The organism is Kiloniella sp. (assembly GCF_965205715.1).
Lineage (GTDB): Bacteria > Pseudomonadota > Alphaproteobacteria > Kiloniellales > Kiloniellaceae > Kiloniella.
The window spans coordinates 1-49,080 of the sequence record NZ_CBDBHW010000005.1 but is presented as its reverse complement, the minus strand read 5'-3'; the positions used below and the strand labels follow the sequence as shown (position 1 = coordinate 49,080).

General features: G+C 46.2%; 51 protein-coding genes, 1 tRNA gene and 1 riboswitch. Of the genes, 22 read left to right on the top strand and 30 right to left on the bottom strand.

The genetic code is table 11. From position 1 onward, the window contains the following. Positions 1–526 (top strand): NADPH-dependent FMN reductase (locus ACOGW3_RS04495; RefSeq protein WP_419901877.1); only part of this gene is annotated, 526 nt, incomplete at its 5' end. A 187-nt stretch (positions 527–713) separates the two neighbouring features. On the opposite strand, the gene ACOGW3_RS04490 is transcribed toward ACOGW3_RS04495, so the two are convergent. The 4 genes from ACOGW3_RS04490 to ACOGW3_RS04475 all read right to left on the bottom strand — a co-directional run bounded on the left by ACOGW3_RS04490 (position 714) and on the right by ACOGW3_RS04475 (position 4,836). Then, positions 714–1,175 carry a hypothetical protein gene (locus ACOGW3_RS04490; protein ID WP_419901876.1) on the bottom strand — a complete coding sequence of 154 codons (462 nt, stop codon included), beginning with the start codon at positions 1,173–1,175 and terminating at the stop codon, positions 714–716. Between the two features lie 381 nt (positions 1,176–1,556). Further along, on the bottom strand, positions 1,557–2,447 hold the full coding sequence (locus ACOGW3_RS04485; RefSeq protein WP_419901875.1) for a LysR family transcriptional regulator: 891 nt from the start codon (positions 2,445–2,447) through the stop codon (positions 1,557–1,559). Between the two features lie 215 nt (positions 2,448–2,662). Then, on the bottom strand, positions 2,663–3,607 hold the full coding sequence (gene trxB / locus ACOGW3_RS04480; protein ID WP_419901874.1) for a thioredoxin-disulfide reductase: 945 nt from the start codon (positions 3,605–3,607) through the stop codon (positions 2,663–2,665). A gap of 242 nt (positions 3,608–3,849) precedes the next feature. Next, the gene (locus ACOGW3_RS04475) at positions 3,850–4,836 is read right to left on the bottom strand and encodes a mitochondrial fission ELM1 family protein (RefSeq protein WP_419901873.1); all 987 of its coding nucleotides are present in this window, start codon (positions 4,834–4,836) and stop codon (positions 3,850–3,852) included. 211 nt (positions 4,837–5,047) lie between these two features. Here ACOGW3_RS04475 and ACOGW3_RS04470 point away from each other — a divergent pair, with 211 nt between their 5' ends. Continuing rightward, on the top strand, positions 5,048–5,548 hold the full coding sequence (locus tag ACOGW3_RS04470) for an Lrp/AsnC family transcriptional regulator (protein WP_419901872.1): 501 nt from the start codon (positions 5,048–5,050) through the stop codon (positions 5,546–5,548). A 108-nt stretch (positions 5,549–5,656) separates the two neighbouring features. Here the strand turns inward: ACOGW3_RS04470 and ACOGW3_RS04465 are convergent, their stop codons facing one another. Next, positions 5,657–6,073, bottom strand: coding sequence for a diguanylate cyclase domain-containing protein (locus tag ACOGW3_RS04465; protein ID WP_419901871.1), 417 nt, complete (start codon positions 6,071–6,073; stop codon positions 5,657–5,659). Here ACOGW3_RS04465 and ACOGW3_RS04460 point away from each other — a divergent pair. Then, complete coding sequence (locus ACOGW3_RS04460; RefSeq protein WP_419901077.1) at positions 6,060–7,292, top strand: ISL3 family transposase; 1,233 nt, start codon at positions 6,060–6,062, stop codon at positions 7,290–7,292. The two genes, ACOGW3_RS04465 and ACOGW3_RS04460, sit on opposite strands and share 14 nt — an antisense overlap. A gap of 6 nt (positions 7,293–7,298) precedes the next feature. On the opposite strand, the gene ACOGW3_RS04455 is transcribed toward ACOGW3_RS04460, so the two are convergent. Then, positions 7,299–7,985 (bottom strand): diguanylate cyclase, encoded by a 687-nt coding sequence (locus ACOGW3_RS04455; protein ID WP_419901870.1) that lies wholly within the window; start codon positions 7,983–7,985, stop codon positions 7,299–7,301. Positions 7,986–8,384: 399 nt separating this feature from the next. Further along, entirely contained in the window at positions 8,385–9,422 is a 1,038-nt protein-coding gene (locus tag ACOGW3_RS04450; RefSeq protein WP_419901869.1) for a hypothetical protein, read from the bottom strand. Positions 9,423–9,529: 107 nt separating this feature from the next. On the opposite strand from ACOGW3_RS04450, the gene ACOGW3_RS04445 reads away from it, so the two are divergent. Together ACOGW3_RS04445 and metZ are read left to right on the top strand one after the other, a co-directional pair. Further along, positions 9,530–9,952: a rhodanese-like domain-containing protein gene (locus ACOGW3_RS04445; RefSeq protein WP_419901868.1), complete on the top strand. Its 423-nt coding sequence runs from the start codon at positions 9,530–9,532 to the stop codon at positions 9,950–9,952. 57 nt (positions 9,953–10,009) lie between these two features. Next, positions 10,010–11,212, top strand: coding sequence for an O-succinylhomoserine sulfhydrylase (metZ, locus tag ACOGW3_RS04440; RefSeq protein WP_419901867.1), 1,203 nt, complete (start codon positions 10,010–10,012; stop codon positions 11,210–11,212). Positions 11,213–11,275: 63 nt separating this feature from the next. On the opposite strand, the gene ACOGW3_RS04435 is transcribed toward metZ, so the two are convergent. Next, entirely contained in the window at positions 11,276–11,701 is a 426-nt protein-coding gene (locus tag ACOGW3_RS04435) for an Lrp/AsnC family transcriptional regulator (protein ID WP_419901866.1), read from the bottom strand. Positions 11,702–11,832: 131 nt separating this feature from the next. Here ACOGW3_RS04435 and ACOGW3_RS04430 point away from each other — a divergent pair, with 131 nt between their 5' ends. Next, a complete protein-coding gene (locus ACOGW3_RS04430; protein WP_419901865.1) occupies positions 11,833–12,144 on the top strand; it encodes a hypothetical protein in 312 nt (103 codons plus the stop codon). Positions 12,145–12,177: 33 nt separating this feature from the next. Here the strand turns inward: ACOGW3_RS04430 and ACOGW3_RS04425 are convergent, their stop codons facing one another. Next, positions 12,178–12,636: a GNAT family N-acetyltransferase gene (locus tag ACOGW3_RS04425; RefSeq protein WP_419901864.1), complete on the bottom strand. Its 459-nt coding sequence runs from the start codon at positions 12,634–12,636 to the stop codon at positions 12,178–12,180. 68 nt (positions 12,637–12,704) lie between these two features. Further along, positions 12,705–14,096, bottom strand: a complete 1,392-nt coding sequence (locus ACOGW3_RS04420; RefSeq protein ID WP_419901863.1) for an aspartate aminotransferase family protein — start codon at positions 14,094–14,096, stop codon at positions 12,705–12,707. A gap of 125 nt (positions 14,097–14,221) precedes the next feature. Here ACOGW3_RS04420 and ACOGW3_RS04415 point away from each other — a divergent pair, with 125 nt between their 5' ends. Next, the gene (locus ACOGW3_RS04415) at positions 14,222–15,094 is read left to right on the top strand and encodes a LysR substrate-binding domain-containing protein (protein ID WP_419901862.1); all 873 of its coding nucleotides are present in this window, start codon (positions 14,222–14,224) and stop codon (positions 15,092–15,094) included. Between the two features lie 121 nt (positions 15,095–15,215). Beyond that, entirely contained in the window at positions 15,216–15,647 is a 432-nt protein-coding gene (locus tag ACOGW3_RS04410) for a carboxymuconolactone decarboxylase family protein (protein ID WP_419901861.1), read from the top strand. Here ACOGW3_RS04410 and ACOGW3_RS04405 read toward each other — a convergent pair. Then, positions 15,610–15,756, bottom strand: coding sequence for a hypothetical protein (locus tag ACOGW3_RS04405; protein ID WP_419901860.1), 147 nt, complete (start codon positions 15,754–15,756; stop codon positions 15,610–15,612). The genes ACOGW3_RS04410 and ACOGW3_RS04405 overlap by 38 nt on opposite strands. Between ACOGW3_RS04405 and ACOGW3_RS04400 the strand changes: the two genes are divergently transcribed. Both ACOGW3_RS04400 and sigJ read left to right on the top strand, forming a co-directional pair. After that, positions 15,743–16,975 (top strand): ISL3 family transposase, encoded by a 1,233-nt coding sequence (locus ACOGW3_RS04400; RefSeq protein ID WP_419901077.1) that lies wholly within the window; start codon positions 15,743–15,745, stop codon positions 16,973–16,975. The two genes, ACOGW3_RS04405 and ACOGW3_RS04400, sit on opposite strands and share 14 nt — an antisense overlap. Before the next feature lie 39 nt (positions 16,976–17,014). Then, positions 17,015–17,902: an RNA polymerase sigma factor SigJ gene (sigJ, locus tag ACOGW3_RS04395; RefSeq protein WP_419901859.1), complete on the top strand. Its 888-nt coding sequence runs from the start codon at positions 17,015–17,017 to the stop codon at positions 17,900–17,902. 3 nt (positions 17,903–17,905) lie between these two features. On the opposite strand, the gene ACOGW3_RS04390 is transcribed toward sigJ, so the two are convergent. From ACOGW3_RS04390 to ACOGW3_RS04380, 3 genes are all read right to left on the bottom strand, one after another. Beyond that, positions 17,906–18,508, bottom strand: a complete 603-nt coding sequence (locus ACOGW3_RS04390; protein WP_419901858.1) for a YfbR-like 5'-deoxynucleotidase — start codon at positions 18,506–18,508, stop codon at positions 17,906–17,908. A 64-nt stretch (positions 18,509–18,572) separates the two neighbouring features. Further along, complete coding sequence (locus tag ACOGW3_RS04385) at positions 18,573–19,436, bottom strand: type 1 glutamine amidotransferase (RefSeq protein WP_419901857.1); 864 nt, start codon at positions 19,434–19,436, stop codon at positions 18,573–18,575. A gap of 32 nt (positions 19,437–19,468) precedes the next feature. Beyond that, positions 19,469–20,227, bottom strand: a complete 759-nt coding sequence (locus ACOGW3_RS04380) for an HAD family hydrolase (protein ID WP_419901856.1) — start codon at positions 20,225–20,227, stop codon at positions 19,469–19,471. Positions 20,228–20,722: 495 nt separating this feature from the next. Between ACOGW3_RS04380 and ACOGW3_RS04375 the strand changes: the two genes are divergently transcribed. Next, on the top strand, positions 20,723–21,955 hold the full coding sequence (locus ACOGW3_RS04375; RefSeq protein WP_419901077.1) for an ISL3 family transposase: 1,233 nt from the start codon (positions 20,723–20,725) through the stop codon (positions 21,953–21,955). Positions 21,956–21,957: 2 nt separating this feature from the next. Here the strand turns inward: ACOGW3_RS04375 and ACOGW3_RS04370 are convergent, their stop codons facing one another. Beyond that, a complete protein-coding gene (locus tag ACOGW3_RS04370) occupies positions 21,958–22,503 on the bottom strand; it encodes an FMN-dependent NADH-azoreductase (protein ID WP_419901855.1) in 546 nt (181 codons plus the stop codon). Between the two features lie 104 nt (positions 22,504–22,607). Between ACOGW3_RS04370 and ACOGW3_RS04365 the strand changes: the two genes are divergently transcribed. Both ACOGW3_RS04365 and dusA read left to right on the top strand, forming a co-directional pair. Further along, entirely contained in the window at positions 22,608–23,537 is a 930-nt protein-coding gene (locus ACOGW3_RS04365) for a LysR family transcriptional regulator (protein WP_419901854.1), read from the top strand. 115 nt (positions 23,538–23,652) lie between these two features. Next, positions 23,653–24,651, top strand: a complete 999-nt coding sequence (gene dusA / locus ACOGW3_RS04360; protein WP_419901853.1) for a tRNA dihydrouridine(20/20a) synthase DusA — start codon at positions 23,653–23,655, stop codon at positions 24,649–24,651. 5 nt (positions 24,652–24,656) lie between these two features. Here dusA and ACOGW3_RS04355 read toward each other — a convergent pair whose 3' ends face one another. Next, on the bottom strand, positions 24,657–24,794 hold the full coding sequence (locus ACOGW3_RS04355) for a hypothetical protein (RefSeq protein WP_419901852.1): 138 nt from the start codon (positions 24,792–24,794) through the stop codon (positions 24,657–24,659). Between ACOGW3_RS04355 and ACOGW3_RS04350 the strand changes: the two genes are divergently transcribed. From ACOGW3_RS04350 to ACOGW3_RS04340, 3 genes are all read left to right on the top strand, one after another. Next, positions 24,781–26,013 (top strand): ISL3 family transposase, encoded by a 1,233-nt coding sequence (locus ACOGW3_RS04350; RefSeq protein ID WP_419901851.1) that lies wholly within the window; start codon positions 24,781–24,783, stop codon positions 26,011–26,013. The genes ACOGW3_RS04355 and ACOGW3_RS04350 overlap by 14 nt on opposite strands. 85 nt (positions 26,014–26,098) lie before the next feature. Beyond that, positions 26,099–26,542 carry an OmpA family protein gene (locus ACOGW3_RS04345; protein ID WP_419901850.1) on the top strand — a complete coding sequence of 148 codons (444 nt, stop codon included), beginning with the start codon at positions 26,099–26,101 and terminating at the stop codon, positions 26,540–26,542. 46 nt (positions 26,543–26,588) lie between these two features. Then, a complete protein-coding gene (locus ACOGW3_RS04340) occupies positions 26,589–27,500 on the top strand; it encodes a polysaccharide deacetylase family protein (protein ID WP_419901849.1) in 912 nt (303 codons plus the stop codon). A 2-nt stretch (positions 27,501–27,502) separates the two neighbouring features. On the opposite strand, the gene ACOGW3_RS04335 is transcribed toward ACOGW3_RS04340, so the two are convergent. Both ACOGW3_RS04335 and ACOGW3_RS04330 read right to left on the bottom strand, forming a co-directional pair. Then, on the bottom strand, positions 27,503–28,780 hold the full coding sequence (locus tag ACOGW3_RS04335; protein WP_419901848.1) for a 3-deoxy-D-manno-octulosonic acid transferase: 1,278 nt from the start codon (positions 28,778–28,780) through the stop codon (positions 27,503–27,505). 12 nt (positions 28,781–28,792) lie between these two features. Then, positions 28,793–29,920 (bottom strand): glycosyltransferase family 4 protein, encoded by a 1,128-nt coding sequence (locus tag ACOGW3_RS04330; protein WP_419901847.1) that lies wholly within the window; start codon positions 29,918–29,920, stop codon positions 28,793–28,795. A gap of 610 nt (positions 29,921–30,530) precedes the next feature. Between ACOGW3_RS04330 and ACOGW3_RS04325 the strand changes: the two genes are divergently transcribed. The 3 genes from ACOGW3_RS04325 (at position 30,531) to ACOGW3_RS04315 (ending at position 33,681) form a co-directional block, all read left to right on the top strand. Continuing rightward, positions 30,531–31,229, top strand: a complete 699-nt coding sequence (locus tag ACOGW3_RS04325) for a hypothetical protein (protein ID WP_419901846.1) — start codon at positions 30,531–30,533, stop codon at positions 31,227–31,229. 93 nt (positions 31,230–31,322) lie between these two features. Further along, a complete protein-coding gene (locus tag ACOGW3_RS04320; protein WP_419901845.1) occupies positions 31,323–32,102 on the top strand; it encodes a response regulator transcription factor in 780 nt (259 codons plus the stop codon). A gap of 19 nt (positions 32,103–32,121) precedes the next feature. Then, the gene (locus tag ACOGW3_RS04315; RefSeq protein ID WP_419901844.1) at positions 32,122–33,681 is read left to right on the top strand and encodes a sensor histidine kinase; all 1,560 of its coding nucleotides are present in this window, start codon (positions 32,122–32,124) and stop codon (positions 33,679–33,681) included. Between the two features lie 27 nt (positions 33,682–33,708). Here ACOGW3_RS04315 and ACOGW3_RS04310 read toward each other — a convergent pair whose 3' ends face one another. The 5 genes from ACOGW3_RS04310 to ACOGW3_RS04290 all read right to left on the bottom strand — a co-directional run bounded on the left by ACOGW3_RS04310 (position 33,709) and on the right by ACOGW3_RS04290 (position 38,463). Then, a complete protein-coding gene (locus tag ACOGW3_RS04310) occupies positions 33,709–35,112 on the bottom strand; it encodes an MATE family efflux transporter (protein ID WP_419901843.1) in 1,404 nt (467 codons plus the stop codon). An 87-nt stretch (positions 35,113–35,199) separates the two neighbouring features. Further along, complete coding sequence (locus tag ACOGW3_RS04305) at positions 35,200–35,541, bottom strand: hypothetical protein (protein WP_419901842.1); 342 nt, start codon at positions 35,539–35,541, stop codon at positions 35,200–35,202. A gap of 35 nt (positions 35,542–35,576) precedes the next feature. After that, positions 35,577–35,781: riboswitch (cobalamin riboswitch) on the bottom strand. 130 nt (positions 35,782–35,911) lie between these two features. Continuing rightward, positions 35,912–36,787 carry a transglycosylase SLT domain-containing protein gene (locus ACOGW3_RS04300; protein WP_419901841.1) on the bottom strand — a complete coding sequence of 292 codons (876 nt, stop codon included), beginning with the start codon at positions 36,785–36,787 and terminating at the stop codon, positions 35,912–35,914. Between the two features lie 91 nt (positions 36,788–36,878). After that, positions 36,879–37,052 carry a hypothetical protein gene (locus ACOGW3_RS04295; protein ID WP_419901840.1) on the bottom strand — a complete coding sequence of 58 codons (174 nt, stop codon included), beginning with the start codon at positions 37,050–37,052 and terminating at the stop codon, positions 36,879–36,881. Positions 37,053–37,515: 463 nt separating this feature from the next. Further along, a complete protein-coding gene (locus tag ACOGW3_RS04290; protein ID WP_419901839.1) occupies positions 37,516–38,463 on the bottom strand; it encodes an N-formylglutamate amidohydrolase in 948 nt (315 codons plus the stop codon). A gap of 130 nt (positions 38,464–38,593) precedes the next feature. On the opposite strand from ACOGW3_RS04290, the gene ACOGW3_RS04285 reads away from it, so the two are divergent. Further along, complete coding sequence (locus tag ACOGW3_RS04285) at positions 38,594–38,962, top strand: response regulator (protein ID WP_419901838.1); 369 nt, start codon at positions 38,594–38,596, stop codon at positions 38,960–38,962. A gap of 105 nt (positions 38,963–39,067) precedes the next feature. Continuing rightward, positions 39,068–39,142 (top strand) — tRNA-Val (locus tag ACOGW3_RS04280). A gap of 180 nt (positions 39,143–39,322) precedes the next feature. On the opposite strand, the gene ACOGW3_RS04275 is transcribed toward ACOGW3_RS04280, so the two are convergent. The 6 genes from ACOGW3_RS04275 to ACOGW3_RS04250 all read right to left on the bottom strand — a co-directional run bounded on the left by ACOGW3_RS04275 (position 39,323) and on the right by ACOGW3_RS04250 (position 46,978). After that, on the bottom strand, positions 39,323–40,738 hold the full coding sequence (locus ACOGW3_RS04275) for a sensor histidine kinase (protein ID WP_419901837.1): 1,416 nt from the start codon (positions 40,736–40,738) through the stop codon (positions 39,323–39,325). Next, the gene (locus ACOGW3_RS04270; RefSeq protein ID WP_419901836.1) at positions 40,701–41,477 is read right to left on the bottom strand and encodes a substrate-binding periplasmic protein; all 777 of its coding nucleotides are present in this window, start codon (positions 41,475–41,477) and stop codon (positions 40,701–40,703) included. Before ACOGW3_RS04270 ends, ACOGW3_RS04275 begins: the two co-directional genes overlap by 38 nt. A gap of 420 nt (positions 41,478–41,897) precedes the next feature. Further along, on the bottom strand, positions 41,898–43,265 hold the full coding sequence (locus ACOGW3_RS04265) for a TRAP transporter large permease (protein WP_419901835.1): 1,368 nt from the start codon (positions 43,263–43,265) through the stop codon (positions 41,898–41,900). A gap of 2 nt (positions 43,266–43,267) precedes the next feature. Beyond that, positions 43,268–43,897: a TRAP transporter small permease subunit gene (locus tag ACOGW3_RS04260; protein WP_419901834.1), complete on the bottom strand. Its 630-nt coding sequence runs from the start codon at positions 43,895–43,897 to the stop codon at positions 43,268–43,270. Between the two features lie 65 nt (positions 43,898–43,962). Further along, a complete protein-coding gene (locus ACOGW3_RS04255; RefSeq protein WP_419901833.1) occupies positions 43,963–45,030 on the bottom strand; it encodes a TRAP transporter substrate-binding protein in 1,068 nt (355 codons plus the stop codon). Between the two features lie 319 nt (positions 45,031–45,349). Then, positions 45,350–46,978, bottom strand: coding sequence for a GMC family oxidoreductase (locus ACOGW3_RS04250; RefSeq protein ID WP_419901832.1), 1,629 nt, complete (start codon positions 46,976–46,978; stop codon positions 45,350–45,352). A 199-nt stretch (positions 46,979–47,177) separates the two neighbouring features. Here ACOGW3_RS04250 and ACOGW3_RS04245 point away from each other — a divergent pair, with 199 nt between their 5' ends. After that, positions 47,178–48,092, top strand: coding sequence for a LysR family transcriptional regulator (locus ACOGW3_RS04245; RefSeq protein WP_419901831.1), 915 nt, complete (start codon positions 47,178–47,180; stop codon positions 48,090–48,092). A 40-nt stretch (positions 48,093–48,132) separates the two neighbouring features. Here the strand turns inward: ACOGW3_RS04245 and ACOGW3_RS04240 are convergent. Continuing rightward, positions 48,133–49,080: iron-containing alcohol dehydrogenase (locus tag ACOGW3_RS04240; protein WP_419901830.1), on the bottom strand; the 948-nt coding region annotated here is incomplete at its 5' end.

Here is a 49,080-nt window from a genome sequence, read left to right as displayed (position 1 = left end):
CTTAGCTTTTGACGCCAGCAGTAGTAAGCAGTCGATCAACAAAAAATTAGTCACTTATGCGTCGATCCTGCTTGAGAAAACCCGTGATGATGTCAGTGTCGATATTATTGATATCAACGACTATGAGTTACCCTTATTTAGTCTGGATAAAGAAGAAGAGCTCGGTCAGCCTGATCTGGCGAAGGCCTTCTACCAAAAAATTACAGATGCAGACGCAGTCATCGTTTCCTTTGCTGAGCATAACGGCTCTTACACGGCTGCCTATAAAAACCTGTTTGATTGGGCTTCGCGCATCGAAGTTAAGGTCTTTCAAGATAAAGCCATGGTGTTACTTGCAAACTCACCAGGCCCAGGTGGTGCACGCAGTGTTTTGAGTGCCGCTGAAACATCTGCTCCTTTCTTTGGAGGCAATGTGAAGGGGACACTATCGGTGGCTAGTTTCTTTGATAATTTCGATAGTGTGAATAACGAAATAAGTAACAGCGATATTGACCAGGAGCTCAGGTCTGCACTTGTGGCTCTGTAGCCCCGACAATAGCTCTATCTAATTGATGAAAAGCCTCGGATTTATCGGGTTTTTAGACCAGTAACATTAATGAAAGATGATCCTGTGCAAAAAGAAGCCGCCAAGCACTCGGCTTGGCGGTAAGTCGAGCAGGGAGGTATTACGCCTAAGAAATGCAGGGGGGCTTGTAACGGGGATATTGTTTGGCTTACTCAGACACGGAGACACCGTGCAAGACATCTGCATCAGCCCGGTTCCAATAGCGATTTGGATTGTCCTTATCGTCCAACAAATGTGAACGACTTCCCCAGGATTCAGTAACCCTGATGGTTGGCTCTTCATTCACATGCACTGAAAAAATCACCTCAAAAGCTTTGCTGAGCAGTTCTGTATCAGGTGGAAGAGAAAATATAATCTGCGCTGCCGAGGTCTGTTGGATTGTCCCCTCTGCACCTGCGTGAGATCCAGCAAGAGCCCGAAACCTCTGATAACCCGCCTCTCTGACATACATACAGTTATCGTATGGCCCCTGAGTAAGGGGTAATGTCTCCCCCAGAGCTTTTAAAACCTGATCCACACCGCCCAATGGGGTATCAATTGTCACCACCCATTCCCGTTCCAGCGATGCTGAGGCCATTTTCAATGTGTTTAAAAGGTGATCTGAGGTCATAAATTCCATCCCGTTATAAAGTGTGTTGTCACTTTGATTAACACAATGCCACTGACATCTAGCTGTCAGCAGTGATGGGAGGGTTTTGAAGCCATCAAGCAAAAAAAAACCTCCAAGCACAAGGCTTGGAGGCAAGTCGAACAGGGAGGCTTCACGTCTGGGAGACGTAGGATCCGAAGATCCTCAGGCCGAAGCCTGGAAACAGACCAACCGGAGCAAGCTCAACAGTCAGCCTAAGTAGATATTGCAATGCAACATCTGATGACATGAATGTAGCATTTTTTTTCGTGATGTCGATTTACATTATTACAGTGCCGATATGCGTTGTGTGCATACCTATTAAGTTGCTGTGATTAAATGGTAAATTGATGTATTGTCGTGTTAGAATTTTGATTCAGCGACCTTGCGTAATAGGAAATCCCGGAAGATGGAGATTCTCTTTGATGACCGCATCTCCTCGGCATAGGCAAAGTAAGCATCGAACTGTGGGCCTTCCACCTCTGGTAGAACTTGAACCAGATCACTCGATTCTTGGGTCATGAAATCAGGGAGTGCGCCCAGGCCGGCTCCAGATCGAACAGCCTTCATAATGGCGTAGACGTTATTAATACTCATTGCGGCGCGGCGAGGTGATCCGCCCTCGTTACCAACGCGCAGGAGCCAATTGATATCTGGCAAAGGAGGCCTGGTGTCATCACCATAAACAACCAACCGGTGGTCGGAGATCTCTTCGACTGATCTTGGCATACCGTATTTTTTGATATAGCTCACCGAAGCATAGATATGCATTTGAGCTGTGAGCAAATGTCGTTGGATGAGATCGGCCTGACGCGGTGGATGCAACCGTACGGCGACATCGGCTTCACGCATGGAGAGGTCCAGTTCTTTGTCTGACAGGATCAACTGAACATCTACATCCGGGTAGAGATCACAGAACTCATGCATGCGGGGCGAGAGCCATGTCGAGCCAAAAGCAACAGTTGTGGTAATTTTAAGCGGCCCCTTGGGGCGATCTTTACTCTCGGTTAACTGAGCTTCGGTCATGGCAAGCTTGCCGAAGACATCGTGAGCGGTTCTGTATAGCAACTCACCTTGCTCGGTTAGAATGAGCCCGCGTGCGTGTCTGTGGAAGAGAGAAACCTTTAGGCTATCTTCCAACGCTGAAATTTGCCTGCTGACTGCAGATTGGCTTAGATTTAACTGCTCGCCTGCGTGTGTGAAGCTTCCTGCTTCTGCCACCGCATGAAAGATCCGCAGTTTGTCCCAATCCATGATACTTGCTCCCAGGCCACCCCGGCGTTTTGTGCCCTCTGGCAAGGCTTTTCTCCCCTAAAGCTGTGCGTTGAGGTCGCAGCAGCGATTCGTTTACTTGTGCTTATCGTACTGTAATTACAGCTTCTTAACAAATTGTGGCTATCCGCACAAAAAGACAAAAAATAAAGCAGAGCCCTGTAAGAGCTCTGCTTTATCATTGGAAATGGTAACTACTAGTCGTTTAGTTCGGCAAGATAGCGCTCTGCTTCCAATGCAGCCATACAGCCCAGGCCAGCGGCAGTAACAGCCTGGCGGTATACCTTATCAACACAGTCGCCAGCAGCAAATACACCTGGGACGTTCGTTGTTGCTGTACCTGGTTTGGCCAGAATGTAGTTTTCCTCGTCCAGCTCGAGTTTCCCCTGGAAGATCTTGGTCGCAGGGTCGTGACCGATGGCGACGAACATGCCATTGACGTCAATTTCTGAGAACTCACCGTTTTGTGTGTCTTTGAGTTTTATGCCTGTGACACCGTCCATGTCGGTGCCGAGAACTTCTTCAACAACTTTGTTCCACTGGATATCGATTTTCTCATTCTTAAGAAGGCGATCTTCCAGGATTTTTTCGCAACGTAATTCGTCACGACGATGAACCAAGGTCACTTTTGAGCAGATGTTTGAAAGGTATAGGGCTTCTTCCACGGCAGTATTCCCTCCGCCAATAACAGCGACCTCTTTACCGCGATAGAAGAAACCGTCACACGTGGCACAGGCTGATACCCCTTTACCATTATATGTTTCTTCACCAGGAAGACCGAGCCAACGTGCCTGGGCACCTGTCGCGATAATAACGCTATCAGCGACGTAGCTGTTTCCACTATCTCCCGTACAGACAAAAGGGCGCTCGGCAAAGTTGACTTCATTAATAATGTCGAAATGCATTTTGGTGCCAACGTGCTCTGCCTGCTTTTGCATTTGTTCCATAAGCCAAGGGCCTTGAATGACGTCAGCAAAACCCGGATAGTTTTCCACTTCGGTCGTAATTGTTAGCTGTCCACCCGGTTGGAGACCCTGTACGAGGATCGGTTCCAGATTGGCACGGGCTGCGTAAATAGCGGCAGTGTAGCCTGCGGGGCCAGAGCCAATGATAAGGACCTTGGTACGGTGGGTTTCGGACATGCTCTCAAATCTTTCGTTAATGTCGCGACCTGGCCGCGATGGAATCCGTCTGTGGAGGCCTGAAAAATAGAGTGCCTTTACCGTCTCTTCAAGGGTGTGATCACGATCTTTTGACGCTTTGGGCTATGTTTTTGTGATTAGTGATCGGCGGGCAGTGTTTTGAAGCGCAAAAATAAGAAGTTGATTGAGATAAAATCTATTTCCGGGAGATTATTGTTAAGCTCTGATTTCAAAAGCTATCTTTAAATGCGACCTTCAGAGTGCATCCTGTTTAGAACTTCCTGAGCCATCCGATTTGTTTCATTTAACGCTGGATAACTCCAATTTTCCATAACGCCAGAAAAAGGGCGGGTTATACCTTTTTGTTCAAGCTGCTGGTGAAAACGATCAAATTTTTTGTTGCCGCCCTCAAGATCAACAGTGAAAACAGGTTTTCCTGTACTTGCTGCTTCGGTGACCATGTTCACGGAATCGCTGGTTACAATAATTGCCTCAGCAGCTCCTAAAAAACCAAAGTAGGGATTGTGACCGGTCCCATCCCATATAAAAGCAGGAAGCCCTGCGAGATGTTTACGCAATAGCTTTTCATTTTTGATACCAGTTCGGCGAGAGGTTGTGATGAGAAAACCGCAGCCAGTTTGTTTTTGAAGACGTTGCAATTGCTCGCCTAGTTTATGGACAACACTCTCTGTCAGGTCATACGCCTTGCTCTTCCCGCCAACGAGAACGGCTATAAGAGGCTTTGGGATATCAGTAATTCTTGATTCTAGTTTTACGGTTTCTTCTTTTAGACGTTGGCTCGTAACTTTGTTGAAACCACCTGTTGTCGTTAGTACATTCGGCCTACGAAGCAGGTCGTGTTCTGGAGTAATAACGAGGTCAAAGTGTTCCGGGGAGATTTTGGGATCTTGAACTTGAATGCAGAAACTTTTCCCACGGCTTCTCTTACGGACCACTGCATTGAAGACGGCTGCCTGTCTACCGCAAGCAATTACGAGATCTGGCCATCCTTCTTCTGGTGGGAATTGGTTTTCATAGACGAAAGAAGCCAGGGGCACGAGTGAGGGGGGGAACCATTTCCAGGGGCGTTTCATCGTTACGTGGCGGATCACGGGATCAAATCCCATGGCTTCAGCTAGGCCAGTACACTGGACCTCTATTCCTGCTCGACCATCACTAACAGCCCAGCAAATAAGGTTTTTTCGTTTATGGTTTGTATTATTTGGCATTGCCTTAGGAATATTGCTTGGGAATGCACTCTGCGCAAGGAAAAGGCCGCAGCAGGGATACTTTCCTGTGACTAAATGTGTATATCATCTTGAATTTACCGACTTCGCGGGTAATATTGTTACCCAAATTAGCTCGATTCGCTCAAAAGTTTATAATGTGAAGCCGCATAAGCTTAGGGTGTTACCGTAAATCACGATACAGGACGTTTGCATGCGCCGGGTAAAGTTAGATCGTATTGATCTTCGTATTCTTCAGGATCTACAAGAAGATGGACGAGTTACAAACGTTGAGTTGGCTCGACGGGCGGGAATTTCTGCGCCACCTTGTTTAAGGCGTGTTCGGGCTTTGGAAGAGGCCGGATTTATCAAAGGCTATAACGCAGAGCTTGAGGCGGTTGCTTTGGGTTATGAGGTTACCTTTTATGCTCTGGTTGGCCTTACAGGACAATCTGAACAAGTATTGACCGAGTTTGAGAACTACATGAATGAATGGCCAGAAGTTCGCGAATGTAGCATGACACGGGGATCCAATGATTTCGTCCTCAAGCTTGTTGCACGAAATACTGGACATGAAAACGAGCTGACAGAGAAGTTAACTGCAGCGCCTCACGTTGCGACAGTTCAAACCATTCAGGTCATCCGGACATCAAAGGACATTCCAGGTGTTCCTATCGATGACAATGACGCGCTGCTTCTGGGCGGTCAGGAATAAGTCTTTATTCCAAAAGATATTGATAAGAATAGGTGTGGTTCAGCTACACCTCTTTTTGCTTTTTATGGGGAGTGTTCGGGAGGCGAAACATGTCGAGAGATGGATCGATTATTTCGAGATAACGCAGTTTCGGCCTTTATCTTTTGCTTTGTATAGGGCGCGGTCGGCCTTTTTCATGACATCGCTGGGCTCTTCTTGTTTGTCCGTCCGCTCTGACAGACCAATTGAAACAGTCACCTTTACCCGCTTACCGTCAGGTCTTTTGCGGGTAGTTTTATTTTTAGTGCTTTTTGGTTTTTTGGTGGGCCGGTCTTTACCGCGAACCACAAATATAGTGTCTTGAATCCTTTCGCGAACATCCTCGAGCCAATCCAGGGCTTCTTCGGCATCTTTCCCCGGGAAAAGAAGAGTAAATTGGCTCTTCTCCGCTTTGTTGAGTAGAAAAAGATGCCGACCGCCAAGTAACCTGTTGATATGTATGGTTTCTGATAACTTTACATAGAGCAGGTATATGACAATCAACATCTCGCAGCATATTTTAGGCCTCAAAGGGCAACGTGTAAATGAAATTAAACTGGATGACGGCGGTGTTAAGATTGTCATTCACTGCAGCCGAGACGCGCGTAGGAGGGCTATAGACCCTGCTACAGGCCAGAAGGGAAGCATCAACCAGCATGTCCGCCGACAAGTAAACGACATCCCCCTTTTTGGGTATCCTTGTGTGGTCGAGATTGAGCTGGCGCAGGTTTATATTAACAAGGGCGAACGCCGCATTGAGGGGTGTGATTTTGTTGATAAAGGGTGCCGTTTCACTCACCGATTTTGCCGACTGATCAGTGGATTATGTCGGCATATGTCTATTCAAGCGGTTTCCAGACATTTGGATATACGATGGGAAACGGTCAAGAATATCGACAGGGCATACCTTATTGAAACTCTCCCTACGCTTGATCCTGCAGAGCTAACTGGCTTGGAATATATTGGTGTAGATGAAGTTGCCCGGGCGAAAGGTCATGACTACATGACGGTGGTCTACGATATGGTTGGCGGTCATCTGATCTGGGTTGAAGCAGGCCGAACTGCCGAGGTTTTTTCAAGGTTTTTGAAACAACTGCAACCAGATACAGCCTGCAAAATAAAGGCCGTAGCGATGGATATGGGGCCTGCCTACCAAAAGGCTGTCAGAGAGTCCTTGCCGTTGGCCGACATAGTATTTGACCGTTTCCACGTCATGAAAAACTACAGCAAAGCTATCCATAATCAGCGTCGACTTGAGTTCAGAAAGGCCGATCCAAGTGGTAAAGAGTTGATGAAAGGGACACATTATCTGTTGCTCAAAAATGCGGATAAGTTGAGTGAAAAACAAAGTGACAAGCTGCAAAGGTTGCTGGAGAGCAATAGCAACCTGAATGCACTTTACGTCTTGAAAGAACAGCTTCAGCTGCTGTGGAGTGCCGCTTCATTTGAGGCGATGGCGGAGCAACTGGAACGTTGGTGCCTGATAGCAGATCAGTCACAGATGCTCTATCTAAAAAAGTTCGCGAAATCCCTACGGAAACATTGTGTGGGCATCTGCAACTACGCCAAACACAAGCTCACAAGCGCCAGGATAGAGGCTGGTAATGTCAGTATAGGAATGATCCGTAAGCGAGCCAGAGGCATCAAGGATACCGAATACTTCAAACTCAAAATTAGACAATCATCCATTCCAGATAATCAATCTATGCTCTATTTGAAATCCTAAATCTACTCAACAAAGCGGAGAAGTGCCAGTAAATTCTTCGCCGCCATATCTATAAGCGCGGGCGCCTCCACCAGTTTGTTTCAACCGGGAAGAAACCATACGCAGGACTTGATCCCCGACATCGTGACCGTGAGTGTCATTGAATTTCTTGAAGAAATCAATGTCAACCATGGCCAGGCTGTAACGTCGACCAAGCTTTTTCATATCTGTAAGCAGGGCCCGGCGGCCGGGGATACCAGTCAACTCATCCAGGAATGCCATTCTGTGGGATTCCTGAAATAGGCCGAGAACAAGAAGTAAAGAAGCCAGAGATATAAATATGAGTGTTGCTGACGGATCCCCGTGCCGAAGTGCGGCGCCGAAAAGTGCAATCAAACCACCGAGATACCCGATATCCATTGGACGTTGTTTACGAATAATTTTTACCGTCATAAATAGCGTCGCGAGGGCAAAGGCCGTTAGGGCAGGGGCAGGTAATGGCATCCAGCTTCCCCAGGCAGGTCGCCATTGAATCCCATAATGTAAATCTATCCAAAGGTTTGAAAAAATACCCAAATCATTAGCGGGATAACCGAGGGTTGCGATGGCCAGACCAAAAGCGAGGAGTGAGAGGCCTTTGGCAAATCCAGAAGGTGTGAATAACCCACGTTCTTCACTCAGGGCATAAACCATCCAGCAAAGGGGGATAATCATATATCCGGCAGCGACCTGTGTTGATGACGCTCTGTCCCCAAAATAAAACAAGGCGATGGCAATAAGGAAGCAGAATACCGGATTTGATTTTCGAAACCATAAACACAACATTGCGCCAGAGATAGGCAAAACGATAGGAACAAGTTTTAACAACAACGTAACAGGCGCAGGATAAATCTGCGGATAAAGCGCAAGATATATCGCTGTGGATATGAGTAGGACTGGCAGAAGATAAGTTTTAAGGAGTTGCGAGATCACAGAGAATTTGACTTTATATTGTGGTGCACTTTGTTTGAACCCATAAGTAAGTAACGTAGGTTTTGAAATAGGAATACAGAGCTATCAACCGATATGAATTGCATTACCTTCAGGACGGAATGTGTGGCTCTTTGATCTGAATTATTCGTTTTGTGATAGTGCCTGTTTGGAAATTCTTTCCATTATGTCTTCGATTTCAGGGCTTGCTGCTGAAGCCTCATCCTCGTCGGCGTTTTCTTCCAGGAAGTTATCAATGTTCTTGTCTTCTTCTTCTTCAGATGCTTCAGGGGCTGGGTCGTGAAGCTGTGGATCCTGACCCGTTTGTGAATTTTCGTTCGCCCCCGCGATTAAGGCATCTTCTAGTGGGTCTTCTAATCCTTCTAACACATCATTATCTTCAGCCGGATCCGATATCTTAAATTCTTCAGCACTAGGTTCCTCATCTAGAGCTTCTGCTTGGGCGTCGTCAGTCTCTTCATCTGGTTCATCAACTGGCCCATCATCTGGAAGAACGAGTTCTAAGTTTTCGGCAATTTCTGCAATTAAAGCATCCTCTGACTCTTCTTCTGGCACATCAACATTATCAGATTCGCTAAATTCCATGGTTTCAAGTTCTTCAGATTCGTTTTCAACTTCATTGAGGACAGTGTCGATATCTAAAACGGATTCATTCTCCTCTGTGACATTGTCGTCATTGAGGTCGATCTCCCCACTTTCATCACTAATTGTTTCTGCTTCAATGTCATCTGCTTGGGTATCAGCTTCATCACTGTCTTCTAATGCGAGGTCAATTTCTTCAAGATCATTGGTTGCGCTGTCGGCAATCGGTTCTTCTGAATCTGGAGTGAGTTCTTCTTTCTGAATTGCGGGATGTGTCTCTGGGGGTGGAGTTTCTTCCGCAGTATCAACAACTTGTCCCGTCATGACAGAAATTCGCGTATCCATGTCTTGAAGCGTATTTGACGTGTCGCCTTTTTCTATCGCCTGAAGTAGAGAGTAGAGCATTGTTCTTAACTGCTCGTTTTCTCCTTCAAGCTTACTAATAGACTGATCTTTTTGCTCAGTAACATTGAGCAAGGCGATAAGGCGTTGGCTGTAGCCTTTTTGCTGGTCTGTAATAAGACCAAAATGCTCTTCAGCCGCTTCAACGCGTAGGCGAAGTTCTTCTAAATCAGACATAGTTGAATCCTAGTTCAAAAGTATTTGACTAAAGTATTTAATGAAAAAGGTTTTAAAATCCCTAATTCTCAATATTAATAGGCGCCTTAGGGAATTTGGAGACCATAATGGAACAGAAATACGCTGGTGACGTTTCAGTGAACCAGGCTTGGGAAACTTTACAACAAGATCCAAGCGCGGCTTTGCTCGACGTTCGGACAATTCCAGAATTTCAGTTTGTTGGTGTGCCCGATCTTTCCGGGATTGGGAAGGAAACTCACTTCCTGCCCTGGCAGGTTTACCCGCAAATGCAGGTCAATCCTGATTTTGTTGAAGCAGTTAAACTCGCTGGTATGGATGAAGATCAACCGATTTACATTTTATGTCGGTCTGGGGTGAGATCTATTTCCGCAGCTATTGCTTTAACAGCAGCAGGTTTTAAAAACTGCTTTAATGTTGAGCAGGGTTTTGAAGGGCCACCAGATGGAAGTGGGCATCGTGGTAAAGTTGCCGGGTGGAAATCAGCAGGAATTCCCTGGAAACAAAGTTAGATTTAATCGCCTTCCGAAATAAATTGGGTGGCAAGTTTAAGTAAATGGAAAAGAGAGATGACGAACAGCAATTCAAACGCTTCAGCGCAAAAGCTTCGCCCCCAGACCCAACTGGTGCGCGGCGGGCTCATGCGTAGCGAATTTGATGAGACAAGTGAAGCGCTGTTCCTAAACTCTGGTTACGTTTATAGTTCTGCAGAAGAAGCCGAACAGGCCTTTAATGGCGAGCGCGAGCGCTATGTCTATTCCCGTTATGCGAACCCGACCCTTTCCATGTTCGAAGAACGTATGCGTTTGCTCGAAGGTGCCGAAGTTTGTCGCGGGACAGCCAGTGGGATGGCTGCGGTTAACGCGGCAATCTTATCGCAAGTAAAAGCGGGTGATCGGGTTGTTGGTGCCAAGGCACTCTTTGGCTCATGCCTCTATATCCTCAACGAACTCTTGCCACGTTATGGCGTAGAGACAGAAGTTGTTGATGGTACAGACCTCAAGGCTTGGGAAGCTGCTCTTGCCAAAGGAGCTAAAGCTGTTCTCGTCGAGACCCCATCTAATCCTGCATTGGATGTCATTGACCTAAAAGCGGTTTGTGACCTGGCTCATGCCGCGGGTGCCTTGGTTATCGTTGATAACGTCTTTGCCACCCCAATGTTGCAAAAGCCTATGGAGTACGGTGCTGATATCGTTGTCTATTCTACGACCAAGCATATCGATGGTCAGGGACGTTGCATGGGCGGCGCGATCCTTTGTTCGCAAGAGTTTGATGCGGATTACCTGAAAGATTTTTACCGTCATACAGGCCCGTCAATGAGTCCGTTCAACGCCTGGACAATGCTCAAGGGCTTGGAGACGTTAGGCCTGCGTGTTGACCGTATGAGCGAAAATGCTTTGGCACTGGCAACTCACCTTGAAACACTACCGGGTCTCAAGAAGGTCATTTATCCAGGGCTGAAATCACATCCTCAGCATGAACTGGCGATGGCGCAGATGTCCGGTAAAGGTAGCACCTTGATCGGTCTGGAGCTCGAAGGGGGTAAGGAAGCCGCTTTTAACGTTCTTAACCGTTTGCGTGTTGCGGACATCTCCAACAACCTTGGCGACGCCAAGACGCTTATTACTCATCCTTCTTCAACGACGCACCAGCGTTTGAGCGAAGAAGAGAGACTGGCGGTTGGCATTACCCAGAGCTTCTTGAGAATTTCTGTTGGTCTCGAAGACGCTGAAGATCTTAAAGAAGATCTCGAACAGGCAATTCGCGGATAACTACCTGACGTATTTAAAAATTAAAAGGCCGTCCCTTGGAGTTCTGAGGGGCGGCTTTTTTTATTATCCAGAACGTTGGATATGAGTTTTTAAAAGCGTAGACGTGGTGACTTCACTAACTTCGGGGTAGGCGGAAAGTTGCTCTCTGATCTCGTTTGCGCGTTCTAGATTATCTGCCGAAATCTCTACCATCATATCAATCGCACCGCCGAGGGAGTGACAGGCCGTCACTTCAGGGATGTTTGTTAGTCTCGGAGCAATGACTTCACAGGAGGGTTGATGGGTCTTGATCATGAAGAAAAGCTGGAGGGCTTTCTTATTTCGGGAAGGTTTCAGAGTATAGCCCACGATGTCGCCATCTCTTTCCAACCGTTTCAATCGTTCCATAAGAGCAGTACGGGAAAGATCGATACCTGCAGCAAGCTCCTTAATGGAAGCGCGTGCATTTTCTCGAAGCAGCATTAAGAGCCTTTGATCTTTATCGTCCAATGGGCGAACCTTGTTTGATAATTGTTCTAGTCAAAATAACAGTCTTCACACAACATCATGCCTATATCTCCGGGTTCAACAAGTTTCTAAGTTGGCTTCATCTTATTTAATTAGATTGCGATGAGGTTCTTATGAAATTTGTAACGCCAAATAGTTTTAAAGGTAGTAGAGCTTGGGAAGCTTTGGATATTGCCGAGATCGAAGGCGCCACTGTGCGGCTTCATTGGACGGATCAGCCTTATAAGTGGCATCAAAATGATGGCGATGAGGCCTTTGTTGTGCTCGATGGTGAGGTGAAAATGTTCTATAGAGCCGAAGGACAAGAATATCATAAGGTCATGAAAGAGGGTGATATCTTCCATGCTTTAAATGGCGACGAGCATGTTGCTCACCCGATAGGGGAAGCCAGAGTACTTGTTATAGAGAAAAAGGGATCAGTTTAGGTTAGGTCTTAAGGCTTTTCTGTTTGCCAGATTTCAGAGGCTGAGCTTCATGCCTTCATGACTGGCTTTGAAACCGAGTTTTTCATAAAACTTCAATGCTTCTGGACGGGATTTATCGGTCGCCAGCTGGACCAATTCGCAACCGCGTTCCCGGCATTGTTCAATAGCCCATTCGAACATCTGGCTGCCAAGACCCGTTCCACGGTGGGAAGAGGCAATCCGAACACTCTCGATCTGACCACGCCACATGCCCAGACGAGAGAGCCCGGGAATAAACGTAAGCTGAAGGCAGCCGATGATCTCTCCGGCTTGCTCCACCACGGCCAGATACTGGTTTGGGTCGCGGTCAATCGCCTCAAAAGCTGTGATGTATTTTGCATTCACCGGCAAGGAGTTATCCTCGCGTTTTGCCCCAAGCGCGTCGTCAGCAAGCATGGCAATGATGGCTGGGAGATCGGTTTCTTTTGCGTGTCGGTATTTGGTATCAGTCATGCCCTAAAGACTAGATATTCATCTCCTATCTCACAATGTCTAAGTTATCTGTGAGACAGGGGGCAATATCATTTGTACCCCAATTCTTTCTCGACCTCGCTGAGACAGGTATCAATGATGTTCATGGCGTTTTCCATGTCTTTTTGACTGGTTACCAAGGCGGGGGTGAAGGTGAGGACGTTGCCCATGGTGGTTTTGAAACTCAGGCCTTTATCCAGGGCGCGGTAGAGCACCATGTCTGCGGCATCATTGGCGGGTGTTCTGTTGTCCCGATCTGTAACGAGCTCAGCGCCGAACAGGCATCCTCGTCCTCGAACATCACCTATGAGGGGGTGGCGGGTCATCATTTCTTGAAGTCGCTCGAGCGCGTAAGCACCGACTTTGGCAGCGTTATCAACGAGGCCTTCATCTTCGATAATCTGTAACGTGGTGAGTGCAGCGCGGGTGGTTACGGGGTTTTTTTCATGGGTGTAGTGACCATAGGCATATTTATCGGCGATATCGAGATCCGGGCGGCAGATTGTTGCTGCGATGGGGAGAATGCCACCACCAAGGCTCTTTCCGACTACGAGGATATCTGGGACGACCTCATCGTATTCACAAGAGAACATCTTGCCGGTTTTACCGAGACCCGTTGGTATTTCATCGAAAATCAGAAGGGCGCCAAAATCATTACAAGCTTCGCGTACTTTCTTCCAAAAGCCTGGAGGGGCAATATAGGGCACGGCTCGGGTGGGTTCTGCTATGACGGCAGCAACATCACCTTCTTTTTCCAACACATATCGAATGGTATTGGCACAGAGTTCTGCGGAACCTTCTTTAACACCCCAGGCATTTCGATAATCTCCGAAGGGAGGCACGTGCTCGGTCCCTGGTAGTAGCGGGCCAATGGGGCCAGAACGGAACATTTCTTCGCCGCCGATTGAGCGTGCACCGAACCCGGCCCCGTGAAAGGAATCCCAAAAGGAAATGGTTTTGAAGCGGCCTGTTTTTGCCCGGGCATAGGCGAGGGCGATTTCTATGGCATCTGATCCACCAGTGGCAAAGAGGACCTTGCTGAGATCCCCAGGGGCGAGTTCCGTCAATTTCTCCGCGAGTTCCACTGCGGGATCGCAGGTAAACCGCCTAGGTGCAAAAGGTAGATCGTCGAGTTGTTGTTTGATGGCTTCTTTCAGGCGGGGGTGTCCATAACCAATGTGATGCACATTGTTACCGTGAAAATCCATGAAACGATGACCGCGGTTGTCTTCGATCCAGATCCCCTCGGCCTTTTTAATCACTGAAAGGCACGGTGTGGATACCGATTGGTGCAGGAAGACTTTTTGGTCCCTGGCTAAGAGTTCTTTAGCGCCATCGTCAATGTTGCGATCATGCCAGTCTTTGCGTCTGGGAGAATGGTTTACATCTCCTTCTGCCCCTTGGGGTGTGACTTGTTTGGCCTTATCGTTGCTGATGCTCATAACCGTGACCTTAATAGAAGTATTGAGGGTTCTTGGAAGAAGATTTCTGGATTATGGTTTTTTTACTGATATAATTCTAATTGTTAGTTTTTATCCCTCCTATAATTAAAAATTATGAGAACTCGATGAACCTTACTCAACTTCGTGCCTTTGATGCCGTGGCGCGTGAGGGCAGCTTTACCCGCGCTGCTGAGCGCCTTTCTATCAGCCAACCTGCCGTGACTACCCACATTAGAGCCTTGGAAGAGAGATATGAAGTCAGCCTCTTTCGACGAGGAAGCCGTGGTGTTGAACTAACAGACGTTGGGACCGATCTCGCCGGGATAAGTGCGCGGATCTTTGCCATGGAGATTGAAGCATCAGAACTGCTCAGCGCCACAAAAAATCTTACTCGTGGAACTCTTCGGATTGCTGCAGGAAGCCCTTACTTTATTGTGCCGATTCTTGCGGCCTTTCAGAAAAAATTCCCCGACGTGCACGTCGGGCTCAATATTGGTAACTCCCAAAAGGTAACTGCAGACCTGCTAACGGAAAAAGTTGATTTGGCTTTGCAAACCGGATGGGAAGAAAACTCGTTGGTCGAAGCTATTCCCTTCCACACCCATCGGGTCGTTGTTTTCTGTCACCATGAACATCCTTTGGCCATAGCGGATAGGCACAGCGTAAAACTGGATGAATTGATCGATGAAAAGATGATATGGCGAGAACCGCAATCCATTACCCGGCAAGTCTTTGAGGGAGCTTGTAAAGCAGCTGGTGTTGATATTACTCCCGTGATGGAGGTGGCCAGTCGAGAAACCTTGCTCGAAGTCGTCGCTGCAGGCCTTGGTCTGGGGATTGTTTCATCCCATGAATTACCTAATGATCAGCGCATTCATGTGATGGAAGTTGAAGACGCAAAACTTGAAACCACGGAATACCTTCTTACTTTGAAACGTCGTCGGGATCTGAGAGTAGTTAAAGAATTCCACAAAGTTGCTGAGGATTTTCATGGTTAGCCAGAGACAAATACCCATTTAATAAAATCTATTTTTATTCCTTCCCATGTCACAAGTCTATTGGTTCGATCGTCTTACTTCATGACGACGATGTCACAACTTGTAATCATGGAGATTGATCATGGCTGTAACTAGCGCAGTTCGGTATGAGCAGGAAATTGGGGATATTCTCGAACAACTCGGAGGGGTTCATAAGGCCGTCGCAAAACATGGTCTTGATCCCAGGATTATACACCTTGTGGAAATGCGAGCCTCACAAATTAATCAATGTGGGTTTTGCATTAAAATGCATAGTGCTGAAGCCCGTGATGCCGGAGAAACAAATGAGCGTCTCGATCGTGTAATTGTTTGGCGTCATGTCCGGGATTTCAATGATAAAGAGAAAGCTGCGCTCGCCTGGACTGAAGCATTAACTCATCTAGATCCAAAAACCGAGTACGCACCTTTGCGCGCAGAGTTAAAGGTACATTTTTCAGACAAGGAAATATCAGTTTTGACAACTGTAGTTTGTATGATCAACCTTTGGAACAGATTCCAAATTTCGAAACATTGAGGCTCTTCTCCGCTTTGTTGAGTAGAAAAAGATGCCGACCGCCAAGTAACCTGTTGATATGTATGGTTTCTGATAACTTTACATAGAGCAGGTATATGACAATCAACATCTCGCAGCATATTTTAGGCCTCAAAGGGCAACGTGTAAATGAAATTAAACTGGATGACGGCGGTGTTAAGATTGTCATTCACTGCAGCCGAGACGCGCGTAGGAGGGCTATAGACCCTGCTACAGGCCAGAAGGGAAGCATCAACCAGCATGTCCGCCGACAAGTAAACGACATCCCCCTTTTTGGGTATCCTTGTGTGGTCGAGATTGAGCTGGCGCAGGTTTATATTAACAAGGGCGAACGCCGCATTGAGGGGTGTGATTTTGTTGATAAAGGGTGCCGTTTCACTCACCGATTTTGCCGACTGATCAGTGGATTATGTCGGCATATGTCTATTCAAGCGGTTTCCAGACATTTGGATATACGATGGGAAACGGTCAAGAATATCGACAGGGCATACCTTATTGAAACTCTCCCTACGCTTGATCCTGCAGAGCTAACTGGCTTGGAATATATTGGTGTAGATGAAGTTGCCCGGGCGAAAGGTCATGACTACATGACGGTGGTCTACGATATGGTTGGCGGTCATCTGATCTGGGTTGAAGCAGGCCGAACTGCCGAGGTTTTTTCAAGGTTTTTGAAACAACTGCAACCAGATACAGCCTGCAAAATAAAGGCCGTAGCGATGGATATGGGGCCTGCCTACCAAAAGGCTGTCAGAGAGTCCTTGCCGTTGGCCGACATAGTATTTGACCGTTTCCACGTCATGAAAAACTACAGCAAAGCTATCCATAATCAGCGTCGACTTGAGTTCAGAAAGGCCGATCCAAGTGGTAAAGAGTTGATGAAAGGGACACATTATCTGTTGCTCAAAAATGCGGATAAGTTGAGTGAAAAACAAAGTGACAAGCTGCAAAGGTTGCTGGAGAGCAATAGCAACCTGAATGCACTTTACGTCTTGAAAGAACAGCTTCAGCTGCTGTGGAGTGCCGCTTCATTTGAGGCGATGGCGGAGCAACTGGAACGTTGGTGCCTGATAGCAGATCAGTCACAGATGCTCTATCTAAAAAAGTTCGCGAAATCCCTACGGAAACATTGTGTGGGCATCTGCAACTACGCCAAACACAAGCTCACAAGCGCCAGGATAGAGGCTGGTAATGTCAGTATAGGAATGATCCGTAAGCGAGCCAGAGGCATCAAGGATACCGAATACTTCAAACTCAAAATTAGACAATCATCCATTCCAGATAATCAATCTATGCTCTATTTGAAATCCTAAATCTACTCAACAAAGCGGAGAAGTGCCAACATTGATATCATGGATGCAAAAGACATATTAGCTTTTGAAAAAGCCAGCCCGGCACTCGTCGGGTTGGCTTATCGGATCCTGGGTTCCTTTGTCGAAGCCGAGGATGCTGTACAGGATACGTTCCTAAAGTGGTCATCTGCTGATAAGGATAATATCCTCAATCCTAAGTCCTGGCTAATGACAGCCTGTACGCGCCGATCCCTCGACCTTTTAAAGGCTAGCCACAGATCAAGAGTTAACTATGTAGGAACATGGCTTCCCGAGCCCATGGTGGATAATCGCAAAGAAACGCAGGAAGATAAGCTAGAGCTTGCCTCGTCGGTTACGATGGCTTTTTTACTAATACTGGAGCGGTTAACGCCTAAAGAAAGGGCTGCTTATCTTTTGCGTGAGATTTTTGACTATTCTTATGATGATTTAGCTGGCGTGCTTGAAGTATCTGAAGCGGCCTGCAGAAAGCTAGTATCCCGTGCCAAGAAAAGCGTTGATAGCGAAAAAGTTCGGCAAGAGACGCCGCGGGATAGACAAGTCGAATTACTAGAGGCTTTTCAAGACGCACTTTTGAGTGGCTCTCCTGATAAACTTGGCAATCTCCTCTCCGAGGACATTCAACTTTCCGCTGACAGTGGGGGAAAGGTGATTGCCATAAGGGAAATTCTCTGTGGGAAAAAGGGTGTGTTGGACTTTATCCTGCAGACTCTGGGACCGGCTTGGGTTGGTTGTGAGCAGGTTGTAACCCAGTTAAATGGTCAAATGGGTATTATTCTTCGAGAACAGGATAAGGTCACCGGGGTAATAACATTCGCCTATGATCAGGAACAACTCAGTAATATCTATATCATGCGAAACCCGGACAAGCTTCAACGTGTAAGCCAGTCATTACGGGAAACGCATTAAATCTCAGGAGAGTTCCACAAAGCGTTTTAGGAAATTTGCGCGGGCTTGTTGTGGTGGAATTCCTGCGATCCTGATATTTGGCATAGCACGAGGTTTTCCGAAAATCTTACTGGCTTCTTTGTCACTGAAACCTGCCAATTGAGTGGCTTCTAAATATGCGGCCATACGGTCGGCTCGTTTAATCAGTTTGTTGACGGTATCAGAGAGATTGGCAGGCAGGCCAAAGCGAACATGGATTGCCTCCATAAGTCGGTTTTCAAGATCCTTATAACCTGTGCCGATGGCATATTTGAAAGGTGTGATGAGGTCGCCGATTACATATTCCGGGGCGTCATGCAAAAGAGCGGCAAGTCGAACTTCCGTTTTGACTTCTGGTTTAAGCAAACCAACGATCTCTTCAACGAGCAGGGAGTGTTCGGCAATTGTATAACCCCACTCGCCAACGGTTTGACCATTCCAGCGAACTTCGCGGGAGAGCCCCAGGGCAATGTCGTCTATTTCGACGTCAAGGGGGGAGGGGTCGAGAAGATCTAACCTGCGGCCACTTAACATGCGCTGCCATGCACGAGGTACAGGTGAAGTCTTTGCTTTGGAAATCTTACTCATAATAAATCAGGTCTGTCTCTCGTTCTTGAGCTACAGACCTGATTATAACAGAAACCTATAGCGTTTAACGTCTGCGGGCCATGGTTGGGATAACAAGGCGCTCGATCCAGTTTTTCACTTCCGCCTGACGGATGTCAGCGTTCATGATGTCGTGATCGATACCCAGCAACCACCAGAGGTCTTTTCGGCTAGGATCTTCATGCAGAGCTTCGAGCATGTCCACAAATTTTTGTGCATCATCGACGTTTAGGAAGAAACCCTTATCGACCAGCTTTTGTTTCCGGCAATAGCAAAGGCGTGCCATCTCATGCAGATCATATTCCGGATGGTACTGTATAGACCAGAACACGCCGCCATTGTGGGTAACCGATACGGCCTGAACGGAGGTCCAGTCATTAGAAGCCAGGACCTGTCCGTTGGGCGGCAGGTGAGTGATTTCGTCATCGTGACTGATGTAGGCATCAAAAACGGACTTCTTGCCTTCGTACATCGGGTGTGCACGGCCTTCCGGTGTCAGAGAGATTTTGCGTGCAAAACCCATTTCGCGATCCTTAGGATTTACAGCGCAAGCACCACCCGCGGCGACAACAGAAATCTGTGCGGCCCAACAGCTACCAAAACTTGGCACCTGTGCTTTGTAGGCAGCTTTTGCGAACTCAACCTGGGGCACAACTTTTGGGTCATCGGAATGAACAGTTAGACTGGATCCTGTCCAGGCAATACCGTCGTATTGATCCAGGCCCGCTCCTGAAGGCAAGGAAGCGCCAGGGTCAGCAGGATAGACAATATCACATTTTGCACCGGGGCTTTGGGTTTCAAGCATCTTAACGTAAAGATCGCCGGCGGTTGAGGCTCCGCCTTCTTTCAGGCCATCACGTCCTTCTTTGGCATAGCCATCGACAACGAGGAAACGTGGGTTTTGAGACATTCTGTCTTCTCCGGATCGGGTGTTTCTATTTGTTATTTGTTAAATTCGGCGAGGCGGTCAATTGTGGCTGGTAAGTCGGCATAACTATCCACAATCGCATCAGCCGTGGTGTGGTCTTTGTCAGCATCACGTGTTGCGGTGAAGAGAATTGCCTTCATGCCCAGGGCGTGTGGCCCTTTGATGTCGTTGTGATCACGGTCGCCGATATGAAGCATTTCTTCTACGTTAACCCCAACCTGGCTTGCGGCAGAATCAAACATGCTACGGTGCGGTTTTGAATGACCGACCTCGTCAGAAAAAGCAAAGCCACTGAAGTATTGCTTCAGGTCGTAATCTTCCAGGATTTGGCGAAGGCCGGTTCCTGGTGTGACGATAGCATCGGAAACGATACAAAGTTTGTAACGGCTGGCTAAATCGGCAAGTGCCTCTTTCACACCTGCAATTGCGTTTGGTGCGATGTTGACTTCCATGTCGCCAGTTTCTTTTACAACACGATTGAAAAGTTCTTCTGGAAGGCGGCGTCCCAGACCATTAAGGATAGCGTTGATACGCTGTTCCACGGTCCAGTTGATGAAGAGTTCTTTCCAAACAATATTGAAAGAGGCATCTGCAACGTCATAAGCGAGGTTGACGGTTTCCAAGTCGATGGCCTCAACTTCGTTCAGCGCAGACCATACGATGTGACGGCGTTCTTCTTTTTTAGTTCTTAGGCCTTTTGCTGCACGTTTGGGCTCATCAGAATCGTCATCGACGATGGTATCCCACAGGTCAAAGGTAATGGCTTTGATCATTCCCGGGTTTCCTCTTTCGTATCAGGGCGTATTTTATCGGTACGCAAATTTAAACGGTGTTTCTGTCAGTTTTTGACTTATTTGTGGGAATACTACGAGGGAAATGGGATGGGAGCAAGCTTAAAAGTGGGGAATAAGTGGGTATTTCAGATTTAATGTGGGTAATGCTGCGTTAAATACGCATTATTTGTGAATTGGACTGCTATCTTTTTATGATATGTGGGTCTTAGTGGTCTGGTTTTGTGGGGTAAACAAAAAGGCGACCGCTAATCGGTCGCCTTCCGAGTTATTCTTTTTTGAGTGATTAGGCTGCGATAGCCTGTTTTAAACTTTCCTGTGCTTCGGTTAAGCCTTCATTGTTCATGGCAGAGTTTGCTGCTGAAATAAAGCTTACATCAGTGGCTCTTCTCCGCTTTGTTGAGTAGAAAAAGATGCCGACCGCCAAGTAACCTGTTGATATGTATGGTTTCTGATAACTTTACATAGAGCAGGTATATGACAATCAACATCTCGCAGCATATTTTAGGACTCAAAGGGCAACGTGTAAATGAAATTAAACTGGATGACGGCGGTGTTAAGATTGTCATTCACTGCAGCCGAGACGCGCGTAGGAGGGCTATAGACCCTGCTACAGGCCAGAAGGGAAGCATCAACCAGCATGTCCGCCGACAAGTAAACGACATCCCCCTTTTTGGGTATCCTTGTGTGGTCGAGATTGAGCTGGCGCAGGTTTATATTAACAAGGGCGAACGCCGCATTGAGGGGTGTGATTTTGTTGATAAAGGGTGCCGTTTCACTCACCGATTTTGCCGACTGATCAGTGGATTATGTCGGCATATGTCTATTCAAGCGGTTTCCAGACATTTGGATATACGATGGGAAACGGTCAAGAATATCGACAGGGCATACCTTATTGAAACTCTCCCTACGCTTGATCCTGCAGAGCTAACTGGCTTGGAATATATTGGTGTAGATGAAGTTGCCCGGGCGAAAGGTCATGACTACATGACGGTGGTCTACGATATGGTTGGCGGTCATCTGATCTGGGTTGAAGCAGGCCGAACTGCCGAGGTTTTTTCAAGGTTTTTGAAACAACTGCAACCAGATACAGCCTGCAAAATAAAGGCCGTAGCGATGGATATGGGGCCTGCCTACCAAAAGGCTGTCAGAGAGTCCTTGCCGTTGGCCGACATAGTATTTGACCGTTTCCACGTCATGAAAAACTACAGCAAAGCTATCCATAATCAGCGTCGACTTGAGTTCAGAAAGGCCGATCCAAGTGGTAAAGAGTTGATGAAAGGGACACATTATCTGTTGCTCAAAAATGCGGATAAGTTGAGTGAAAAACAAAGTGACAAGCTGCAAAGGTTGCTGGAGAGCAATAGCAACCTGAATGCACTTTACGTCTTGAAAGAACAGCTTCAGCTGCTGTGGAGTGCCGCTTCATTTGAGGCGATGGCGGAGCAACTGGAACGTTGGTGCCTGATAGCAGATCAGTCACAGATGCTCTATCTAAAAAAGTTCGCGAAATCCCTACGGAAACATTGTGTGGGCATCTGCAACTACGCCAAACACAAGCTCACAAGCGCCAGGATAGAGGCTGGTAATGTCAGTATAGGAATGATCCGTAAGCGAGCCAGAGGCATCAAGGATACCGAATACTTCAAACTCAAAATTAGACAATCATCCATTCCAGATAATCAATCTATGCTCTATTTGAAATCCTAAATCTACTCAACAAAGCGGAGAAGTGCCACATCAGTGATACCAAGGAAGCCGAGAACCGTACGAAGATAAGGGTCTACAAAATTCATCCCGCTTGCAGGGCTGCCTTCTCTGTAATCACCGCCTGTGGCTGCGAGTACATAGGCTTTCTTGCCAGTTAATAGCCCTTTTGGCCCTTCTTCTGTGTAAGAAAAAGTCTTTCCGACGCGTGCGACGAGATCAATGTAAGATTTCAAAATAGAAGGTATTGAAAAGTTGTGCATTGGGGCACCGATAATAATGGTATCGGCCTTGATCAATTCACCTACCAAGGTATTTGAAAGGGATACGAGTTCTTTTTGATCATCATTATGTTGATCTTCTGGGGTATAAAAAGCGCCAATAGTCGCTTCGTCCAGATGGCTAAGTCCTGTTTTGCTCAAATCACGTTCGATGACGCTGACCCCTGGGTTTTTATCCTGCCATTCATTCGAAAACGTTTCGGTAAGTGCTCGAGATTTAGATCCCTGGCTAAGGGGGCTTGAGTTAATGATCAGTAAGTTTTGGCTCATGGGATTCTCCTTGCATATCCATTACAACAAGAATTAATGTTAGTTTTAATAAATAAAATTGATATAAATTGACAGTTTGTGTCTATTAAATAGAAAGATTGATTGTGATTGGATCTGTAACTCTTGAGCAGTGGCGCATCTTTCACGCTGTGATTAAGTATGGCGGATACGCAAATGCCGCAAGAGAGCTGAATAAGAGCCACTCATCGTTACACCATGCGCTTTCGAAAATGCAGGACCTCTTAGGTGTTTCTCTATTGAGAACCGAAGGTAAGTCACTTGTCTTAACAGCGGAGGGGGAAGTCCTACTCAGGCGGTCCTCGCGTTTGTTGGAAAATTCTGAAGAGCTGCGAATGACCGCAAAAACACTCTCCCAAGGGTGGGAGACAGAATTGTCTATTGCAGTCGAATCAATTTTCCCCACCAATTGCCTGTTCAATACGTTAAAGGCTTTTTACCCCAAGAGCCGCGGGTGTCGATTGCGTATCAAGGATACTGTTATGGGGGCAACGACGGCGGCTATTGCAAATAAAGAAGTGGATCTGGCAATTGCCAGTTTCCTTCCCAAAGGGCATTCGGGGACTTCACTGGTTGACGTTGAGATGTTAACCGTTGTTCACAGTAGCCACCCTCTGGCTCAGAGGTCAGGGTCCATCTCTGAAAGAGACTTGGCTGGATATTTACAAATCGTAATTTCAGAAAAAATGCCTGAGGATACAGAAAGTGTCAGCGCTAAAAGCAGGGGCTGGCTCAAAGCTGAACAGCGTTGGACGGTTGATAGCATAGGGGCTGCACTTTCTTGTCTGTATCAGGGGATGGGATTTTGTTTACTGCCTCGGCATGAGGTTGCGGATGACCTCGCATCAGGCACTTTTGTTTCTTTACATGTCGAAAATATTCTCTCTCCAAAAATATGGCTCACTCTTGTTGTGCCAAAGCCAGAAACTCTGGGACCAGCAGGTCGGTTATTGAGAGACCTCTTTTTAGAGCGCATCAATGATTCCTGTCTTAAAGAACAGTCCAAAATTATATGAGTTTGCTGGTAATTGATGAGCCAGGCTATTATACGGTGCCAATAGTTTAGATTTGTCCGTGTATGCTGTGACCCTGAAGGGGGGAGGCTGGATAATATTTTGTAAAGGTGAAGTCGTGGAGCAGAATGGTTTAAACCGAAAGGTATGTGTCGCGCCGATGCTCGATTGGACAGACCGGCACGAGAGATCATTCCTGCGCATGATCACCAAGCATACGGTGCTCTATACCGAAATGGTCACAACGGGCGCTTTGTTACACGGGCGAGATCCTGAGCGCTTTTTGCAGTTTGATGATGAAGAACACCCAATTGCTTTGCAATTAGGTGGAAGTGATCCCGAAGCGATTGCAACGTGTTCGAGGATGGCTGCCGATTTTGGCTATGATGAGATTAATCTCAATGTCGGGTGCCCCAGTGATCGCGTGCAAAAGGGTCGGTTTGGAGCCTGCTTAATGGCCGAGCCTGATTTGGTGGCTGAGTGCGTTTCGGCGATGGCGCAATCTGGTTTAGCTTCTACGGTGAAGACACGTATTGGTATTGATAATCAAGATTCTTACGAATTCCTGCATGACTTGATCAGTAAAGTTGTTAATGCGGGCTGCAAAACTTTGATCGTTCACGCCCGTAAGGCCTGGCTGGAGGGCTTGAGCCCCAAGCAAAATAGAGAAGTGCCTCCGCTCAGATACGATATCGTCTATCGAGTTAAGCAGGACTTTCCCGAGCTGGAAGTTATTTTGAATGGCGGGGTACAGACGCTTGAGGCTGCAGCAGAACATCTTGAGTATGTTGACGGTGTAATGATTGGCCGGGAAGCTTACCAAAACCCTTATGTGATGGCTGAAGTCGATCAAAGGTTTTACGGTGGGGCTGGAGTTAAGGAGCGTTCTGAAATCGTTGACGATCTAATCCAGTATGCTGCTTTAAAAGTATCCGAAGGGGTGCCGGTTAAATCGATTACCCGCCATGTGCTCGGATTGTTTAACGGTCTGCCTGGGGCACGGGCTTGGCGACGGAGTTTGAGCCAGAACGCGTTTAAGCCTGGGGCTGATGAGGGAGTTATAAGGCGTGCCTACGAGGATTATCTTGTTTCATCTCAAACCCGAGAGGTCGCCTGATCTAGTTATTCAGGCTTCGATTGGTTACAGTAGAGGCTCTTCTCCGCTTTGTTGAGTAGAAAAAGATGCCGACCGCCAAGTAACCTGTTGATATGTATGGTTTCTGATAACTTTACATAGAGCAGGTATATGACAATCAACATCTCGCAGCATATTTTTGGCCTCAAAGGGCAACGTGTAAATGAAATTAAACTGGATGACGGCGGTGTTAAGATTGTCATTCACTGCAGCCGAGACGCGCGTAGGAGGGCTATAGACCCTGCTACAGGCCAGAAGGGAAGCATCAACCAGCATGTCCGCCGACAAGTAAACGACATCCCCCTTTTTGGGTATCCTTGTGTGGTCGAGATTGAGCTGGCGCAGGTTTATATTAACAAGGGCGAACGCCGCATTGAGGGGTGTGATTTTGTTGATAAAGGGTGCCGTTTCACTCACCGATTTTGCCGACTGATCAGTGGATTATGTCGGCATATGTCTATTCAAGCGGTTTCCAGACATTTGGATATACGATGGGAAACGGTCAAGAATATCGACAGGGCATACCTTATTGAAACTCTCCCTACGCTTGATCCTGCAGAGCTAACTGGCTTGGAATATATTGGTGTAGATGAAGTTGCCCGGGCGAAAGGTCATGACTACATGACGGTGGTCTACGATATGGTTGGCGGTCATCTGATCTGGGTTGAAGCAGGCCGAACTGCCGAGGTTTTTTCAAGGTTTTTGAAACAACTGCAACCAGATACAGCCTGCAAAATAAAGGCCGTAGCGATGGATATGGGGCCTGCCTACCAAAAGGCTGTCAGAGAGTCCTTGCCGTTGGCCGACATAGTATTTGACCGTTTCCACGTCATGAAAAACTACAGCAAAGCTATCCATAATCAGCGTCGACTTGAGTTCAGAAAGGCCGATCCAAGTGGTAAAGAGTTGATGAAAGGGACGCATTATCTGTTGCTCAAAAATGCGGATAAGTTGAGTGAAAAACAAAGTGACAAGCTGCAAAGGTTGCTGGAGAGCAATAGCAACCTGAATGCACTTTACGTCTTGAAAGAACAGCTTCAGCTGCTGTGGAGTGCCGCTTCATTTGAGGCGATGGCGGAGCAACTGGAACGTTGGTGCCTGATAGCAGATCAGTCACAGATGCTCTATCTAAAAAAGTTCGCGAAATCCCTACGGAAACATTGTGTGGGCATCTGCAACTACGCCAAACACAAGCTCACAAGCGCCAGGATAGAGGCTGGTAATGTCAGTATAGGAATGATCCGTAAGCGAGCCAGAGGCATCAAGGATACCGAATACTTCAAACTCAAAATTAGACAATCATCCATTCCAGATAATCAATCTATGCTCTATTTGAAATCCTAAATCTACTCAACAAAGCGGAGAAGAGCCACAGTAGATATATTAAACCTTTGTTTAGCAGGATCATTATTCTTTTGGGGAGTTGACCATGTTAAAATTCACAACTGTTATGTATACTGCCGTGTTCTCTTTATACACAACGAACCTTGCAGCCAGCCCGATCGATTGTACTAAGATTCTTGATCTGTCTCCCATCGTCAAAAAGGTCATTTATTTTGATAGTGGAAAATCGGCATTAACTGCTGATGCTAAGAAAAAAATGGATGATATGGTTGAGGTCGTAACTGGTAATCCCTCACTTAAAATTTGTGCTGTGGGTCAAGCTGATAAAGAGGGCGATCCCGAAGCCAACAAAAAACTTTCCCTGAAAAGGGCCGGAAGTGCCAAGAGCTACCTTATTAAAAAGGGAATATATGGAAAACGAATAGAAACCGTTTTTCGAGGTGAGGCGTATGGGAGTTTTTCTTTCTGGGGAACCGTTGATAAAGTTGATGAAGACCGCAGAGTGGAAGTATCAGCCTATAGTGAGTAGTTGGCTACGGGATTTATAGCGTACGGATATTGTTAGGTTTATGAGATTGTCAAACCCGTTTTCTAGCGGTCATGTTTTACTCTACCACGGGATATTCAAGGACATTCCATCGGGTTTGGAGAGCCGCATTCATAATGTGGTGCCTGACAATTTTAGACAGCAGATTATGTGGCTACGAGAGAATTTTGATATTGTCACTATCGATGACTTCGCTGCGGCAAGTACTAGAAGGGGGCTTGCGGTCATCACTTTTGATGATGCTTACTCTTCCGTTTTTTCTGATGCTTTACCCTGGTTGATTGACGAAGCTATTCCCGCGACCGTGTTTTTGAATAGCTCGTTACTTGAAGGGGAGATCTTTTGGCGAGACAAGATCCGCTATCTTATCACTCATCAACTTGTTGGTAGCTTCCTGTCTTATTGTTCAGGAATGCCTTGGGTGTCAAAGGTGCGCCAAGAGCGGTTTTATAAAGATAGTAAAAAGCCAGGGCTTAATAGCCAGATCGTTAGCGAGGCAGTTGATAGCTATTTAAGGGATAAAGGTCTTACAGAGATCGTTTCTACTCAGCTTGGGCAGGTCATAGCGACAAAAGATAAACTTATATCTCATCCTTTGATAACCTATGGAAATCATACCCACTCTCATTTTGTATTATCTTCATTAACAGAAGAAGAGCAGCGCGAGGAAATTGGCCGTTGTCAATCTTGGCTCATGGAAAGTGGTCTTGGATTAAGTCGCGTTTTGGCGGCCCCGTTTGGAGGGACATCAGATGTTAATACTACGACTGAAAAAATTCTCACCGAACTAGGAATTTCAGCTCTTGCGATGAGCCGTAAAGCAATTAATTCCCCCTATAAGAGAGAGGCCAGTGCCGAGTTAGATGTTTTAGAACGTTACATGGCGCCTTCTACCCTTGAGAGGTTTCAGGAATTGGCGGCTTTGCTTGATCAGGAGTAGCTCTAAATCTGCTCTAATACATGGGTAGCTATAGTGTGAAGTCCCTTGCCTTTGTTGTTCACATATTCAGAGGCCGTTTTTGCAAGGTTGTCTCGCTCATTTGCGCTCGTTAGAAGCTGTATCAGTTGAGCTTCAAGCTGATCAACTTTTTCTAATTTTATAACGGCTTTAGCCTCGACCATTTCATTGCATATAGCTTCAAAATTTTGCATCTCGGGGCCACAGATAATTGCACAGTCCTGTCGCGCTGGCTCTAGAAGGTTTTGGCCGCCTCTCCTAAGAAAAGAGCCGCCCATGACAACAACAGAAGCAAGCTCATAGAAAAGACCAAGCTCACCAAGAGTATCTGCAAGATACAGATCTATCTCGGGGGGGATGTTTTCTGATTTGCTACGTGTCGAAAATACCAAATTGGTCGACTGGAGTTCTTCTACGATGTCCTGGCTGCGGTTGGGGTGGCGCGGGGCAATAATACATAGGAGGTTAGGGATTTTCTCTTTTAATCTTTCCTGGATTTGCGCGAAATAAAGCTCTTCTCCTTTATGGGTGGAGCTTGCAAACCATAGAGGACGGTTCTTTGTTAAACTTCGTAGTTCTTCAAAACCGGTGGGGTCGTATGAAAGTTTTTCTGCGAAAAATTTTAAATTTCCGCTTTCCAGTACCTTGGTGGCACCGAGTTCCTGAAAATGCTGGGCATCTTGTTTGGATTGGGCGAGTACCAGCTTAAAGGATCCTAAAAGATCTTTGATGAAAAAGGGTGCCCTCTGCCAAGATTTGGTAGATTTTTTCGACATCCGCCCATTGATGAGAAGAAGGGGAATTTTGTGTTTTTTCGTCCGAAATATCAGTTGTGGCCAAAGTTCTGATTCTACGATTAATCCGAGGTTTGGAGACCAGTGGGATAAAAAACGCTCCACCGCTGCAGGGACGTCAATGGGCACAAATTGATGTATTGCATTATCTGGTAATCGCTTGGCCATGAGCTCGGCAGAGGTTGTAGTACCAGTCGTGATCAGAAACCGCAGATCTTGTTTTTGTCTGTTAAGCTCTGTGATGAGGGGAAGAATTGACAGCGATTCACCTACGGAAGCGCCATGAATCCAAATCAATTTTCCCTTTGGCCGTGGATGTGAGCTGTATCCCAAGCGCTCTGGGTGACGTTCCGGATGCTCTTTGCCACGTAAACGGCGTTTTTTTAGATGGTATTTAATGATCGGTGAGAGAACCGTAGCTGTAGTACCATAAAGTCCCAAGGCAAATTTAGTCAGAAAAGCGGTCATTCCCTGCACCTTTTAAGAGAGAGCAAGGATTTTGAGTTGGTTGGCAATAACCTTCTGTTCGTCATAGAGCTCAAGAGCTCGTTCCCTACTCGCATCACCCATGGTATCACGTAATTTGGGGCTGTTTACCAGCTTGCAGAGTGCATCTGCGAGTTTGTCTGGTGATTTTAAAGGGACTAGAAGTCCTGTTTTGCCATCGATAACTTCTTCGCGTGACCCACGGATGTTTGTGGCAACTACGGGGAGACCGGTCATCATTGCCTCAATGATAGATCTTGGCATGCCTTCTCTATGAGAGGGGAGCGTAAAGATATCAGAGGCGCGCATGATTTGGTTCACATCCTGCCGATAGCCCAAAAAACGAATTCGTTTTTTAAGTTTTGGGTCGTTTTGCGCGAGTTCAATAGCTTCATTGATGTCAGAAGCATGGTCGCTTTCTAGTCGATCCCCGACTATCCAAAGGGTTGCATCAACCTTTCGCATCGCTTCAATGAGTTCAACATAACCTTTTTCGCGAACCAGTCTGCCGACCATAAGGATGATGGTTTCATCATCCTTTGCCCCAAACTCTGTCCTCAGGGCTTTGCGATAAGACTTTGGTGAGGCGGGATAAAATTTGCTGATATCAATGCCGTTGCCTATGGCTACGATCGTACCGTTTTTGCAAAGGTTATGCTTTCTTGCGGTAACAGCATCTTCTTCTGCCTGGGTAAACAAGGTGTCAGTACAGCGTCCAGCAAGCCATTCCAGCCCAACAAAAATATTTCGTTTTAGGGCTGGCATATTTTCATGAAAATAGAAGCCGTGGGCGGTGTATGCGATTTGGGGCACCTTTGCCACACGAGCAGCAAATCGAGCTATGAGAGATGCCACAGGAGTGTGGGTATGTACGAGATCAAATTTTTCTTCGTTGAAAAAATGTGTCAGTTTTTGAAACGACTTTATATGGGAGAAAATATTGAGACTTCTCTCAATTTCTATTGTTTCGACGCGAAACCCTTCAGCACGGATTTTCTCAACCAACGGGCCGTCGCTACACACACCAACTACTTCGTGGCCTGCGTCTCGCATACCTTTCATTAAAGGTAATAACATGTGATAGAGCGAGAAATCGACAGCGCAAATTTGGCAGATTTTCATTCGGTTCCTGCTGGTTAGACTTAGATGTATATTCCCATTTGCTGGACATCATATAGTTGTCGGCTGCTTACGGAAACGCAATAGTGGATTTTCTGCGAAAAACGTGCACTTCAATACCCGCTTATTGCAGGGCATGCAATGTTTGAAGAGGATGTCTTACTCTATTGTTTTGAGTAATTTGTGAAGAATTTAAATTGTCTAATGAATTAGGTCTTTGTTCCGTGCGTAATGCGAGAGAATATCGCGCTTTGGGATTTACTATGCGCTTGGTTTCACTTTTCAAAATATATAAGCGAGTACACGTATTCGGAGACTTACATTTTGTTAACGTGTTTTTACATTTTTCCCTACCCATTACTGATTGATACCGTATTATTGTTCCTGACTGGGAATGTGTATTGTTCTGTTTCAGCAGAGTAGCTGCCCTTATTGTTCGGAACTTAACCTTTGCCACTTCCGAATCATGTGAATTTCGAGGGGGAAATAAGTTAATTTTTCCTGAGTTGCAGCCCAGAACACAAAATAAACACAAGCCTTGAGAGGTTTGTGTCGCTAAGGGATAGTCAGCGCTTGCGCTACGAAACAATTTATGCCGGGATATTTTCACGTAATGAATAGGTTTGAGGGGGCTTTACGTTATTTGCTGCTCTCCGCATCAATATTGTTATTGTCAGGTTGTAGTTACTTGCCATTAACGGAAAGTATTTTTGCGGATAAGGAAGATGCAGTAATAAAAAGTGCCCCTGATCAGCCAAAAATTGCTGCCCAAGGCGGCGCTAAACACGAGCCGGAAATAGCTGCTGAGCTTGATGTCCCGAAGCCGAAATGGAAGCCTGATAACATACCCCAAATGCCGGAACGGATTACAGAAGACACTGAGGCAGCTCCCACCGAAACTGTTGAGCAATCAGCTCTTATTGAAAATCCCGAGGTGCAACAGCTTTTGGGGATGTCATTTCTCGAGGTTAAGGCTCAACTGGGGCAGCCCGTTTGGATCCGTGATGTCTATCCAGCAAGAGTATGGGGATACGATATCGATTCCTGTAGCTTACAAGTCTTCTTTTATCCAAAGCTGGATCAGGCTGGCGATTATCGGGTTCTAGCCTATGAAAGTGGTCTTGAAGGCGAGGCAAATGGTACCGAGCAGGTGTTGGGTGATGTGGAGAAGCCTTTAGGCACAGACGTCCAAGAGGCAGAGGCTGCTGATGTCGATATACTAGAGCAGAAGTTAGTTCAGGCTTGTTATGAAAAATTATTGAATGATTCTGCTTCTATGAAAGCTGTAATACCAACGAACTCCTCACCTTGAGGGTAAAGGTGAGGTACTCGAAGTTTGGTGTTCTAAAGATTAAGTGAAATACCGGTAGGAAGAATTAAAGATAGTGCTCGTAGGAGAAAGAGAATGATGGCAGCGTCCGTACTTGAAACAACCAGCCCACGTGTCATCCTGGTTGATGATGATGATCTTTTTCGTGAATCTCTCGGATTAAACCTTTCCGAAGAAGGGTTTGATGTGATTGATTTTGACAACGGTTCCGATGTGTTGAGCTTTCTGTTGAATGAGCCCTCTTTAGACCCAATCCTTCTTGATTGGCGGATGCCCGGTCTTGATGGGCTTGCTGTCCTTCGCCGTTTAAGAGAGGCAAGGATGGATAACCCGGTTATCTTTCTCACAATGTTAAGTGATGAGATTTATGAAGAAGCGGCTTTGCGTTGGGGAGCGGTAGATTTTATTGATAAATCCAGACGTTTGCCGATTATTTTACAAAGATTACGCCTGATCGCAGAAGGGACAAAAGGCTCTTCAACTACGCAAGATAATGATAAGCAAGTAAGTGATCCACTTTCTTCACGGGTTGGAGATCTTGAAATCCGTGAAAATATTATGCGCGCATACTGGAAAGGTGAACAGCTGGACCTAACACTTACCGAGTTTGCCATTGTATGCTTTTTAGCCACGGGTATTGGTAATGATGTTAGCTACAGACAGATTTATGATCTGGTGCACGGTAAGGACTTTGTCGCCGGATATGGAACAGACGGTTACAAGGCAAATGTAAGGTCTTTTATTAAACGAATTAGAAAAAAATTCCGTGAAATTGACGATAGTTTTGAACACATTGAAAACTATCCTGGGTTTGGTTATCGCTGGCGGAATGATGGTCCGTCGGGCACAGCCTGAGTAGTCAGGAAGTCATAAAGTGAAAACTCAAAGTGCTGTTACGGCTGGGAATGAATACAAGGCGAGGCGATCCCGCGTTAATCGGGCGGTACATTCGCTTATTGCCAAGTTCGTTATTATGGTGCTCGTTTTTTTCGCTGTACCCGCACTTCTTTATCAAGAGTTTCGCCAGGCAGATCTTGATCGCCAAAACATCGTCCTGACTGCTGTACGAGAACAGGGGCGACTTATGGCGGAAAGCCTTCGGCCGATGTTGGAAAAAGCAGATCCCTCTTCTCTGTTGGATTTGCCCGAAGAGATTGAGCGGATAGCGACAAAGGGCAATGGGATAAAGGTCCTCTTCCGCCCAGCCGGAGAAGAAGGGGTACAAGGCGTTTTTTTCGTTGCCTCAGAACCGCGGCTTTCACCAGATGAGCTCCGCAAGGAAAGAAAAACGCTCGTTGAGCAAGGTGTTTTCGATAATCTTACGGCCAGTTGTTTGATCGAACGCCCGATGGCGATACGCCATTTGCGCCCCAGCGGGTTGGAAGAACTCCTGACATCCATGACCGCGATTCAGACGGATGCCGGATGCTGGGCTGTAATTGCTACTCAGTCGGCGCAGGTATTTCTTGGTTCTTCCATAGGTCAACCCTATTGGAAAACCTTGGAAGTTCAAATTGCCTCGGCTATCTACCTTGGCATGGCTCTCATTCTGGCAATTCTCGTTTTTACAGTATGGAGAGATCTCGCCAGATTCCGTGACCTTGCGCGGGGAATTCGAGAGGGACGGGTCGGAAAGAGTAGTTTTACTTTTGGCAACAAAGTTCCCGAGCTTGAGCCTGTGGCATACGAATTTGACCGCATGACACATACCTTGCGCGAATCATCTGATTCCATTCGCCGAGCCGCAGAGGACAATGCCCATGCATTTAAAACGCCATTGGCCATTATACGCCAGGCTCTGGAACCTCTAAATAAAACTGTGGAACCTGAAAATAAGCGGGCACAACGCGCCCTTCAGGTTGTCGAAGAGGCACTTGATCGGCTGGAAAACCTTGTTTCAACTGCGAGGCATCTTGAGCATACTTCCGCGGAATTACTCAACCCTCCGCGGGAGAATATAAATCTGTCCGCTCTATTGTTGCGGATGCTGGAGGCTTACAACGTAAGCTTTTCAGAAAAAGGGGTTATCCTTCAAAGCACAATTGATCACGAGATTTCTGTGCTCGCTGGTGAGGATATGCTTGAGACGATTTTAGAGAATATCATCGATAATGCCCTTGAGGTTTCTCCTCGCGGAACAACTGTGACAGTTGACTTGATTAACGGCAAGAAAACGGCAGAACTCGCAATTCGGGATCGGGGACCTGGGGTGCCCGAAAGTGAGATTGAACGAATTTTTGAACGCTATGTTTCTTATCGACAACGTAAGTCAAACGAAGATAAAGACGAGCAGATAAATCCAGGTAGCCACATGGGGATTGGACTTTGGATCGTCCGCCGCAATGTGGAAGCTATCGGTGGATATGTTCGCGCTGAGAACCGTCAAGACGGTGGGCTTTCGATTATCGTATCCCTTCCTCAGAACAACGAATAAGGCCAGACCTGTTCATCAGAAGGGTTCTCAGCCAATAGATCTTGCGAGAGCAGGGTAATACCTTAAGAGAGTAAGGCCTCTGGAAGCCATATAGATGGCCATAGAGAGCCAGAGACCATTATTTCCCCACAGAGGTACAAATACCCAGGTGCTGGCCAGGAAGATAATGAGAGACTGGATCATGGCATTTCTAAGTTCTTTGGTCTGTGTGGTACCAATGAATATACCATCGAGTTGAAAGCTTCCGACGCTAACCATCGGCAACAAGATAACCCATAGAAGGTAGGCTTGGGCGGTTTCTTTTACACTCTCGATGTCGGTAAACAGGCCGATAATTACATTCCCGGCAGCAAAGAATATCAATGAAAAGGCGACAGAAGTAAGTAGAGCCATAAAGCTACTGGCTTTGACGACACTTCTGAATTCGCGATTATCTTTTTTACCCTTTGCGTAGCCAGTGGTTATCTCGGCAGCATGAGCAAAGCCATCCAACCCATATGACGAGAAGTATAGGAAGTGCATTAGAACCGCATTCGCGGCAAGGGTATTGTCGCCGAGCCCGGCCCCAATGCGCGTGAAGTAAGCAAAAGAGAATATCAGACACAGTGTGCGAATAAAGATGTCTCTGTTAACAGTAAAGAGGGCTCGGATATGGGTCGCCTCGAATACATTTGTCCAATTGATATTTTGATTCAGGAAATTAGACCGTTTGAGAATTATCCAAACGCCAGCGAGAAGGCCAACGGTCTCTGCAATTACTGTGGCCAGAGAAACACCCTCTACTCCCCAGCCAAGCTCGATGACAAAAAGTAAATCTAACAAGATATTTACGGTGTTTATAATGATTTGCAGGATGAAGGTTAGTCTGGGTTCTCCTTTGCCGATCAACCAGCCGATAACCGCGTAATTTGCAAGGGTGATCGGGGCGCTCCAAATCCTGATGTAGCTATAATCTAATGAGAGAGCCCGCACTTGTGGACTTCCGTCAATCAAGTCAACACAAAGCATTAGTAAAGGGATTTGGAAGAGTATTAATAAGAACCCAAGTACAATGGAAAGCGCAATCGGGCGAAGTAAGGATGCCTGTTGTTCATCTTTATTATCGGCGCCAAATGCCTGAGCGGTAAACCCGACTGTGCCCATTTTGAGAAAGCCAAACCCCCAGAACAAGAAGCTGAAAATTGTGCTTCCTACTGCAACACCACCGATATAAGCAGGATCGGGCAGGTGTCCCATCACCGCCGTATCAACTGCACCTAGTAGAGGGACAGTCAAATTTGAAATGATCAGAGGGGTTGCAAGGGTTAGGATGCGTTTATATTGGTTGGTCAAAAAAAAGCCTGCTGGGTCTATCGTCTCAAAGAAAAAGTGTGTCTTGCCACACCGGGGTGCCGTCCTTGTTATAGTCCAATAATAAGGGCGGCCCCACATGTTTTTTCTCAGTAAAGAGGATTGGCCAACAAGCCTTTTTGTGGTTGGAAAGCCTCTGGATAAATCTAGTCTTAGAGGTCGGACCTGTTAGTTATGATACCTCCGGCGGCTCCTGGAATTGCGACGACAATTCGTCAAGCGTTCTTGAGGATATTCTGCTGTTTGTCTTAAAAATCCGAGAGTTCTATGGGCACCTTCGTTGGACTTGGCAACCAGGTCTTCATATTTATTCAATAAACGTTTAGCTGCTAATGCAGGATCGAGCTCATTGGGAAGGCTTAGTATCCAGGCCAGGATAGCATCTTCGGCTGGCGGTATTTTAAGACTATCCATCATCACCATCTGGTGGATAATGGACTTAGGGTCGTCATTGATTTTGGAATGAGAAAACTTATCAGAAAGACTGACGTCAGTAGTAATAGTCGGCATCGCTATATCTCCTCCGGTGCACCCCGCCCGGGTTAGTGGTTGAACAATGCGATGGCAGGTCTCCTGGCTCATGGATCATCAATACTTGTCTATCCTTCCCGATCTTATCTGTAAGACCAGTGGGTAACATGACAGTATCTAACCATTTACAGTTGCGGGGGCAGCTTTGGATTCAGTCTTTTGGACGTCACCAAATTCCCTTTTCATCCCATAGGGGGAACCTCGCGATTTAGGAAACGTTACTTGAGGAACAGGGATTGTGTCAATTGCCTGAATATAAATTGCAGTAAATTAAAAGAGGAAGGGCTCATCTGTCTCCAGAGAGTGTCGCATATGTCATACTTGAAGCGATCGAACGTGTTTTATAGATTTAGGATTCTTGGTTTTTTGCCTGGAAAAATAACCGGGTTGCAATCGAACGATTCTCGATAGAGAGGGGCTCGGTTTTAGGCGATTGCGTGTCCGTTATAGCGAGATTTTTGCTTTCACTCCGAGGATGTAATTTCGTAGTTGAGCTCTTCTTTCTGGGGCTAGATTTGGGAAGCGTTTTGATGAGCTCAGGGCTAATCTCGGTCTTGATGTTGGTTACTGGAATGGCACCAGGTTTTCGGGCTTTTATTGTGTTTTGTGCCTCTTTTTTCTGTGCCTTGGCTTTCAGGGCAGCCACTCGCATTTCTTTATTTAGGCGGTGTTTTTCATCACGCCAGGCCTTTAAAACTTTACGTCTGTAGGGTGTGCTGAATTCTTGGTTGTAAGAGTGATATCTTCCAACTGCAGAGGTCCATGATGGGGATCTCTTACGAAGATTAACCAGAAACTGTCCGGCATATTCAACATTTTTATAGGGATCAAAGGCCTCATCTAGTGAGCTAAAAGCTTTGGCATGGTGATGTAGGTTAACCTGCATGCAGCCTACATCGATATTTCTTACGCCCTTTGCCTTCAACATACGGACTTCGTTGATTGCAGCTTCTTTAGAGGGGAGATATCTGCCTTTTCCTTCAGCCATTACTGTCCAGGGCCAGGCAACTCTTGCACCTTTGTCTTTGTCCCATTTTCCTGATTCAACCAATGATATGGCACGAAGAAGATGAAGCGGGATTACTTTCCGCATTTCTACTTTTGTAATAATACCCGCGCATATATCGCTATCACCTTGAGATTCAAGGGATAGTGCATTTTGACTCGTCAATGTGATAGCCAAAAGACCAGCGCTGATAGACAGTATTAATTTGCGGGGTAACATAAACTTCTCCTCTCCGTCCTTATCCTAAGCAATGTCTATGCCAAGATGTGAGGCATAGACATTGTCATAATCGGAATAGGGAATAATGTTCTCAATCGGTTTGGATCGGGAGCATTCGCGGAAGAATTTCCCATGTTTCTTGGGGAAAGCGTCGTGTTACGCGATTGATGTAACTGGTCGCTTCACCTTCCTTGATGGCCAATATTTTTACCGGTTCATGATTCTTACGGATGAGGAAATCCTGACGGTGCTCATATTCTAACATTTTCTCCTCCTGGGTTTTGGGTTTACTGGAGTGTTGCAAAATCAAGGCCAATGGAATGTCTTCAGCATATTAAAATGATATTTCCCCCTCCCTTTTTGAGGGGTGAAGAGAATTGTTAAGATAGGAATTGTCAGAGTTTTCGTTAAGTGCAGGAACAATTGTTGCTCATATTACAAACGCTTAAGACGAGATGGTTTTTCTTCTGAATGGTAGGGGGGGTGAGGTGTCGGGCTTAAAAATAATTTTATACATCGCAGCGTAATGTCAGGTGGAATTGCAATGATTAAGGTGAAAGAAATATTAACAGGTCGTCTTTAGGGATATATTTATTACCAAATAGAAAACGGCAGGCAGTTATTGCCATTTTGATTGTCAATATGCTTGTTACTCTTAAGGAATATTGGGTAAGGTTTAAGCCATAAAGGGCAAAGTCATCTTCGTGGCTATGGTTTGATAGGGAAACTTAATAATCGAGCGATGATGATTCTATTGCCCCGACCCCGCGGATAATTTGATCCATTAGGGATGTTATCAAACCTATTTCAGGGCGCTGTTCAATTGTTTCTTCATCCATATATAAATGGCGCGAAATTTCAATTTGAAGACAGTTGATCCCCAATGCCGGTTCCCCATAATGTTTTGTAATAAAGCCGCCTGGATAGGGGTTGTTATTTAGCACTCTGTAGTGATTTTCTTTAAGAATTGATTCCAATGTCCTGCTGATCACGCTTGAGCTGGATTTGCCAAAACGATCACCAAGAACAAAATCGACCTTAGGCGGCTTTGGATTGTTTTTTGTTGCTTGAGTGGATAGGTGCGGCATTGAATGACAATCAATCAGAATGCAATAACCGAATTTTCGTTTTGTCGCATCAACGAGCTGTCGCAAAGTTTGGTGATAGGGCCAATAATATTTTTCAATGCGTTCTTTAGCTTCAGCAAAGGTGAGTTTGTCTTTGTAGATTTGTGTGTCGCTGGTTACATTTCGGGCGATTGTTCCAAGCCCAACCGCTACTCTCGGCGAGTTTGTATTCACATAACTCGGCAGTTCATCCTCAAACATATGAGGGTCAAGCTCAAAGGGCTCTCTATTTGCATCGACAAATGCCCTGGGGAAAAGGGCACAGAGCAGAGGAGCGCCAAGTTTAGGGGCATTTTGGAAAAGCTCATCTACGAAGCTGTCTTCAGAACGCCTCAAATTGTGGCTGTCCAACCGAGAACCTTCAACGAAAGAGGTTGGGTAGTTATTTCCGCTATGAGGAGAGGAAAGCACAACAGGGAGGGTGTGTTCTTTTGGTAAATGAAGACGATAAGATTCGGTTTCTTTTACCACACCATCTTCATGAGATTCCTTTATAGAGGCAGAAGTTGCTGGACGTTTATCTATCATCTCTTTGAAATCTAAAGTCATGAATTCTCTAATTGTTAATATTCACATGGTGCTGCGTCCATAAAGAAAGGTTACTATAGTCTTTGGTATAACCCAATAAGGGACTGTAAAATTTTGCATAAAGATATTGGTTTGGAAAAGCTGATGGGTAATGGCTGATATATTGCTTGCGGAAGATGATGATAACCTAAGGTATTATCTGCACCATGCCCTCGAGCGTGCGGGGCATAAAGTAATCTCTGCTGCAAATGGGCTCGAGGCTGAGGAAACGCTTTCCTTTCATCGTTTTGATTTGGTTTTAACAGATGTTGTCATGCCCGAAAAAAACGGTATTGATCTCGCAAAGACTGCGCGGCAATTCCAACCAGAAATTAAAGTAATGTTTATTACCGGATTTTCCGGGGTCGTGTTGAGCGAAGCTGAAGGAGCTTTTGGTGAAGTCGCTGTGTTGTCGAAGCCATTTCACCTCAAAGAATTGGTCCTACAGGTAAATAAAGTGCTGTCCGGTTCCAGGCGGTAATGGATTAGAGTATAACTATTGTCGAAAACTTCTTTATAAGGGCTTGTCAAACATCTGACAGTTTGATATTTCCCTCTCACCGGACGGGGAAACCCACCGGGTAGAGGGCGCATAGCTCAGCGGTAGAGCACTTCGGTGACATCGAAGGGGTCGTAGGTTCAAACCCTTCTGCGCCCACCATGAAAACCCCAAGGGAAACCTTGGGGTTTTTCTTTTATTCATCTCTGCATAATTTCGGTATTTAGATCTGAAGATTCTAGATCATTTTTTCGATGATGGTTTTTTTGTTTGATGCTCAGAGCACTGTCGTTGAGCACGTATAAATTCTTTTGAATTTGTTCGAAGGCTCAACCGTAATGATTATGCAACCTGTGACAGATGGTTTTTGGGAAAGTAAACGGAAACGGTCGTACCTACTCCTAGACTGCTTTCTATTTCGAGAGTGCCGCCATGAAGTTCCATAATCTTGTTGGAGATTGATAGGCCGAGGCCTGTACCTTCCCTTTCCTTGTGATAAACATCCCCAACTTGTTCGAAGGGTTTCAGTACCCGTTCTAGATCTTCATGTGCAATACCGCAGCCTGTATCATCAACTGATATCATTAGATTGTGGTTGCTATAGCCTGCCTTGATCTTAATTTCTCCATGGTTAGGAGTGAATTTAATGGAATTGGACAAGAGGTTGAGTAAGACCTGTTTAATCGACGTTTGATCAAGCATTAATTGCGGCAGATTGGCCGTTATGTCTGTGGTTATTTCAATCTGTTTTTCACCCAATTCTGGTTTCACCATTTGGATCGTACTCTCGATCAGGCCGTTGAGATCAACTTTGGATTTTCTCAGTTTAAATCGACCCGCCTCAATTTTGGAGATATCAAGAATATCGTTGATGAGCTCGAGCAAATGTTGCCCACTTTTTTCAATATCAATTGCATATTGCTCATAGTGTTTATCACCAAGTTCCCCAAAAGTCTGATGGGTCATCATTTGTGAGAAACCGATGATGGCATTTAAGGGGGTGCGCAGTTCATGACTCATATTCGCGATAAAATCAGACTTTGCCTTGTTTGACTTCTGCAGGTCATTCTCATAGGCGATCTGTTTTTTTTGCAAATCGTTATAGGCCTGTACCAGATAGCCAATCTCATCCTTGGAAGACCAGTCGACCTGTTGACGCTTGTTACTGGATTTTGCATCTTGAATGGAGAGGATTAACCGCTGCAAAGGAACACCAATCAGCCGCTGTACAGTGAAGGTCGTAACCCACAACAGGACTCCTGCAATGATTAACAGTATCAGACCATCAATGAGCAGATGCTTGAGCATCTGCTCATTGTTAACAGATTTGTTGTAGATAAGTTGAAGTGTTCCGACGGTTTTAACTTTGCCAAACCGTAAAGTCTCTAATGTTTTAAGAATAGAAATGTGGTCAGGGGAGGTTAGATTTTGTTGTTCGCCATAGGATGCTAATACGTCTCCATCGTTGTCCTTTATATAAGCGGTAACGAAACCAGGATTATAACTAAGGGGGGCGAGGGCAATTTGCAGGGTTTGGAGGTCGTAATTCCACACACTGTTTGCAATTGGGGCAACAAGACTGTCGGCAATACTTTCAAATCGCTCGGATAACTCTTCCTCGAGAACCCGATATCGATTGTATTCCATAAAGATAAAGAACAGAACTAATGCTAAAGAAACGACTATAATCTGAACGGCAAGTAACTTACTGCGAAGAGTGCTAACCCCCATAGTTACTCCGTATTCGTGCGAACTCACCATTCTGGCGAATGATTTTCAGTCCTTCATTGAACTGGTCATTCACTTGCTGGTAGTTGGGCCACTCTTTACTCAGGCAAATATGAAACGGGACTATTTTTGCACCTGCAACCGGAAGAAAATCTAACTTTGAAGACAAACCGTTTTCCTGAGCCACAAATTTTGCAGCTTCGGTTCCCACGTAAAAAACCTCAGCGTTACCATTGGCGACCACCAACAGGCCCTCTTTCATAGAGTTAACTTTTTCATGGGGAATGCCTAGGCCAGTTAATTCTTTGTCCGTAGCATAATCACTAACTGTGACCACGGTATGTTGCTGAAGACTTGAAACTCCTTCAAGAGATAAGTCCTTTTGGTCCTTACGAATTACAAAGGTTACACTTGCTTCACTGATGGGATCAGACCAAATCGCAAAAGAGGCTCGTTCCTCTCTGTAGGCACAGGTTATGACTGCGGTTGCCTCACCTTTCTCAATCATTACCATTGCGCGTTTCCAAGGTACGAAGGACGTCTGGGCCTCAAGACCTACAGCCTTGAATGCAGCTTCTGCAACCTCGACATCAAAACCACGTTTTCCGTCTGAAGAGTTTTGCATATCAAAGGGGGGGTAGTCTCCTGTAACCAAAACGATAGGCTCTGCATTAGATGTCTGAGGTGCTAAAACCCAGAATGAGGTAACTAAGAGAGCAAGTACAAAGTTGATGAAGCGTCTTTTACTATGATTATCAAAGCTGGGCATTATGTCTTATCCTCGAGAAGATGTTGCCAATCAGACTGAACTAAATATGTAGAACGTTTTGGATAGTCATAAAAAAATTAGAGTTAATATACAGTAACACTCTTAAGTATCCATTAAATATATTTCCCCGTTTGATTGTGTAACTATCTTGCAAATAAAGCCTTTTCGAGAATATCGGGGTGCAGGAGATTTTTCAATACCTGGATTGAATCTTTTGGATAGTTTATAGCTCATGGGGCGATTTTCTATTTTGAAAATCTAGGAGACAGGAGATCTCGACTTAGTAACCTTCTCGACATGGTTTATTTCATGACATTTGTTGAAAGACAAACGAGGGCAATATTTAAGGAATATGGGTAACGGGTAATTCAGCTAAAAAGAAACCCCCAAGTGGATACTTAGGGGTTTCTATTCGTTTTGTTAGTTGCCGTAGGCAATATTTGGCAACCATGTCACTATTTGAGGGAAGTAATATATAAGCCCAAGGCCAAGCACTTGAAGCAGGATAAATGGTGCGACCCCTTTATAGATATGCGTAACTTTAATCTCGGGAGGGCAGACACCTTTAATGTAGAACAGGGCAAATCCGACAGGTGGGGTGAGAAATGATGTTTGCAGGCAGACGGCAAACAAAATGGTAAACCAAACCAAATCAAAACCAAGTCCTTGAACAACTGGCGCAACCAGAGGAAGGATGATCAAGGTGATCTCTACCCAATCGAGGAAAAAGCCCAGCAGAAATACAATAAACAGAATAGTTATCAGGACACCATCAGGCCCAAAGGGTAATCCGGTAAGGGCGTCAGCAATAACCTCATCCCCGCCGAGACCGCGCAAGACAACCGAAAAAGCGGTTGCCCCGACAAAAATGGCAAAGATGAAAGACGCTGTTTTTGTGGTGGAATAAAGCGTGTCTTTTATTACGCTAAGACTAAGGCGCTTGTTTGCAGCGGCAAGTGCCATTGCCCCTGCTGCACCAACACCCGATGCTTCTGTTGGGGTTGCTACTCCAGCAAAAATTGATCCAAGAACGAGCAGGATAAGTCCTGCCGTTGGGAGTACGGCTTTTACAACGTCCCAGGCGACAGACCAGTCAACCTTAGCTCGGTCTTCCATAACAGGCGCAACGGACGGTTTTAGATACGCTAAAACCAATACATAAGTGACATACATTGCTCCGAGCATAATCCCCGGAAAGAACGCGCCCATGAAAAGATCGCCAACTGAAGCTTCTGGTGTTGCCAAGCGATCAGCCATCAAAACAAGCATGATGGAAGGGGGAATAAGTATGCCGAGCGTGCCCGTGGCGCAGGCGGTGCCAACTGCTAATTCTTTCGAATAGCCACTGCGCATCATAATCGGTAGAGAAAGCATACCAAGGAGGACAACGGATGCGCCGATAATGCCTGTGGTCGCCGCAAGAAGGACACCGATTACAATAACAGTTACGGCATAGCCACCTCTAACGCCACCAAATAACTTTACCATATTGGTCATCAAACGTTCGGCAACTCCAGATTGGTCTAACATAATGCCCATAAATATGAACATGGGCAGGGCGACCAGGGTCTCACTGCCGACTAATCCCCACAGTCGTTCCGGGACGAGGCCAATTGAACTTCCCCAGTCAAACCAAAGATCCGCGCCAAACTGTTCGACAGAAACGATACCAATAAAGGTCCAAATAACGGCCGTCCCAGCCAATACCCAGGCAACTGGGAAGCCGCTAAATAGTAGAAATCCGAATGTTGCAAACATTCCGATGACGAAGATTGTTGTAATCTCCATGTTTATTTCTCCCCTTCAGGCGTGCCGCCGTTAGAACTCACTGGATGCGGAAAGCCGAAGAGCAAAGCCGTTACCTTTAATAGCCGTGAACTAGCTGCCACGATTAATAAACCCATTGAAAAGGGAAGGAAAAATTTCATAATCCATCTCATGGGGAGGCCGCCAGGAGCTTGGGAGCGTTCTCCCTGCTCAAAAGAGCTCATGGCATAGGGGATAACTTCCCATAGGGCGATGACAAGGAAGGGCATTAAGAGGAGCAAAATGCCTAAAAGTTCGAGCCAAGCCTGGGTTTTAAGTGAAAACCGTTCATGCAAGACATCAACCCGTACATGGTCGTCGTGAACCAGGGTATAGGAAAGCCCGACCAACCAGGCCGCACCCGCAAGATGCCACTGAACTTCTTCCAGCATCACGGAACCTTGGGAGAATACGTACCGCGCGATAACAGAATATAGAATGACACCTACGGTTATAACCCATAACCAGGAAAACAGGATTCCTATTCGATTGACCAGGGCGTCAAGATTATCTGAAAGTGCTGTGCGAGGCAGCTCGGTATGGTGAATGATCTCATGCTCTATATCGGTTAAACTATGAGGGTGTCCCCCGGTTTTCCGAAATTTTTCTTCCATGTCAATTCTTTCCCATACACACGCTGTCTACGCACGACACTTTATCAGTATTATAAGCTTATGAATTACTTGATAAGCTCAGTTGGCAGGTAGGCATGCTCATCCCAGATCACATATTCAGCCTGGAAGGCTTGTTGTGATTCCAATGCACGTTTGAAATCGGCATCGCCAGCAGCTTCTTCTGCAAGCACTTCATTGGTGATGCCTTTTAGCTGCTTCAAAATTGGCATTGGGATCTTGCCAACGTTGATACCTTCAGCGGCTAGTTTGGTCAAAACAGCACCGTTTTTGTATTCGCCTTCAGCTAGGCCACGAAGCACACCTGCTGTACAGGTTGATTCAATCAACGCTTTTTGAGCTGGTGTTGTACTCTTCCATTCGTCGCCGTTGATCAACATGTACTGGGCTGTGAAAGGCTGATGCCAACCTGGAAACAGGTTATTTTTCACGATCTGATTAAAACCAAGGATCTGGTCAATTGCCGGCATAGAGAACTCGGTTGCGTCAATTGTGCCCTTTTCCAAGGCCTGGAACAGTTCGCCACCCGGTAACATGGTCACGGAAGCGCCAAGTTTTTCGATGACCTTGCCGCCAAGACCTGCAAAGCGGATTTTCATACCCTTGTAGTCTTCCAGGCTTGTAATTGGTTGTTTGTACCAACCTGCAGTTTCTGGACCGATGATGCCGCAAAGCTGCGCGTGGACGTTAAAGCCTTTGTTGGCATAAACTTCCTGTAGCATTTGCTCGCCACCACCATAAAGGTACCAGCCGGCAAATGCTGGGGGCTTCAGGCCAAATGGAACTGCCGCAAATAGAGGAAGGGCAGGCACTTTACCCTGGTCATATCCGATCCAGGTATAGCCCGCGCTGACTTTGCCATCGGATACAGCCTGTAATATTTCAAAAGGGGGAAGTAGTTCTTTGGGCTCATATACTTTGATCTTCAAAGAGCCGTCACTGGCCGTGGTAATTTTATCAGCAACCCAGGCAGCTGGTGACCCAAGGCCTGGAAGTTTTGTCGAGAATGCAACAGGCATTTTCCAGCGTAGATCGTCGGCCTGGGCCGTGCCGAGCGTAGAAAATCCTGCCGTAGCTATTGCTGCAGATAGGAGTAAATTTTTAATCTTGGACATAGGATGCCTCCCTTAGAGGTTCAAAAATAAATTACGCTTACTGCTCTGTCTAAATGAACGGCAACAGAGCGGTTGCTTAACGTATTCAGTGATGAAGGGGACTGTTTTGGTAGGTGACGAATGATGGTTACGCCAAGAACAGGTTGATCCTGTCTGGATAATTCTCTTTTTTCTATCGTATCATTTCGCCGTTCAGCTTCCCTCTTACTTTACTCAGCAAATAGGAATGAGTGCCCCAAGCCTATGTGCTGATTTTATTTGTTTGGTTTCTGTAAGCTCCTTTTCTCGTTTGAGTTTTGTGGTCAATTTTGAGTGGGTCTTATAAATTTCTGTCCGCTTTAATCATGTCTGCGGCTTTTTCGGCAATCATGATTACAGGGGAGTTGGTGTTGCCGCTGGTAATCGTTGGCATAATCGATGCGTCGGCGACGCGAAGTCCCCGAAGACCGTGTACTCGGAGGCGATCATCTACAACCGACATGTCATCCGATCCCATTTTGCAGGTGCTTACGGGGTGGAAGATGGTTGTTCCAATTTTACTTGCCGCTTTTGCCAAATCGTCGTCTCCGTCGACGGTTGAGCCCGGTAGATATTCTTCTGCGTGATATTTTTGTAAGGCGGGCTGGGAGGCAATTTTACGGGCAAGCCGGATAGAATCTGCTGCGACCTGCCGGTCCCCCGGAGTGGAGAGGTAATTGGGTTGAATTTCTGGATGGGTAAAGGGATCTGGGCCTTTGATGCAGATGTGCCCTCGACTTTCTGGCCTCAAGTTGCAAATGCTTGCTGTAAAGGCCGGGAAGTCGTGCAGTGGGTCACCAAATTTATCAAGAGATAACGGTTGAACGTGGAATTCTACATTTGCAGTTTCAAAGGCAGGGCTTGTCTTGGCAAATGCGCCGAGTTGGGAAGGTGCCATAGACATTGGTCCGCTACGCGATAAAGCGTATTCAAGCCCGATACCCAGACGCCCAAGCAGGCTATTGGCGCGTTCGTTAAGGGTTGCTATTCCGTCAACTTTGTAAATGCACCGCAGTTGTAAGTGGTCCTGAAGGTTTCTCCCGACGCCTTTTAGCTCATGTGCCGGACTAATCCCGTTATTTCTCAGACTTTCTCCTTCACCTACTCCTGAGAGCTGAAGAATTTGTGGTGAACCAATTGCACCAGCAGAAAGAATGACTTCTCCTGTTGCATTTATGCGGGCGTCTTTATCTCCCAAATGTAAGTCGGCTCCGATCACACGGCCTTCTTCTATGCGTAGTTTTTTGACTTGGGCATGTGTGAAGACTGTTAGGTTTTGACGATTTTTTACCGGTCTGAGGAAGCCTTTGGACGTGTTCCAGCGCCACCCCCGCCGTTGGTTCACATGGAAGTATCCACAGCCCTCGTTATCGCCTCTGTTAAAGTCGTTGGTTGCGGGGATACCAGCTTCTTCTGCAGCATCACGAAAAGCTTCGAGAATATCCCATTGTAAGCGTTGCTTTTCTACCCGCCATTCCCCGCCTTCGCTATGCATGTCATCTGCGGGTACTGCTTGTTGATCTTCGGACTTGAGAAAATAAGGGAGGACATCATCCCAACCCCAACCCAGGTTTCCGAACTGACGCCATTGGTCATAATCCTGAGCCTGACCTCGCATGTAGATCATGCCATTGATTGAAGAGCAGCCGCCGAGAACACGTCCGCGTGGATAGTTCAAGGAACGTCCGCCAAGCCCGGGAACAGGCTCCGTTTTAAAGCCCCAGTCGGTGCGAGGGTTTCCCATACAATGGAGGTAGCCGACAGGGATATGTATCCACATGTAATTGTCTTTGCCGCCAGCTTCGAGGAGGGCGACTTTAATATTCGGGTCTTCTGACAGGCGATTGGCCAGAACACATCCCGCACTGCCGGCTCCGACGATTACATAATCGAATGTTCCAAGATTCTTAATTTGGGAATCATTCTTCATTGATTTTGACTTGTTCTTTTTAGCAATTAACCCCAACCCTAAACTCTTTTTGATGTCGTGCTTGATTGAAATTGGCAGCTTATAATTGATGTTTAATTTGGCCAACTTGATGCACGATCAATTTCACCGCATGACAGTGATGCTTATTAATGATCATTAAAATGTGCATTTTTGAATTTAAGTGTGCTATTTTGCACATATGATAACAGATAAATTAAATTGGAATGATCTTCGTTACTTTGTTGAGGTCGCACATAAAGGACGATTGTTGACTGCTGCCAAGCGGCTTGGTGTCAATCATACCACTGTGGCGCGGCGAATTTCAGCGCTAGAGAACGCGCTTGAAGTGAAGCTGTTTGAGCAAGATGAAAGTGGTTACCACCTAACCGACGTGGGGGAGAATCTTTTGCCCCTCGCTCAACAAATGGAAGATATATCAGAGCTTGCAAAAGAGCGCGCTCAGTTGTCGGGGCAATCTCTGTCGGGAAACATTCGTATCGGTGCTCCGGATGGTTTTGGGAACTCTTTTCTTGCAGAGCAGATAACAGAGTTTCTTATTGATAATTCAGGTCTAACAGTTGAGCTACTACCGGTTCCACTGACCCACAATCTCCTCAAGAGAGAGGTGGATCTATACATAACCTTCGAAGAAGCCGCGAATAAGAATATCTTCTGCCGTAAGATTACGGACTATAAACTCTATCTTTATTCGTCCAAAAGATTTATTGAAGCCAATGATATCGACCTGACAAATGCCGATGAAATATTGAATGCCCCTTTTGCGAGTTATGTCGATGATATTCTCTATACCGAGCATTTGAGCTTTAACAAGTACATCAAAAGTAATCTGAATAATCAGTTCCAGAGTTCAACTTTTAATGCCCAACAGCAGTTTGTTGCCAATGGAGGCGGTTTTGGCGTGTTAGCCTATTACATGGCCTGTAAGGACCCTCGTTTGATTCCGGTATTTACGAGCGAGTATAGCTTCACACGTTCTTATTGGCTGCAAACTCCGTTGGAGCTTCGCCGTTTGGCAAGTGTGCGTAAGCTGGAAAAGAAGATTATGACACAGGCTCGAAACAATCAGTCTCTATTCATGCCAGACAATATTTAAATTACAGAATTACCCCGATATTTTCCGACGCGGGCAAAGCTTACCAAGCGGCTTGGTAGATCGAAAGTATGTCCGCTTCGCTAAGCTCTCTTGGGTTGTTGACCAACAGTCTGGATTGGTTCATCGCATCGCTTGCCAGCCTTGGTAAAAAGTCCTGTGATATGTTCATCTCGCGCAGAGTTTGTTGCAATCCACAGCGCTCTGAAAGCGCAGCCAAAGACTGGCAGAAGGCTTCCGCACACTCTTTCCCCTCTAATTTGGTGAGTTCAGGAAAGGCATAAGGGGCAATTTCAGCATAAGGTTGAGGCGCGGTTTTTGTATTGAACTCCAATACATGGGGAAGAACCAGTGCATTTGAGAGCCCATGTGGTATGTGAAAATGCCCGCCAAGAGGGTAAGCCAAAGCGTGTACTGCGGCCACGGGTGAGTTGGCAAAGGCTTGTCCCGCAAGCATGGATCCCAAAAGCATGTCAGATCGCGCGTCTATGTCGGCACCATTGTGCACGGCTTTCTCCAAGGAAGCTCCCATGAGGCGTAACGCCTCTTTTGCGAGATTTCGCGAGATTGGATTGTTATTGGGGTTGGCAGAGGCATAAGCTTCTATGGCATGGACCATGGCATCGATGCCTGTGGCAGCAGTGATGTGTGCGGGCAAGCCGAGTGTTAGCTCTGGATCCAGGAGTGCAATGTCGGGTAAAAGTATGGGCGAAACGACGCCCATTTTTTCATTGGTTCCCGTTGTTACAATCGAAATCGGAGTAACCTCAGATCCTGTCCCTGCAGTGGTGGGTACAAGGATCAAAGGCAGGCGTGGGCCTTTCGCATTGCCTACACCATATACTTGCTCCAGCTTTTCTCTACCGGGAGCGAGCAAGGCGACGAGCTTGGCGACATCAAGGGAAGAGCCGCCGCCCAGACCAACAATACCTTCTGCACCACATTCAATTGCAACTTCTGTGGCTTCAAGGATGATTTTCTGGCTCTTCTC

Bases quoted from the DNA above. Each gene is read 5' to 3' on its own strand.
- ACOGW3_RS04490 (WP_419901876.1), bottom strand. From the start codon at position 1,175: ATGACCTCAGATCACCTTTTAAACACATTGAAAATGGCCTCAGCATCG.
- ACOGW3_RS04485 (WP_419901875.1), bottom strand. From the start codon at position 2,447: ATGGATTGGGACAAACTGCGGATCTTTCATGCGGTGGCAGAAGCAGGA.
- trxB (WP_419901874.1), bottom strand. From the start codon at position 3,607: ATGTCCGAAACCCACCGTACCAAGGTCCTTATCATTGGCTCTGGCCCC.
- ACOGW3_RS04475 (WP_419901873.1), bottom strand. From the start codon at position 4,836: ATGCCAAATAATACAAACCATAAACGAAAAAACCTTATTTGCTGGGCT.
- ACOGW3_RS04470 (WP_419901872.1), top strand. From the start codon at position 5,048: ATGCGCCGGGTAAAGTTAGATCGTATTGATCTTCGTATTCTTCAGGAT.
- ACOGW3_RS04460 (WP_419901077.1), top strand. From the start codon at position 6,060: ATGACAATCAACATCTCGCAGCATATTTTAGGCCTCAAAGGGCAACGT.
- ACOGW3_RS04465 (WP_419901871.1), bottom strand. From the start codon at position 6,073: ATGTTGATTGTCATATACCTGCTCTATGTAAAGTTATCAGAAACCATA.
- ACOGW3_RS04455 (WP_419901870.1), bottom strand. From the start codon at position 7,985: ATGATTATCCCCCTTTGCTGGATGGTTTATGCCCTGAGTGAAGAACGT.
- ACOGW3_RS04450 (WP_419901869.1), bottom strand. From the start codon at position 9,422: ATGTCTGATTTAGAAGAACTTCGCCTACGCGTTGAAGCGGCTGAAGAG.
- ACOGW3_RS04445 (WP_419901868.1), top strand. From the start codon at position 9,530: ATGGAACAGAAATACGCTGGTGACGTTTCAGTGAACCAGGCTTGGGAA.
- metZ (WP_419901867.1), top strand. From the start codon at position 10,010: ATGACGAACAGCAATTCAAACGCTTCAGCGCAAAAGCTTCGCCCCCAG.
- ACOGW3_RS04430 (WP_419901865.1), top strand. From the start codon at position 11,833: ATGAAATTTGTAACGCCAAATAGTTTTAAAGGTAGTAGAGCTTGGGAA.
- ACOGW3_RS04425 (WP_419901864.1), bottom strand. From the start codon at position 12,636: ATGACTGATACCAAATACCGACACGCAAAAGAAACCGATCTCCCAGCC.
- ACOGW3_RS04420 (WP_419901863.1), bottom strand. From the start codon at position 14,096: ATGAGCATCAGCAACGATAAGGCCAAACAAGTCACACCCCAAGGGGCA.
- ACOGW3_RS04415 (WP_419901862.1), top strand. From the start codon at position 14,222: ATGAACCTTACTCAACTTCGTGCCTTTGATGCCGTGGCGCGTGAGGGC.
- ACOGW3_RS04410 (WP_419901861.1), top strand. From the start codon at position 15,216: ATGGCTGTAACTAGCGCAGTTCGGTATGAGCAGGAAATTGGGGATATT.
- ACOGW3_RS04400 (WP_419901077.1), top strand. From the start codon at position 15,743: ATGACAATCAACATCTCGCAGCATATTTTAGGCCTCAAAGGGCAACGT.
- ACOGW3_RS04405 (WP_419901860.1), bottom strand. From the start codon at position 15,756: ATGTTGATTGTCATATACCTGCTCTATGTAAAGTTATCAGAAACCATA.
- sigJ (WP_419901859.1), top strand. From the start codon at position 17,015: ATGGATGCAAAAGACATATTAGCTTTTGAAAAAGCCAGCCCGGCACTC.
- ACOGW3_RS04390 (WP_419901858.1), bottom strand. From the start codon at position 18,508: ATGAGTAAGATTTCCAAAGCAAAGACTTCACCTGTACCTCGTGCATGG.
- ACOGW3_RS04385 (WP_419901857.1), bottom strand. From the start codon at position 19,436: ATGTCTCAAAACCCACGTTTCCTCGTTGTCGATGGCTATGCCAAAGAA.
- ACOGW3_RS04380 (WP_419901856.1), bottom strand. From the start codon at position 20,227: ATGATCAAAGCCATTACCTTTGACCTGTGGGATACCATCGTCGATGAC.
- ACOGW3_RS04375 (WP_419901077.1), top strand. From the start codon at position 20,723: ATGACAATCAACATCTCGCAGCATATTTTAGGACTCAAAGGGCAACGT.
- ACOGW3_RS04370 (WP_419901855.1), bottom strand. From the start codon at position 22,503: ATGAGCCAAAACTTACTGATCATTAACTCAAGCCCCCTTAGCCAGGGA.
- ACOGW3_RS04350 (WP_419901851.1), top strand. From the start codon at position 24,781: ATGACAATCAACATCTCGCAGCATATTTTTGGCCTCAAAGGGCAACGT.
- ACOGW3_RS04355 (WP_419901852.1), bottom strand. From the start codon at position 24,794: ATGTTGATTGTCATATACCTGCTCTATGTAAAGTTATCAGAAACCATA.
- ACOGW3_RS04345 (WP_419901850.1), top strand. From the start codon at position 26,099: ATGTTAAAATTCACAACTGTTATGTATACTGCCGTGTTCTCTTTATAC.
- ACOGW3_RS04335 (WP_419901848.1), bottom strand. From the start codon at position 28,780: ATGACCGCTTTTCTGACTAAATTTGCCTTGGGACTTTATGGTACTACA.
- ACOGW3_RS04330 (WP_419901847.1), bottom strand. From the start codon at position 29,920: ATGAAAATCTGCCAAATTTGCGCTGTCGATTTCTCGCTCTATCACATG.
- ACOGW3_RS04325 (WP_419901846.1), top strand. From the start codon at position 30,531: ATGAATAGGTTTGAGGGGGCTTTACGTTATTTGCTGCTCTCCGCATCA.
- ACOGW3_RS04320 (WP_419901845.1), top strand. From the start codon at position 31,323: ATGATGGCAGCGTCCGTACTTGAAACAACCAGCCCACGTGTCATCCTG.
- ACOGW3_RS04310 (WP_419901843.1), bottom strand. From the start codon at position 35,112: ATGTGGGGCCGCCCTTATTATTGGACTATAACAAGGACGGCACCCCGG.
- ACOGW3_RS04305 (WP_419901842.1), bottom strand. From the start codon at position 35,541: ATGCCGACTATTACTACTGACGTCAGTCTTTCTGATAAGTTTTCTCAT.
- ACOGW3_RS04300 (WP_419901841.1), bottom strand. From the start codon at position 36,787: ATGTTACCCCGCAAATTAATACTGTCTATCAGCGCTGGTCTTTTGGCT.
- ACOGW3_RS04295 (WP_419901840.1), bottom strand. From the start codon at position 37,052: ATGTTAGAATATGAGCACCGTCAGGATTTCCTCATCCGTAAGAATCAT.
- ACOGW3_RS04290 (WP_419901839.1), bottom strand. From the start codon at position 38,463: ATGACTTTAGATTTCAAAGAGATGATAGATAAACGTCCAGCAACTTCT.
- ACOGW3_RS04285 (WP_419901838.1), top strand. From the start codon at position 38,594: ATGGCTGATATATTGCTTGCGGAAGATGATGATAACCTAAGGTATTAT.
- ACOGW3_RS04270 (WP_419901836.1), bottom strand. From the start codon at position 41,477: ATGCCCAGCTTTGATAATCATAGTAAAAGACGCTTCATCAACTTTGTA.
- ACOGW3_RS04265 (WP_419901835.1), bottom strand. From the start codon at position 43,265: ATGGAGATTACAACAATCTTCGTCATCGGAATGTTTGCAACATTCGGA.
- ACOGW3_RS04260 (WP_419901834.1), bottom strand. From the start codon at position 43,897: ATGGAAGAAAAATTTCGGAAAACCGGGGGACACCCTCATAGTTTAACC.
- ACOGW3_RS04255 (WP_419901833.1), bottom strand. From the start codon at position 45,030: ATGTCCAAGATTAAAAATTTACTCCTATCTGCAGCAATAGCTACGGCA.
- ACOGW3_RS04250 (WP_419901832.1), bottom strand. From the start codon at position 46,978: ATGAAGAATGATTCCCAAATTAAGAATCTTGGAACATTCGATTATGTA.
- ACOGW3_RS04245 (WP_419901831.1), top strand. From the start codon at position 47,178: ATGATAACAGATAAATTAAATTGGAATGATCTTCGTTACTTTGTTGAG.